The 57,671-nt window shown below is 44.4% G+C and carries 49 protein-coding genes and 1 pseudogene (2 of these 50 running past the window's edge); 14 read left to right on the top strand and 36 right to left on the bottom strand.

What is annotated here, in order from left to right; genetic code table 11:
• Positions 1 to 325 carry the beginning of an Rpn family recombination-promoting nuclease/putative transposase gene (locus DW251_RS02400; protein ID WP_118300109.1) on the bottom strand. It extends 623 nt beyond the left edge of the window, so the window shows 325 of its 948 coding nt (coding positions 1–325); the start codon lies at positions 323 to 325; the stop codon falls past the left edge of the window.
• Positions 326 to 555: 230 nt separating this feature from the next.
• Here DW251_RS02400 and DW251_RS02405 point away from each other — a divergent pair, with 230 nt between their 5' ends.
• Positions 556 to 1,512 (top strand): glycosyltransferase, encoded by a 957-nt coding sequence (locus tag DW251_RS02405; RefSeq protein ID WP_021869346.1) that lies wholly within the window; start codon positions 556 to 558, stop codon positions 1,510 to 1,512.
• A gap of 13 nt (positions 1,513 to 1,525) precedes the next feature.
• Complete coding sequence (locus tag DW251_RS02410) at positions 1,526 to 3,346, top strand: aminotransferase class I/II-fold pyridoxal phosphate-dependent enzyme (protein ID WP_118300111.1); 1,821 nt, start codon at positions 1,526 to 1,528, stop codon at positions 3,344 to 3,346.
• A gap of 152 nt (positions 3,347 to 3,498) precedes the next feature.
• On the opposite strand, the gene DW251_RS02415 is transcribed toward DW251_RS02410, so the two are convergent.
• From DW251_RS02415 to rfbA, 13 genes are all read right to left on the bottom strand, one after another.
• Positions 3,499 to 4,728, bottom strand: coding sequence for an ABC transporter permease (locus tag DW251_RS02415; protein ID WP_243034852.1), 1,230 nt, complete (start codon positions 4,726 to 4,728; stop codon positions 3,499 to 3,501).
• Entirely contained in the window at positions 4,721 to 6,586 is a 1,866-nt protein-coding gene (locus DW251_RS18165; protein WP_243034853.1) for an ABC transporter permease, read from the bottom strand. The genes DW251_RS02415 and DW251_RS18165 overlap by 8 nt, the downstream gene beginning before the upstream one ends.
• Entirely contained in the window at positions 6,583 to 8,199 is a 1,617-nt protein-coding gene (locus DW251_RS02425; RefSeq protein ID WP_021869350.1) for a sugar ABC transporter ATP-binding protein, read from the bottom strand. Before DW251_RS02425 ends, DW251_RS18165 begins: the two co-directional genes overlap by 4 nt.
• 89 nt (positions 8,200 to 8,288) lie before the next feature.
• Positions 8,289 to 9,527 (bottom strand): DUF3798 domain-containing protein, encoded by a 1,239-nt coding sequence (locus DW251_RS02430; RefSeq protein ID WP_021869351.1) that lies wholly within the window; start codon positions 9,525 to 9,527, stop codon positions 8,289 to 8,291.
• 480 nt (positions 9,528 to 10,007) lie between these two features.
• Positions 10,008 to 11,114, bottom strand: a complete 1,107-nt coding sequence (gene glf / locus DW251_RS02435) for a UDP-galactopyranose mutase (RefSeq protein WP_118300113.1) — start codon at positions 11,112 to 11,114, stop codon at positions 10,008 to 10,010.
• Positions 11,115 to 11,214: 100 nt separating this feature from the next.
• Entirely contained in the window at positions 11,215 to 12,039 is an 825-nt protein-coding gene (locus tag DW251_RS02440; protein ID WP_021869353.1) for a TraX family protein, read from the bottom strand.
• Positions 12,029 to 12,841, bottom strand: a complete 813-nt coding sequence (locus tag DW251_RS02445) for a Cof-type HAD-IIB family hydrolase (RefSeq protein ID WP_021869354.1) — start codon at positions 12,839 to 12,841, stop codon at positions 12,029 to 12,031. The genes DW251_RS02440 and DW251_RS02445 overlap by 11 nt, the downstream gene beginning before the upstream one ends.
• 50 nt (positions 12,842 to 12,891) lie before the next feature.
• A complete protein-coding gene (locus DW251_RS02450) occupies positions 12,892 to 13,485 on the bottom strand; it encodes a biotin transporter BioY (protein WP_021869355.1) in 594 nt (197 codons plus the stop codon).
• Between the two features lie 215 nt (positions 13,486 to 13,700).
• Positions 13,701 to 15,368, bottom strand: a complete 1,668-nt coding sequence (gene leuA / locus DW251_RS02455) for a 2-isopropylmalate synthase (RefSeq protein WP_021869356.1) — start codon at positions 15,366 to 15,368, stop codon at positions 13,701 to 13,703.
• A 421-nt stretch (positions 15,369 to 15,789) separates the two neighbouring features.
• The gene (gene glmM, locus DW251_RS02460; protein WP_118300115.1) at positions 15,790 to 17,142 is read right to left on the bottom strand and encodes a phosphoglucosamine mutase; all 1,353 of its coding nucleotides are present in this window, start codon (positions 17,140 to 17,142) and stop codon (positions 15,790 to 15,792) included.
• A 79-nt stretch (positions 17,143 to 17,221) separates the two neighbouring features.
• Entirely contained in the window at positions 17,222 to 18,115 is an 894-nt protein-coding gene (gene rfbD, locus DW251_RS02465; RefSeq protein ID WP_279217500.1) for a dTDP-4-dehydrorhamnose reductase, read from the bottom strand.
• Positions 18,116 to 18,190: 75 nt separating this feature from the next.
• Positions 18,191 to 19,213 (bottom strand): dTDP-glucose 4,6-dehydratase, encoded by a 1,023-nt coding sequence (gene rfbB, locus DW251_RS02470; RefSeq protein WP_021869359.1) that lies wholly within the window; start codon positions 19,211 to 19,213, stop codon positions 18,191 to 18,193.
• A 174-nt stretch (positions 19,214 to 19,387) separates the two neighbouring features.
• Complete coding sequence (gene rfbA / locus DW251_RS02475; protein ID WP_021869360.1) at positions 19,388 to 20,287, bottom strand: glucose-1-phosphate thymidylyltransferase RfbA; 900 nt, start codon at positions 20,285 to 20,287, stop codon at positions 19,388 to 19,390.
• 246 nt (positions 20,288 to 20,533) lie between these two features.
• On the opposite strand from rfbA, the gene DW251_RS02480 reads away from it, so the two are divergent.
• On the top strand, positions 20,534 to 22,273 hold the full coding sequence (locus tag DW251_RS02480) for an ATP-binding cassette domain-containing protein (RefSeq protein WP_118300117.1): 1,740 nt from the start codon (positions 20,534 to 20,536) through the stop codon (positions 22,271 to 22,273).
• Complete coding sequence (gene cydC / locus DW251_RS02485) at positions 22,270 to 23,934, top strand: thiol reductant ABC exporter subunit CydC (RefSeq protein WP_118300118.1); 1,665 nt, start codon at positions 22,270 to 22,272, stop codon at positions 23,932 to 23,934. The genes DW251_RS02480 and cydC overlap by 4 nt, the downstream gene beginning before the upstream one ends.
• 144 nt (positions 23,935 to 24,078) lie before the next feature.
• On the opposite strand, the gene DW251_RS02490 is transcribed toward cydC, so the two are convergent.
• The 6 genes from DW251_RS02490 to DW251_RS02510 all read right to left on the bottom strand — a co-directional run bounded on the left by DW251_RS02490 (position 24,079) and on the right by DW251_RS02510 (position 27,829).
• Positions 24,079 to 24,441, bottom strand: coding sequence for a heavy metal-associated domain-containing protein (locus DW251_RS02490; RefSeq protein WP_021869363.1), 363 nt, complete (start codon positions 24,439 to 24,441; stop codon positions 24,079 to 24,081).
• A gap of 39 nt (positions 24,442 to 24,480) precedes the next feature.
• Complete coding sequence (locus DW251_RS17865) at positions 24,481 to 24,627, bottom strand: hypothetical protein (RefSeq protein ID WP_021869364.1); 147 nt, start codon at positions 24,625 to 24,627, stop codon at positions 24,481 to 24,483.
• A 74-nt stretch (positions 24,628 to 24,701) separates the two neighbouring features.
• Positions 24,702 to 24,920, bottom strand: coding sequence for a hypothetical protein (locus tag DW251_RS02495; protein WP_118300119.1), 219 nt, complete (start codon positions 24,918 to 24,920; stop codon positions 24,702 to 24,704).
• Between the two features lie 159 nt (positions 24,921 to 25,079).
• Positions 25,080 to 27,263, bottom strand: a complete 2,184-nt coding sequence (gene feoB, locus DW251_RS02500) for a ferrous iron transport protein B (RefSeq protein WP_118300120.1) — start codon at positions 27,261 to 27,263, stop codon at positions 25,080 to 25,082.
• 68 nt (positions 27,264 to 27,331) lie between these two features.
• Positions 27,332 to 27,550 carry a ferrous iron transport protein A gene (locus DW251_RS02505; RefSeq protein WP_021869367.1) on the bottom strand — a complete coding sequence of 73 codons (219 nt, stop codon included), beginning with the start codon at positions 27,548 to 27,550 and terminating at the stop codon, positions 27,332 to 27,334.
• A gap of 69 nt (positions 27,551 to 27,619) precedes the next feature.
• Positions 27,620 to 27,829 (bottom strand): FeoA family protein, encoded by a 210-nt coding sequence (locus DW251_RS02510; RefSeq protein WP_118300121.1) that lies wholly within the window; start codon positions 27,827 to 27,829, stop codon positions 27,620 to 27,622.
• 231 nt (positions 27,830 to 28,060) lie between these two features.
• Here DW251_RS02510 and DW251_RS02515 point away from each other — a divergent pair, with 231 nt between their 5' ends.
• The 4 genes from DW251_RS02515 (at position 28,061) to DW251_RS02530 (ending at position 31,741) form a co-directional block, all read left to right on the top strand.
• A complete protein-coding gene (locus tag DW251_RS02515) occupies positions 28,061 to 28,975 on the top strand; it encodes a LysR family transcriptional regulator (RefSeq protein ID WP_021869369.1) in 915 nt (304 codons plus the stop codon).
• A 131-nt stretch (positions 28,976 to 29,106) separates the two neighbouring features.
• A complete protein-coding gene (locus tag DW251_RS02520) occupies positions 29,107 to 29,922 on the top strand; it encodes a DUF3100 domain-containing protein (RefSeq protein WP_021869370.1) in 816 nt (271 codons plus the stop codon).
• A complete protein-coding gene (locus tag DW251_RS02525; protein WP_021869371.1) occupies positions 29,922 to 30,383 on the top strand; it encodes a hypothetical protein in 462 nt (153 codons plus the stop codon). The genes DW251_RS02520 and DW251_RS02525 overlap by 1 nt, the downstream gene beginning before the upstream one ends.
• A 20-nt stretch (positions 30,384 to 30,403) precedes the next feature.
• The gene (locus DW251_RS02530) at positions 30,404 to 31,741 is read left to right on the top strand and encodes an amidohydrolase (protein ID WP_021869372.1); all 1,338 of its coding nucleotides are present in this window, start codon (positions 30,404 to 30,406) and stop codon (positions 31,739 to 31,741) included.
• A 105-nt stretch (positions 31,742 to 31,846) separates the two neighbouring features.
• On the opposite strand, the gene DW251_RS02535 is transcribed toward DW251_RS02530, so the two are convergent.
• The 3 genes from DW251_RS02535 to DW251_RS02545 are packed head-to-tail and all read right to left on the bottom strand — an operon-like array spanning position 31,847 to position 35,864.
• Positions 31,847 to 32,803, bottom strand: coding sequence for a D-2-hydroxyacid dehydrogenase (locus DW251_RS02535; RefSeq protein ID WP_118300122.1), 957 nt, complete (start codon positions 32,801 to 32,803; stop codon positions 31,847 to 31,849).
• Positions 32,804 to 32,857: 54 nt separating this feature from the next.
• Positions 32,858 to 33,988 (bottom strand): response regulator, encoded by a 1,131-nt coding sequence (locus tag DW251_RS02540; RefSeq protein ID WP_182433559.1) that lies wholly within the window; start codon positions 33,986 to 33,988, stop codon positions 32,858 to 32,860.
• Positions 33,963 to 35,864 (bottom strand): histidine kinase, encoded by a 1,902-nt coding sequence (locus DW251_RS02545; protein WP_118300124.1) that lies wholly within the window; start codon positions 35,862 to 35,864, stop codon positions 33,963 to 33,965. The genes DW251_RS02540 and DW251_RS02545 overlap by 26 nt, the downstream gene beginning before the upstream one ends.
• A gap of 153 nt (positions 35,865 to 36,017) precedes the next feature.
• On the opposite strand from DW251_RS02545, the gene DW251_RS02550 reads away from it, so the two are divergent.
• From DW251_RS02550 to DW251_RS02575, 6 genes are all read left to right on the top strand, one after another.
• Positions 36,018 to 37,343, top strand: a complete 1,326-nt coding sequence (locus tag DW251_RS02550) for an extracellular solute-binding protein (protein WP_118300125.1) — start codon at positions 36,018 to 36,020, stop codon at positions 37,341 to 37,343.
• 76 nt (positions 37,344 to 37,419) lie between these two features.
• Complete coding sequence (locus DW251_RS02555) at positions 37,420 to 38,301, top strand: sugar ABC transporter permease (RefSeq protein WP_118300126.1); 882 nt, start codon at positions 37,420 to 37,422, stop codon at positions 38,299 to 38,301.
• A gap of 15 nt (positions 38,302 to 38,316) precedes the next feature.
• Positions 38,317 to 39,150: a carbohydrate ABC transporter permease gene (locus DW251_RS02560; RefSeq protein ID WP_118300127.1), complete on the top strand. Its 834-nt coding sequence runs from the start codon at positions 38,317 to 38,319 to the stop codon at positions 39,148 to 39,150.
• A gap of 12 nt (positions 39,151 to 39,162) precedes the next feature.
• Positions 39,163 to 39,981 carry an alpha/beta hydrolase family protein gene (locus tag DW251_RS02565; protein WP_118300128.1) on the top strand — a complete coding sequence of 273 codons (819 nt, stop codon included), beginning with the start codon at positions 39,163 to 39,165 and terminating at the stop codon, positions 39,979 to 39,981.
• Position 39,982: 1 nt separating this feature from the next.
• Positions 39,983 to 40,723 (top strand): alpha/beta hydrolase-fold protein, encoded by a 741-nt coding sequence (locus tag DW251_RS02570; RefSeq protein ID WP_021869379.1) that lies wholly within the window; start codon positions 39,983 to 39,985, stop codon positions 40,721 to 40,723.
• A gap of 38 nt (positions 40,724 to 40,761) precedes the next feature.
• Positions 40,762 to 41,151, top strand: coding sequence for a VOC family protein (locus tag DW251_RS02575; protein ID WP_021869380.1), 390 nt, complete (start codon positions 40,762 to 40,764; stop codon positions 41,149 to 41,151).
• A gap of 174 nt (positions 41,152 to 41,325) precedes the next feature.
• Here the strand turns inward: DW251_RS02575 and DW251_RS02580 are convergent, their stop codons facing one another.
• The 13 genes and pseudogenes from DW251_RS02580 to DW251_RS02640 all read right to left on the bottom strand — a co-directional run.
• Positions 41,326 to 41,583 carry a transcriptional repressor gene (locus DW251_RS02580; protein ID WP_021869381.1) on the bottom strand — a complete coding sequence of 86 codons (258 nt, stop codon included), beginning with the start codon at positions 41,581 to 41,583 and terminating at the stop codon, positions 41,326 to 41,328.
• 271 nt (positions 41,584 to 41,854) lie between these two features.
• Positions 41,855 to 43,186 carry a 2-hydroxycarboxylate transporter family protein gene (locus DW251_RS02585; RefSeq protein WP_021869382.1) on the bottom strand — a complete coding sequence of 444 codons (1,332 nt, stop codon included), beginning with the start codon at positions 43,184 to 43,186 and terminating at the stop codon, positions 41,855 to 41,857.
• 16 nt (positions 43,187 to 43,202) lie between these two features.
• Positions 43,203 to 43,880 carry a hypothetical protein gene (locus tag DW251_RS02590; RefSeq protein WP_347474605.1) on the bottom strand — a complete coding sequence of 226 codons (678 nt, stop codon included), beginning with the start codon at positions 43,878 to 43,880 and terminating at the stop codon, positions 43,203 to 43,205.
• Positions 43,807 to 44,532 (bottom strand): annotated as a pseudogene (locus DW251_RS02595) (oxaloacetate decarboxylase subunit alpha); the annotation flags it as partial. The gene DW251_RS02590 and the pseudogene DW251_RS02595, both read right to left, overlap by 74 nt.
• Before the next feature lie 147 nt (positions 44,533 to 44,679).
• Complete coding sequence (leuB, locus tag DW251_RS02600) at positions 44,680 to 45,768, bottom strand: 3-isopropylmalate dehydrogenase (protein ID WP_118300131.1); 1,089 nt, start codon at positions 45,766 to 45,768, stop codon at positions 44,680 to 44,682.
• Between the two features lie 247 nt (positions 45,769 to 46,015).
• Positions 46,016 to 47,347, bottom strand: coding sequence for a 2-hydroxycarboxylate transporter family protein (locus DW251_RS02605; RefSeq protein WP_021869385.1), 1,332 nt, complete (start codon positions 47,345 to 47,347; stop codon positions 46,016 to 46,018).
• 57 nt (positions 47,348 to 47,404) lie between these two features.
• Entirely contained in the window at positions 47,405 to 48,472 is a 1,068-nt protein-coding gene (gene buk, locus DW251_RS02610; RefSeq protein ID WP_118300132.1) for a butyrate kinase, read from the bottom strand.
• Positions 48,473 to 48,484: 12 nt separating this feature from the next.
• Positions 48,485 to 49,396 (bottom strand): phosphate butyryltransferase, encoded by a 912-nt coding sequence (locus tag DW251_RS02615; RefSeq protein WP_021869387.1) that lies wholly within the window; start codon positions 49,394 to 49,396, stop codon positions 48,485 to 48,487.
• A 37-nt stretch (positions 49,397 to 49,433) separates the two neighbouring features.
• Positions 49,434 to 50,687: a 3-isopropylmalate dehydratase large subunit gene (locus tag DW251_RS02620; RefSeq protein WP_021869388.1), complete on the bottom strand. Its 1,254-nt coding sequence runs from the start codon at positions 50,685 to 50,687 to the stop codon at positions 49,434 to 49,436.
• A 15-nt stretch (positions 50,688 to 50,702) separates the two neighbouring features.
• Positions 50,703 to 52,337: an aconitase family protein gene (locus DW251_RS18545; protein ID WP_118300133.1), complete on the bottom strand. Its 1,635-nt coding sequence runs from the start codon at positions 52,335 to 52,337 to the stop codon at positions 50,703 to 50,705.
• 5 nt (positions 52,338 to 52,342) lie between these two features.
• Positions 52,343 to 55,879: a pyruvate:ferredoxin (flavodoxin) oxidoreductase gene (gene nifJ / locus DW251_RS02630; protein ID WP_118300134.1), complete on the bottom strand. Its 3,537-nt coding sequence runs from the start codon at positions 55,877 to 55,879 to the stop codon at positions 52,343 to 52,345.
• A 131-nt stretch (positions 55,880 to 56,010) separates the two neighbouring features.
• Positions 56,011 to 56,394 carry a carboxymuconolactone decarboxylase family protein gene (locus DW251_RS02635; protein WP_021869391.1) on the bottom strand — a complete coding sequence of 128 codons (384 nt, stop codon included), beginning with the start codon at positions 56,392 to 56,394 and terminating at the stop codon, positions 56,011 to 56,013.
• A gap of 68 nt (positions 56,395 to 56,462) precedes the next feature.
• Positions 56,463 to 57,671: the 3' portion of a pyruvate carboxylase subunit B gene (locus tag DW251_RS02640; RefSeq protein ID WP_021869392.1), read on the bottom strand. The gene runs 159 nt beyond the window's last position; the window shows 1,209 of its 1,368 coding nt (coding positions 160–1,368); its start codon lies off the right edge, out of view; the stop codon is at positions 56,463 to 56,465.

Here is a 57,671-nt window from a genome sequence, read left to right on the forward strand (position 1 = left end):
CTCCATAACTTTTCCCTTTTTCCAGCATTTCCACATCCATCTGACTGTGGTAATAACGGCTGCGTTTTTCCAGACTGTCTTTTTTCACCAGCTGCATCTCAATATCATAATGCGTCCTGTTTTCATCTTTTGCAAATACGTCCATGCGAATACTCTTACATTCCGGATTGAAAAAGAAACCATGTTCTGTGCTGATCTCAACTCTTTCAATCTGGATCTCCAACACACGTTCTAGGAAACATCGGCAGTTTTCTGCATCCATCATAACAGCTGCAAACATAAAATCGTCATGAAATACCAGTTCTTCCAGTGTTTTTTTACTCATTTTATTCCTCCATATTACAGAGGAATCCTATACTGGTAGATTATCATAATTTTCCTGTACATGCAATGGAATTCCCAAGAAAAATTATCCCCCTCCATTAAATAATGGTACGGTTGTACCCCCAAAAATCTTTCAATAAGTTTTTTTGACTTTTCCATATAAATTGCTTATGCTATACTGTAGTGAGCGTGCAAACACACACATTGAACACGGCGCGAAAGGAGCCTATCGTGAAATTCGCAGTTACAATCGTTACTTACAACCGACTGGAATTATTAAAAGAATGCATACAGCAGGTTCTGTCCCAGACAGTTCCCTTTTCTTATATTTGTATTGTAGACAACCACAGTACAGATGGTACTTCAGAATATCTGGACCAGCTGGCGGCTGGAACTGAAACCGTTTTCCCAAACGCCGGAAAACCGGAGTTTCACATCCTCCATCTTCCGGAAAATATCGGCGGGGCCGGCGGCTTTGCAAAGGGACTGGAAGATCTTGGAAAAACAGACTGTGACTGGATCCTGATCATTGATGATGATGCCATGATCGCAGCAGATTATATAGAACAGCTTCAGAAAGCCATTTTAAAAACAAACTACCTGGCTTATTCCGGCACTGTAACTACTGCCGGAGCCATTGATACCACCCACAGACGTTTCATCCAGTGTCCAAGACTGATGTTTTATAAGCCGGTACCGGAAGAGGAATATGCCAAAGCTTCTTTTGAATACGATATCAGCACCTTCTGCGGCCTGTTGGTAAACGCTGACATGGTACGAAAGATCGGCCTTCCAAAAACAGAATATTTCATCTGGTTCGATGATACAGAATACTGTCTGCGGTTCCATGACCAGTCACGGATCTTAAATGTGACTACAGCTGTTTTAAACCACAAAACAGCCCCCGTTGGTTCCGCCCCGGTCATCAGCTGGAAAAATTACTATGGTTTCCGCAATGCCATTGACATAGGAAAGACCTATTCCAAAAATCCACACCTGTATATGGCATATATCTGGCTGAACCATAAAGCCCACATTTTCTTGGATACCTTCGGGCTTCTGCTTGGAAACCAGAAAGAAATGCGCCGTTACCGCATCAAAGTCTACAAAGATGTCCTTAAAAACCGCCATAAAAAACCAGACGGAATATCCCCGGATTACCTGCCTGGAAGCGGATACAAATCATAAAGGAGAAAAACGCATGCAAGCAATCATCCTGGCTGCCGGAATGGGAAAACGTTTAAAGCAGCTGACACAGAATAATACAAAATGTATGGTAAAGGTAAACGGTGTTCCCCTGATCAACCGCACCTTAAACCAGTTAGAACAGCATAACCTGTCCCGGATCGTTATTGTTACCGGATATGAAGGCCAAAAACTTCGAGAACATATTGAAGGTCTGCATATCAAAACACCGGTTGTCTTTATTGACAACCCGGTCTATGACCGCACCAACAATATTTACTCCCTTTTCCTGGCAAAAGACTATTTATTAAAAGAAGACACTCTTCTTTTAGAGTCTGATATCATCTTTGAGGACTCTGTATTAAACAGCCTTACTGATGACCCAAGAGACAGTCTGGCACTGGCTGCCAAATATGAGTCATGGATGGACGGAACCTGTCTGGTCCTCTCTGACCAGGACGATATCGAAGCCATGATCCCAGGCAAAAAGTTCCGTTTTTCCGATACCGAACATTATTACAAGACCGTAAACCTTTATAAATTCAGCCAGGAATTTTCCAGGACACACTATGTTCCTTTTCTGGAAGCTTATACAAAAGCACTTGGAAATAATGAATACTATGAACAGGTATTGAAGGTTCTGGTAACTTTAGATGATCCAGGCATCAAGGCAAAACGTCTGGATGAGAACCAGCGCTGGTATGAAATTGACGATATCCAGGATCTGAACATTGCTGAGTCCATTTTCGCACCGGAAAAAGAGCGCACTCACCTGATCCAGAAGCGTTTCGGCGGCTACTGGCGCTATCCAAAAATGCTGGATTTCTGCTATCTGGTAAACAGTTATTATCCGCCGCAGAAAATGATGGATGAGATCAAACATAATTTTGATGTCCTTGCAAGACAGTATCCATCCGGAATGGCTGTAAACTCTCTCCTGGCCGCCAGAAACTTCTCCCTCCGCCAGGATCAGATCGTAGTAGGAAATGGCGCTGCAGAACTGATCAAAGCCCTTATGGAGCGTGTAAAAGGCAATCTGGGCGTGATCCGTCCTGCCTTTGAAGAATATGCAAACCGCTGTGACAAAGAAAAGGTCATTGCATTCGTTCCTCAGACAGAAGATTTCTCCTATAATGAAAATGATGTGATGAACTTCTTTGAAGATAAGAACCTTGACTGCCTGGTATTAGTTAATCCGGACAATCCAACAGGCAATTATATCTCCCGTGAAGGTATGTTAAAACTAGCCCGCTGGACAAAGAAAAAAGGCATCCGCTTCCTTGCAGATGAGTCTTTCGTAGACTTCGCAGAAGAAACAGAACCTACCCTTTTAGTGGAAGAACTGTTAGATGAAAATCCACATATGATCGTGGTAAAGAGCATTTCCAAGTCCTACGGTATCCCGGGACTGCGCTTAGGTGTCGCTGCCAGCGGCGATACGGACCTGATCGGACAGCTGAAAAAAGATGTTGCCATCTGGAATATCAATTCCTTTGGTGAGTTTTATATGCAGATCGAAGAGAAATACAGAAAAGACTATGCCTCTGCTTTAGACAAGCTTCGCACAGAGCGGGCCCGTTTTGCGGAAAAACTTGGCAGTCTCCCCGGTGTCCGCATCTTCCCATCCCAGGCAAATTACCTGATGGTGGAACTCACAGGCGAAAATGTCAAAGCCACAGAGATAACAGAGCTTCTTTTAACCCGCTATAACCTGTTTATCAAAGACCTGTCCTCCAAGATCTCCAGAGATGACCGCCAGTTTTTACGGATCGCCATCCGGAATGAAGAGGAAGATGATGTGCTGGTAAAAGCACTTGAAGAAATTTTAACTCACTGATCTGAACAATAACAATATAAAACCACTTTTAATCAGCTAACAATCAGCGGACGCGCCACTGGCGCCTCCTCGATATGCTTGGCAACAAAAAAGACCGCCCGGACCTGTTCATTATCCAGTCCAGACGGTCTTTTCGTTGTATTTACAACCTATTAATTCTTTTTCTTCTTATAGTCTCCCCATGCATACATAACCAGTGCCAGAGCGATAACTCCGTAGGAAATGAATACACGGAAGTACTCACCGATCGCAGCGTCACCAAACAGGTTCTTTCCTGCGGATGGAGCTACGATGAAAAGTAAGTGGAACAGGATACAGCCAAGAAGCGCCTGTCCGTTGGTTGCCTTTTTAATGGATGCACCACCTACCAGAATGGCTGCACCTGCGTACAGACCCACCTGCTCATGGGCACCGTAAGTCTGGAAGGAACCCATGTTCTGAACGAAGATCAGCTGTCCCCAGCCAGCCAGTACGGTAGAGATCACGATAGCGATCACGCGAACGCGGTCCACATTGATACCGGAAGCATTTGCAACGGTGCGGTTCTGTCCAACAGCACGGAACTGCTGGCCGATCTTTGTTTTCATCAGGGCATTGTTAAAGATACATAACAGTCCTACAACAAAGAAGGTAACCATCGGTACAGTGACCATGGAGAATATATTCTTTACAAATGGAAGCTGTGCTACTACGATAGTAGCCACGCAGATGCCTCCATAAGTAAATGCTTTTTTCTTCTCCATTTTCTTCCTTGCAAACAGGACCATGGCGCCCACTGCAATAATACCGCAGATAATAAGAACAGCTGTGCTGAAGGAAACTCGCAGCAGACCATCTAAAGCATATTTAAAACCACGGTCTGTAGAAAGGTCGATGGTATTTGCAACACCGGTAGAACCCTTGATCACCAGACCCGGAGCCTTTAACGGGATCAGGTTGCCGAAGATAAACAGGAACAATAACTGATATAATCCGTTTGCAAAGTAACCTAAGATCAAACCACCGATCATTTCCTGGCCCTTCATCTTGTTCATCAGTTTACCAATGAGGAAACCGAAGAAAGCTGCGATGGGCATAGTCATAAGCATGGCAACCAGAAATCCTGAAAGACCGCTGATGCCCCATTCGATCACCCATAAAGCGGCGATCTGTGCTGCCATGGCACCAATGGTGATGGCAAAGTTGATACCCATACCGGCAACGATCGGAATAATAAGGGCCAGTACAATAAATGCGTTTCGGCTTAAACGGCCGAATAATTCATACATTACATAAGAAACTGTCTGTCCGGAGCAGATGAGTCCGATGATACATAATACCACGAACATGACGGTAACTGCATTTTTCTGCAGGATTTCACGAATATCCCATTTACTACGCACGAGACTCACCTCCTGACTTTGTAAGTGCGTACAGAATGATTCCATTGGAGATCAGGATACGCAGTGTTTCGGAAATAGTGGAACCAGGTACTAATACGTTTGCAACCGGCATTCCCAGTGTTAAAACACCCTGGAACAGGAAGGTACCGATGAGAACATGGCTGATCTTGCACCGGCTTGTAGACGCACCGCCGATAAGGATAGCAGATGCTGCGATAAAGCCCATCTGGCGAGGTGCTGTATACAGCTGCATAAAGCCGTAGCTCTGGGAATATACCAGAATTCCCACCGCGCCAAGTACGGTTGAAAATACAGTACCTGTAATACGCATCTTGTCAACATTGATACCTACAGACTCTGCAAAACGAGGATTGTTTCCTACTGCCTGCATCGCCTGACCGGTACGGCTGCGTGAAAACATCCATACAATAAAGCAGCTAAGTGCCATAAATAACAGCAGTCCTGTCGGAATGGTAAAATCGCCGATCTGGAATGCCAGGAAATCATTTAAGATATGGCGGAAGTTGGTTCCGTCCAGACCAATGGTATTTCTAAGACCGGTTCCTAATGGCCAGCGAAGCTTCAGGGACTTAAACGGCAGTACCAGCCATGCAATACACATTAAAGATACGATGGAAAAACCAACGTAGGTGGTAACAGACATTTCAGAACCTTTTAAGCGGTTTAACATAAGTGCATACAGATAACCGCAGACAGCTGCCAGAGCGGAACCTGCAACAATAGCGAAGAGGAAACCTCCCCATCCTGGAATACCAAACTCAATGGTTAAAAGACCACCGATCAGACCTGCAACCAGACCAATGGGAAGACCCAGATTCAGGCTGATACCGCACTGGATACCAGGAACCATTGCCAGAACCATGATGGCATTCATTCCCATTCGTACAACTGTATTACTTAACAGAGTAGAAAGAGAAAGATCATACCATAAGGTCATAAAGCAAAGTAAGATAAAGAATACACCGATGATCACTCTTGGAATACCAAGTTTTGCAACCAGCCAGCTGTTAAACAGTAAAAGTACAGTCAATACTAAAAGGGCAAAGCCTAAATAAACCAGGTCATCTGCGTGACGGATGATCCGTCCTTCATTTGTCTCTTTAATATTACTCTGTTCAACGTAACGGTCATACTGAGTGGCAAAACTGTCACCGGACTGATAAAGGATGCCTTCTACTGTCGCTTCCAGTGTTTCTAATGCTTCATCCGTCAATACCGGATAGATCTTTTTCAGCTCTGCGCCTACATTTGCATAAGTTGCCTTTGCTTCTTCCTGCTTTTCAAGCATTTCAGGAGTTGCCTCAAAACCGGACATATCAACTACTACTTCATCATCTTCCGGGATCTCTTCTCCTGCTGCTGACATTTCTTCATGTTTCTTTTCTAAAGCTGCCTCTGCCTCTGCATAATGTGCCTCTTCATAAGCAGCGCGGGCCTGAGCCTCCACCTCTGCATAGGCCTTTACAGCCTCTGTATATACGTCAACAGCTGCAGAAAGACCGGTTACATCAATACCGGAAAGATCACTCTGGGCGCCATTTTCGTATTTTGCTCTTGTTTCTGTTTCTGCCTTTTCTACTGCTTCACGGATAGCTGCCATACCGCCGCCGGATGCCTTGGCTGCCGCCTGTGCTTCCTGTTTCGCAATGGCTACGTAACTTTCCACTACGCTGTCGCCGGTAGCACTGAGCAGTGTCTGGATACGCATGGTACGAAGGATCTCCTGACCTGCCGCCCCATTCTGCTTAGGCATATTTATAAATCCTAATACCATACAGAAGGCTGCCGCTACTGCACAAAGAATGGCAAGGAGTCTCTGGATCTTATTTTTCGTCATTCTTCTGTTCCCCCTTTCTCTATATGTTCGGACGGTTTAATGCCGGACATGGCCAGACCATAATCTGCGTCTGGTGCCTGTGGAGATAAGATGTCTACCAGTTTGCCTTCTGAAACAATGGCAATACGATCAGAAACACTCTTAAGCTCCTGAAGTTCTGAGGAAACAATGACAACGGTCATTCCCAGTTCCCTGTTTAAACGCACCAGAGTCTCTAACACCAACTTTTTCGCGCCGATGTCGATACCTCGGGTAGGTTCGGAAACAAACAGGAATTTCGGAGACATGCACAGCGCCTTGGCAATACATACCTTCTGCTGGTTACCACCGGATAAAGTACCGGAATGCTGGGTCGGTCCAAAGCAGCGGATGTCCAGGCTCTTTATGTATTCTTCTGCGGTTTCACGGATCTTTTTGCTGTCGATCTGGGTAAATGGTCCGAATTTCTTCAAATATTCCCCTTTGATCTGCATGGCGTTAAATACGATATTGTCTTCAATGGAACGATCTAATAAAAGGCCCACACCTTTACGGTCTTCAGAAACCATGGCAACACCTGCGCTTAAAACAGATCTGGTATCTTTAAAGTTTAATTCCTGTCCGAACAGTTCTACCTTTCCCTCTGCATCATAAAGTCCCATGATACCATTGGGGATACCCAGTTTTCCCTGACCTGCCAGACCGCCGATACCGAAGATCTCGCCCTCGTAAATATCCACAGATAAGCTATTTACCTGCTCACCGGGCATATCTACATGAAGATCATGGATGCTCATAGCCACTTTTTCACTTGGAACCGGTCTTGGGGCTGCCTCTACCATTGCTTCCCCTTTTCGGCCTACCATCAGTTCCGCGATCTCACGGATACTGGTTTTTGCAGTTTCTCTTGTTGCTGCCAGCTTTCCGTCTCGCAGGATGGTAATGTTATTAGATGCGGCCATTACCTCGTCCAGACGATGGGTAATAAAGATAATGGCAATACCGCTTTCAGAGATCTTCTTCATAACGGAAATAAGCTGGGCTGCCTCACTCTCCGTAAGAACAGCAGTGGGTTCATCAAACACCAGAAGTTTTACACCTGTTTTATCGATCTCTCTTGCGATCTCGATAAACTGCATATATCCAACCGGCATTCCATGGACCAGCGTTTTTTCATCTAAATTCATTCCTACGTCATCCAGAGCCTTACGGGCATCAAAAGCCATAGCCTTCATATCCAGGCTTTCCAGGTTCTTTCCCAGAAGGCGGCTTACCGGATTGGGATTTGTGATCTCACGATTTAATTTGATGTTTTCCGTAATAGTAAATCCCGGAAGAAGCATAAATTCCTGGTGGACCATACCAATGCCCTTTTCCATGGCGTCATAAGGAGAATGGATATGTGTTTCTTCCCCATCTAAAAGGACCTTTCCCTCAAAACCGCCTGTGCTGTGGATGACCGGCATACCAAACAGGATATTCATCAGAGTAGATTTACCAGCTCCATTTTCTCCTAACAGTGCATGGATCTCGCCTTTTTTCACGGAAAGAGACACGCCATTTAATACGGTATTTTCACCATAATGCTTGGTAATGTCTTTCATCTCAAGAACATATTCTTTTTCTGTGTTCATTGAAATTCCCCTTTCTGTCAGTTATCATTTTGCTGAAAAAGGCCCACCCGAAATCAATAGGGTGAGCCTTTTCTCAGATTTCAAGTTTCTTATAAGTAGTCGTTAAAATCAACCGGAGCAAGCAGAATGGTATAGTAATTATCAAAAGTTTCACCTTCTGCATTGGTATAATTATTGATCTTTGCCCCTTCAACTTTAGAGTTAAACATTTCAACCAGCTTATCAGCATCATTGCGGTCTGTGATCTCGCCTGTGATATATCCCTTTGCATAATCAACACCAACTGCAATAATGGTCATAGCAACCGGGGATGCCCATGTAGAGAAACGTCCTACTGCGTCATGCTCCTTTAATTTAGCTGCGATCTGCTTTAATGCGTCTTCGTCATCACCGCCAATTGCAAGTTCCAGTCCTAACGTAGCTGGAAATGCGTGATATGGACTTGGGCAGCAAGGCTGTGGATAATAAGCATTAGGCTCATCTAAGCAAGCGGTCTGTAAAGAAGGCTGCATACCACAGTTTGTTGTGAAGAAAGCAACTTTCTTGCCTTCATATTTCTTCAGCTGCTGTGGAACATCTTCCAGGATGAACTGCTGGGAAGCGGAAAGTCCAGCCTCTGCAGTTGGGTCTGGAGCAGTAACGTCTACCATTTCGATGCCAAGCGCATCTGCGTTCTTCTTAAGAAGTTCGTGGCGTGCTACGATCAGCTCCATTGCCATATGGCGTGGGAAGGAGTAATGTACGAATACATCAATACCCCAGTCAGCGCATTTTTCCATAATGGTATCGCCCTGTGCTGCTTCATCTGCATATAAAACAAGATCAGATGCTGCTGCGATAACAGCCGGGTCTTCCTGAGGAGTACCAGCGATCAGGAGGATGTCATCTCTTCCCATCTCGCGAACCTTATCAAAACCAGCCTTTGCACCAGGAACTGCCTGACACATAACGATCGCTTTTACATCAGGATCAGATGCGAAAGATACGATCTGGGATACGGTAGTCTCCATCTCTGACATAAAGTTGTCCGGATAAGTTGCTGTAACGATGTGCTCCGGACCATATGTAGCTAATGCTTTTTCTGCTGCACGGAACTCTTCCTCGCCCTGTGAAACAGTACCGGTTAAAATTGCTACTTTCCAGTTATCACTGCCTTCTGACTTTGCAGCCTCTGTTGCTTCTGTAACAGCTTCTGCTGCGGTAGTTTTTTCTTCTGCCTTCTCAGCAGGTGCTGCTGTTGTAGCTGCGGTATTTCCACCGCCACATCCTGCCAGACCAAATGCCATCGCTGCTGCTGTAACAAGAGCCATCATTTTTTTGCTTTTCATAATTCGTCCTCCTTAATTTATAGATGTCCAGACCATCTACCCCCCTGCATGTTTTCAACATGGATCATGCTGTCCTCATGGCCAGCGGCATACAAGTTTTATTTTGTACGTCTACGGTCTACACTTGTGTGCTAGTGTAACACACCCCTGTTAAAAAAGCAAGTTTTTTTGTTGTGAATTTGTAATTTTTTACCATTTATTTTTGTAATCCATTTATATTTTTATGCTTTAAAGTCACAAATTATACAAAAAATCTTTAATCTGTCATTTTATAGCTCGTCATTTTGCTGCATTTTTCGTCTGTAAATCCCCTGTATCAACAGGGTTTTTGGAAATTTCTGGAAAATAATGGCGCCGGTAGTTCCAACGGAATTTCCCGGTACACAAAAAAGCTACTGCAAAATGGTCTCTTTCCACTTTGCAGCAGCTTTATCTTACTCAGGCTCATATTTCTGTCCGTCAGGCATGACATTCCCCCGTTTACAGCATATTCAGTTCTTCCTTTGCACATGCCATGGCAGAAGCGATCACCTTGTCCATGTCGTAATACTTATATTCTCCTAAACGTCCGCCAAAAATAACATGTTCTTCTTTTTCAGCCAGTTTTGCATACTTCTGATACAGTGCCTGGTTTTTCTCATCATTGACCGGATAATAAGGTTCCATACCTTCCTGCCAGGTAACAGGATATTCTCTGGTAATAACCGTCTTTGGCTGGGTACCGAATTCAAAGTGCTTGTGCTCAATGATGCGGGTGTACGGAGTCTCGCGGTCCGTGTAGTTTACTACAGCAACGCCCTGGTGGTTTTCCTCACCCAGAACCTCAGACTCAAAACGCAGGCTGCGGTATTCCAGCTTGCCAAACTGATACTTATAATAAGCATCAATGGTTCCTGTATACACGATCTTTTCCCCTAAACCATCGTAATATTCCTTCTTTTCCAGATAATCTACGCCGGTTTCAATATCGCAGCCTTCAAAGAGACGGTCAATGATCACATTGTAACCGCCAATAGGAATTCCCTGGTACAGATCATTGAAATAGTTATTATCATAGGTATAGCGCACAGGAAGTCTCTTGATGATAAAAGCCGGAAGTGCTGTGCAGTCTCTTCCCCACTGTTTTTCTGTGTAGCCTTTTACCAGTTTTTCATAGATCTCGCGGCCTACCAGGCTGATGGCCTGCTCTTCTAAGTTCTTCGGCTCGACGGTGATCTCTTTTTTCTGCTCTTCAATGATCTTTTTCGCCTCTGCCGGAGTGGAAATATTCCACATCTTGCTGAAGGTGTTCATGTTAAAAGGCATGTTGTACATTTCACCTTTGTAATTGGCAACCGGACTGTTGGTATAACGATTAAATTCTGCCAGTGAATTTACAAACTGCCATACTTCTTTGTTGCTTGTATGGAAAATGTGGGCACCGTATTTGTGTACATGGATACCTTCTGTATTTTCACAGTACACATTTCCGCCAATATGATCCCTCTTTTCCAGGACCAGGCACTTCTTTCCCTTCTGCTTCGCAAACCAGGCAAAGACACCGGAGTACAGTCCGCTTCCTACTAATATATAGTCATATTTTTTCATTTTTATGCTCCTTTTTTATACCACGACATAATCCGAGTATACCGCATCTGGCATCATCAGGCAATCAACAGATTTTCCCCTTATGTGCAGACTTTTTATATTACCACGGAAAAATCCCCAGAAATCCGGCTCTGATCAACACCAGAACGGTCAGATGCACCGGATAAAACCAGTAAAACACATATTTAAACTTCTGTTTTCCCCGTTTTCCATTATAAAACCAGATGGGTATTGCTGCCAGGGCACCAACTCCATAGTTCAGATCCAGTGTTTCCAGGCCGCCAAGGACTGCCGCTGCCACACTGCGCCCTGCCCTGCTGTAATGAAACTCATAAAAAGCTGCAATAATGATGATCCCGATATAATCATAATCTGACTGAATCAGCACTGCTGCCATACAGCCCAAAGCTACTGCAAATATCTTTCCCGCTTCCACTGCAAGGGGAGTTTTTTCCCGAAACTGTGCCTGTTCCATGCCCCATAAAACAGCCAGTCCTATGAGAAATTCAAAAAATACATTCTGGTACCCCGGATAAAACCAGCGGTTGGCTGCCGCCAGGTCAAAAGGCAGTTCTGATATGAGGGCAAACAGAAACATCTGCAGGGCGTAACGCCTCCGGCTGTGTGTATGGTAAAAGCCCTCTACCAGAAGAAAAGCATAGATCAGGAATGCAGGCCGTCCCAGCATACGCATTCCCCGTTGAAGCACATACAGCCACTGGCCATTTCCATTTTCCAGAAGTTTTTGAAAACATTCTGCTCCGCCCTGATAATACAACCCATATTCCACGACCACTGCCCCAATATGGTCAATGAGCATGGAGATCATGGCGATCCATTTAAGCGCTGCGCCACTTAAGCCAAAGGTACTTCCTGTATCTGCAGAAGCACCTCCCGCATAGGCATACTCCATTTTATTTTTCATCAAAATATTTCCTCAACACAGCTAAAAGCCCCTGATGTTCATTGTCAACCGGAGTTACGAAAGGAGCCGCCGCTTTTACTTCTTCCGGCGCATTGGCCATGGCAAAACCGGCACCTGCTGCATTTAACATATCAAGGTCATTCTGCCCGTCCCCAAAAGCCAGGGACTGCTCCACAGGAATGTCATATTTTTCACATACAATCTTCACTCCTGCTGATTTACACACGTTTCCGTTCATTACTTCCAGATAAACCGGCTTGGATCTTGCAATGGAAAGCTGTGGATACCGTTCTTTTAAGCGGTTTTCTGTACGGATCACCGCTTCTTCATCCCCCATAAACAGAAACTTATGAATGCCACCCTCTTTTCCAAAAATCTCCCTTATATCTCCGGTTTCCGGTATCAGATGGGTAATTCCCTGTTCCTGGATCACCCACGGATCCCTGATATCGTCCACTACCCAGTGTTCCCCACCGTATATGCCGCAGACTACCTCCGGAAACTCTTTTGCAACCAGACTTTTGATCTCACATGCCAGGTCCAGATCCAGCAGGCAGCTGTATATTTCCTGATCATCCGGATCCAGAACCAGACCGCCGCTGTAGCACACCATAGGAGCATGGATCCCCAGTTCTTCCCGGATGGGGCGCATTCCTTTTGGCATACGGGCTGATACCAGTACAAAAGGAACTCCCTGACTGTCCAGACGGCGCAGTTCCTCTATAGTCTCCTCTGGAACCTGGTTTTCATTGTTTAAAAGAGTGCCGTCAATATCGCTGAAAATGATCTTATATTCTTTCAAGTTGTTTAACCCCCGCATTTATAATGTAACATTTGAGCTGAAACCAGTTTCTAATTCTGGAACATATCTCCTGCCAGCGCCCGGATCCTTTTTGCCAGAAATGCCGCCATAACGCAGAGAAGAAAATCTTCCACCACTGTGATCAGAAAACAGTTGATCACCACCAGTTTCCATGAGATTGGCATATGGATCACATAATTACTGATCCCATAAAAATACACCATTCCTGAAACATAATAAGCCATCATCCCCCAGAAGGCACTGAACAGATCCCAGGCAGTACCTGCTCCCGGGCGAAGGGAGGACAGCTTTCCTGTGATCCAGGCAGCAAATACAAAGCCCAGTAAAAATCCGAATGTTGGACGGATCAGATAAGCAGGACCGCCACCTGCCGCAAACACCGGAATACCGGAAAGGCCTACCGCCAGATAAATCCCCACACAGATTGCACCTCTGCGGGCTCCAAGCAAAAATCCTGCTAACAGGACAAATAAAAACTGCATGGTAAAATGCATGGGAAAGGGCTGCACCGGTATATTGATCTTAATATAGGCCCCTGCTGCGATCAGAGCTGTAAACAGACCGATCTGCGCCATTTCCCTGGTTGTCAGCGCCTGAGAACGGGCCACTTTTAATTCATGCATAAATGATTTTCCTCCGTAATGTATGATATCCTGAAACATAAAACATTGTAACATTGACCATAACCTAAGTCAACGAAGGAGTTCACTCTGGCTCTGCGTTATAACAAAAAAGGATATTGGCACGTACAAAAAAGCGCATTGCCATAAATGACAACACGCTTTTTGATTTCACATTTATTTTTATTTCATACCGGGGATCCGGCATTTACCATTCATTAATAAAACAGTCTGTTCACAGCACTGAAGATACCGCGGATAGATGCTCTGGTAATATTGGAGCTGATGCCTACGCCGTAAGTTGCTTTTCCAGTACTCTGGTCTACTAAGTGGATGTAGGAAGCAGCCTGTGCGCCGGAACCGGATGCCAGTGCATGCTCGGTGTAGTCTAATACCTTGATCTGGATGCCCAGTGCCTCTTCTAAGCCTCTCTGAACAGCATCAATCGGTCCGTTTCCAATGCCATCGAAGTACTTCTCAATACCATGATCAGTGTAGGTAAGTTTAACCAGTGTTGCAAACTCGCCGTCTGCAGTCTCTGTATCGGTAATACGGCACTTGCGGAAGTGCATTGGTTCTTTGCGGTCCAGATAATCCTTCTTGAACTCTTCCATGATCTGCTCTGGAGCAACTTCACCCTGCTTTTCGGAAATAGCCTGGATGACATCTGCAAACTCCTTGTGCATGCCCTTTGGAAGCTTGAAGCCATAGAAAGTATCCATAACAAAGGCTACGCCGCCCTTTCCGGACTGGCTGTTGATACGAACGATTGGCTCGTACTGTCTTCCAATATCGCTTGGATCGATAGGCAGATACGGAACTTCCCAGTACTGGCTGTTTCTCTCATGAAGAGCCTGCATACCTTTGTTGATCGCATCCTGATGAGAACCGGAGAATGCGGTAAATACCAGCTTTCCAGCGTATGGATGTCTTGGCGGGATCTGCATCTTGGTGCAGCGCTCGTAAACTTCTGCGATCTCACGGACATTTTCAATATTTAACTCTGGGTTGATACCCTGGGAGAACATATTGTAAGCAACGGTTAAAATATCTACATTACCTGTACGCTCACCATTTCCGAACAGGGTTCCCTCTACACGGTCAGCGCCTGCAAGCAGTGCTAATTCAGTAGAAGCAACACCTTCGCCTCTGTCATTGTGTGGATGCACACTTAAGATAATGCTTTCTCTGTTCTTAAAGTGTGTATTCATCCATTCGATCTGGTCTGCGTATACGTTTGGAGTGTTCATCTCAACAGTAGATGGAAGGTTGATGATGATCGGGTTCTCCTTGGTAGCGCCCCAGGTTTCCTGAACTGCAGTACAGATATCAAGAGCAAAATCCAGCTCTGTGCCGGTAAAGCTCTCTGGAGAATACTCCAGACGGATCTTGGTATCACATTCTGCTGCGTATCTCTGTACCATCTTGGTACCTACAATAGCGATATCCTTGATCTCATCCATATCTTTGTGGAAAACAACATCTCTCTGAAGAGTAGATGTGGAATTGTAAATATGTACAATGGCTTTCTTGATGCCCTTCAATGCCTCAAAAGTTCTCTTGATCAGATGCTCACGGCACTGTACTAATACCTGGACTTCTACATCATCCGGGATCAGCTTGCGGTCAACCAGGGTACGAAGAAAATCATATTCGATCTGGGAAGCTGCAGGGAAACCAACCTCGATCTCCTTAAAGCCCAGCTTTACTAAAAGGTTGAACATCTCTACCTTTTCTTCTACTACCATTGGTTCTACCAGTGCCTGGTTTCCGTCACGAAGGTCAACGCTGCACCATACAGGAGCCTTTTCAATTTCCTTATTTGGCCAGGTACGCTCCGGGAAATTAACTACAGGTACTCTTTTATATCTCTTATAATTTAACATAATAACTATTTCCTCCTTGTGTCTATCTCTGTCTTTTTTGTTACATGCTACTTGCTGTTGTGACCGGCATTTAAACGGTTCTGCTTTGTATTTTTTAATCTCAAGCCCTTCCGGGCAGTCGCTCGATCACGCCGTAACGGCAGACGATAAACAGCAGTACTTTTACTGATTCAGCCCCACGTTTCATCATTCCTTTTCTTAATAAAATCGTATACAGCATGGGATTTGTTTAAAAAAGCTCCGGAGCAACATTGTCCCCGGAGCCTCTGATACACCAGCCTCATTGCTGCAAATGATAAAAAATATATATTACAGTATAACATATACCCTTTATTCTTACAAGCAATGAGATTTCATTTTACTATTCGTTCTGGTTATGGATAATATTCCTGATCAACGTTTGCAGGCGCATTTTTTCGCCTTATAAACAATGTCCCTGCTCTTCCATTACTTTAATCACTTGGTCAACGTATTTTTCACAGGTCTCAAGATCAGATGCCTCTACCATAACACGGACAACCGGTTCTGTACCAGACTGACGAAGAAGGATACGTCCATTGCTTCCTAAGCTTTCTGTTACTTTGGCAACCTCTGCCTGGACTTTTTCATCATCCTGGGCTGCTTTTTTGTCTTTTACCTTTACGTTCTTAAGAACCTGCGGATAAACTTCATATTCAGATGCCAGTTTTGCAAGAGTCTGCTTCTTCTCCAGGATCACTTCCATTACTTTCAGGGAAGTAAGGATGCCGTCTCCGGTCGTTGCATGTTTACTGAAAATGATATGGCCGGACTGTTCGCCGCCTAAGCAGTTGCCGGTAGCAGCCATATTTTCATAAACATATTTATCGCCTACAGCTGTCTTTTCATAGGAAATGCCTTCCCGGTCAAATGCCTTGTAAAGACCGAAGTTTGACATAATGGTAGTAACAACTGTGTTGTGGAACAGGCTTCCCTGCTCCTTCATGTACTTGCCGCAGACATACATAATGCCGTCTCCGTCTACTACATTTCCCTTTTCATCTACAGCGATGCAGCGGTCAGCATCTCCGTCGTAAGCAAAGCCTACATCACAGCCTTCTTCTACTACAAATTTCTGTAAATGTTCAATGTGGGTGGAACCGCAGTCTGTGTTGATGTTTAAGCCATTTGGCTCATTGCTGATCACATGTGTCTCAGCGCCAAGGGCATCAAATACATTTTTAGCAATCGCAGAAGCACTTCCGTTTGCACAGTCTAAAGCCACTTTCATGTTCTTGAAAGAACGGGTGGCAATAGCGATCAGATAGCCGATGTAACGGTTTCTGCCTGCTGCAAAGTCTACCGTGCGTCCGATCTTGTCTTTCTTAGCTAACGGGATCTCGCCCATTTCGCCGTCTAAGTATTTCTCGATCTCTACGATCACAGATTCTTCCAGCTTTTCGCCCTTTTCGTTGATAACCTTGATACCGTTATCATAGTATGGGTTGTGGCTGGCAGAGATCATGATACCGCAGTTAAAGCCCTCTGTACGTACTACATAAGAAACGCTTGGTGTGGTAGTTACGTGAAGCAGAAATACATCAGCGCCGGATGCGGTCAGACCTGCTACTAAAGAATACTCAAACATGTAGCTGCTGCGTCTGGTATCTTTTCCGATAACGATACGGCATCTTTCATCTGGCTTTTTCTGTCCGTAGTACCAGCCTAAGAAACGGCCTACTTTAAAGGCATGTTCAACGGTTAAGTTTACATTTGCTTCCCCGCGAAAGCCGTCTGTTCCAAAATATTTTCCCATTTTTTATGATCCTTCCTATCTGCACCTGTATCTGGCCGATCACTGCCTGATGCAGAAGTCAATTTTATTCTGAACCGGATTAAAACATATCGTTCTTCTTCAGTTCCTCTAAATAGCGTCCCAAAGCGTCCTGCCATGCAGGAAGTCTCTCAAAGCCGTTTTCTGTCAGTTTATCCTTATTTAAGCGGCTGTTAGATGGACGTTTTGCCTTAACAGGGAATGCAGATGAGTCTACCGGTGTTACCTTTACTTCATCCATACCAGCCTGACGGAAGATCTCGCAGGCAAATTCATACCAGCTGCAAAGTCCTTCATTGGTTGCATGATATCTGCCGTACTTGTCGGTCTGGATCATGGCAACTAACAGCTTAGACAGATCGTAAGTATAAGTTGGGGAACCAATCTGGTCATTTACAACGCTGACAGCGCCTCTCTCTTGGCCTAAACGGAGCATGGTCTTAATAAAGTTCTTTCCATTTACACCAAATACCCATGCAATACGGACAATAAAGTACTTTTCCAGGTTCTGCTCTACTGCGATCTCGCCTTCGTACTTGGTCAGACCATATACATTTAATGGCTCTCTGTGGTCATCCGGCTCCCATGGGCGCAGACCTTCGCCGTTAAATACATAGTCTGTACTGATGTACATCATCTTAATGTCTAAGGCTTTGCAGACTTTTGCAATGTTTCTGGTTCCTTCTGCATTGACCTTGCGGCACAGTTCCACATTGTCTTCAGCAGCATCTACTGCAGTATATGCTGCACAGTGGATCACTGCATCCGGTTTTGCCTCAGTAATTACTTTTTCGCAGGCTGCGGCGTCTGTGATATCCATTTCTTCTACATCTACGCCAATTCCTTCGATGCCCTTAGCTGCCAGTTCGTCCATTACGTCATGTCCAAGCTGTCCTTTTACACCTGTTACCAGAACTCTCATAAATGATCCCTCACTTTTATTATGTACTCTCAGAGTACATCTTACTATACACGTCAATGGCTGGCGGAAATTTCCGTCAGCCACAGTTACTTGTTACTTATCGTTCACTTACAGACGGTTTCCGTACATTTTATCGAAGTAATTGCTGTACTCACCGCTTAAAATATTTTTCCACCATTCCTGGTTGTCCAGATACCACTGGATGGTCTGCTGAATTCCTGTATCAAAGTTGTATTTTGGCTTCCAGCCTAATTCTGTCTCGATCTTGGTTGGGTCGATGGCATAACGGCGGTCATGGCCTGGGCGGTCTGTTACAAACTTGATCAGGCTTTCCGGCTTGTTTAATGCCTTTAAGATAGTCTTTACAACTTCCAGATTGGTTCTCTCGTTGTGTCCGCCAATGTTGTAAACTTCACCTACACGGCCCTTGTGGATGATCAGGTCGATTGCTTCGCAGTGATCGGATACATGAAGCCAGTCACGTACATTTTCACCGGTTCCGTATACAGGAAGCTCCTCATCTGCTAATGCACGGCTGATGATCAGCGGGATCAGCTTCTCAGGGAAATGATATGGGCCATAGTTGTTGGAGCAGCGGGATACAGTTACAGGCATTCCATAGGTTCTGTGATATGCCAGTACAAACAGGTCTGCACTTGCCTTGGATGAAGAATATGGGCTGGAGGTGTGCAGCGGTGTTGTCTCTGTAAAGAACAGGTCTGGGCGGTCTAATGGCAGATCTCCATAAACCTCATCGGTAGATACCTGATGATAACGCTTAATGCCATAGGTACGGCATGCATCCAGTAAGGTAGTAGTTCCCATTACATTGGTGCGCACAAATGCCTCTGGATCAGTGATGGAACGGTCTACATGGCTTTCTGCAGCAAAGTTTACTACTACGTCTGGTTTTTCTTTCTCAAATAAGTCGAAGATGAACTTTCTGTCAGCGATATCGCCTTTTACAAAGCGGTAGTTTGGCTTGTTCTCTACTGGCTTTAAGTTTTCCAGGTTTCCTGCATAGGTTAACAGATCCAGGTTGATGATCTCATAGTCTGGGTATTTGTTTACCATATGATGTACAAAGTTGCTTCCGATAAATCCGGCGCCGCCGGTTACGATGATCTTCATAATGTAAATGTTTCCTCCTAAAATAGCTCTATGCGAGGGACATCTTCTTGCTGCGGCAAGCCGCAACAAGAAGCATCGGATATCCATCCGATGTAAAATTCAAGCCATAAGCGGACTTATGAGCAAGCTCAACATCCGCTTATTTCTTGAATTTTGCGCCCTATAGCTTGTTCGTTAGAATTCGCGGTTATGCAGCTTGTCTACATACTTTCCGTCTAAAACGTCTTTCAGGTACTTGCCGTACTGGTTCTTCTTTAAAACTTCGTAGGTCTCTAATACCTGCTCTTTGGTGATCCAGCCGTTTAAGTATGCGATCTCTTCCAGGCATGCGATCTTTCTGTGCTGGTGGGTCTCTACCGTCTTTACAAAGTTGGTTGCTTCTACTAAGGACTCATGGGTTCCTGTATCCAGCCAGGTAAAGCCCTGTCCCAGTAAGATAACATCCAGATCGCCATTTTCCAGATAGATACGGTTCAGGTCTGTGATCTCTAACTCGCCTCTTGCAGATGGCTTTAAGTTCTTTGCATACTCTACAACGCGGTTATCGTAGAAATAAAGTCCTGTTACGCAGTAATTGGACTTCGGCTTTTCAGGCTTCTCTTCAATAGAGATCGCTTTGCCGTTTGCGTCAAATTCAACGATACCGAAACGCTCCGGATCGTCTACATAGTAACCGAATACAGTTGCGCCTTTTCCCTTATTGGCAGCAGCTTTTAATCTCTTGTTTAAGCCCTGTCCATGGAAAATATTATCACCTAATACCATGGCAACGGAGTCACCATTGATAAACTCCTCGCCAATGATAAATGCCTGAGCCAGTCCGTCCGGGCTTGGCTGTACAGCATAGCTTAAGTTGATACCGAACTGCTTTCCATCACCTAACAGAGCCTCAAAACGTGGGGTGTCAACTGGTGTGGAGATGATTAAGATATCCCTGATACCTGCATTCATCAACACAGATAACGGGTAATAGATCATAGGTTTGTCATAAATAGGAAGCAGCTGCTTCGATGTTACTTTGGTTAAAGGGTAAAGTCTGGTGCCGCTTCCGCCGGCAAGTATAATCCCTTTCATTTTTTCCTCCTTGCAGGTCCCTGTAACCGTATTGCTTCTTATTTTAATGCAGACTACGGCCGAACCACTGGTTATTCTTTGTTCAATATACCATACTATGCGCCATTTTTCAAATCCTCAGGGAAATATTTCGCTATAATTCATGAAATATTAATATACGATTTTTTTCAATAGGGGATTAGGGATTGAAAAAAGTCTTTTTATTTAATAAGATAGCAGTAAAACATACAAAATTGGGGGAAAACTATGCTTTTAATGAACAAAACTCTTTTAAAGCTTGCCCGGGGACTATGGCTTTGGATCTTAGCCATAGCAGGGGTGGGCTTTCTTACGTTGGTAGGTACCACGGCGCTGGCTGAGATCATTGCCGATTTCCTTGGTACTCTTTTTCAGCCTCAGGCGATCTTAAATACTGCCTGGAGCGCCATCCGGGCCGCGCTGGCTGCAGCTGTATTTACCTTTCTTGCCCAGCTCTTAAAAGGACTGTTAGAATACAGGACCGCTGCAAAGGCAAGAGAAGGCATGCGGAAAATGATCTTTTCCAAAGTTCTGGAATTAGATGCAGGAGGCATCGAAAAGATCGGTCCTGTCTCTGCTATCACAGCCTCTGTAGATGCCGTGGAACAGATGCAGACCTATTTCAGTACCTACCTTCCAAGTCTGATCTACAGTGTGATCGCGCCCATTTATCTGTTCTTTCATTTAAAGAACATTTCCATGCCTGTGGCTGTTTTATTATTAGTAGTATCACTTTTTCTGCTTCCTATTAATAATGCATTCCGCAGCAGGATCGAAGATATCCGCAAAATCTACTGGCGTTCACTGGATGATATGACCGGCTACTATATGGACAGCCTGCGGGGACTTACTACTTTAAAACTGTTTGACAGAGACAGGGAACATTCCCGTATCCTGGGGGAAAAGGCAGATATATTAAACAAAAATATCAACTGTTTTATGAAGATCAATTTTACCTCTTTCCTGGTAACAGAAGCGCTGATCTATGCTGCCCTGGTAATCGCCCTTGTAGACTCCTGTGTACGTATTACAAAGGGTTCCATTACCATTTCACAGGCACTGATCGTTTTAATGCTTTCTTACAGCTATTTTTCTTCTGCACAGCAGCTGATGAGCGCTTCCCACAGTGCTTTAACCGCTATTTCCGCAGCAGGTAAAGTGGAGGAGATCCTTGATACAGATACAACACGCCCCTTTGACCCGTCACTGCCGGAAGATAAGGAACATTTTAATGGGATCCGTATGGAACATGTATCCTATGGTTATGAAGGACGGGCCAGAGCCTTACAGGATGTTTCTCTTACAATCCCCAAAGGTTCTGTTGTCGCTTTAGTTGGACTTTCCGGCTGTGGAAAATCCACCACTGCTTCTCTTTTAATGCGTTTTTGTGACGCGGCAGCCGGACATATTTACATGGACGGCAAAGACTATCACAGCATGAAGCCGGAGGAACTGAGAAAGCACATTGCCATGGTTCCCCAGCAGGTAAACCTTTTTTCCGGGACCATCCGTGAAAATCTGCTCCTTGCTGACCCGGATGCAGATGACCAGACTTTAATGGAGGCTGTAAAAGAAGCGGGACTTTTAAAATTTGTACAGTCACTGGAAAAAGGACTGAATTCTGATGTTGGAAATGCAGGTGCTTCCCTCTCCGGCGGCCAACGCCAGAAAATCGGTATTGCAAGAGCCCTTTTATCAAAGGCTGAATACATGATCTTTGATGAGGCTACTTCCAGCGTAGACCCTGAAAGTGAAAAGGAGATCTGGGAGACCATCGGCCACCTGGCCCATACCCGGACCCTTATCATCATCTCCCATAGAATGTCATCAGTACGTGGCGCTGACTGCATTTACGTTCTAAAAGATGGCAGGGTGGCACAGCAGGGCGATCATGAAACTTTAATGGCCCAGGATGGCTTATATCATGAACTGGTAATACGCCAGCAGGCAATGGAGGTGGCAGAATGAAACGAAAATTCAGTTATTCAATGAAGAAAATGAACCGCCGGCTTCTGGCCATTGGAAGACCGATCCGGAACTATATTGCCATTTCAACAGTTGCCAGTGTACTGGGAGCACTCTCCCATATGGGACTGATGGGATTTGGCGCTTTATGGCTTTTGGCTGCGGCTGGTTTTTGTGATGGAATGATGACTTATGCAGCCCTTACTGTTACCTGTGCTGTTTTGATCGCAGTGTGCCGCTATCTGGAAGGTTTATTCTCCCATTTAGGTGCATACGGCATCCTTGCGAAAATGAGAGTCCATCTTTTTGACGCCATCGACCGTATTTCTCCTGCTTATATGATCGGACGGGAAACCGGTGATATTATGAATATCGCTGTGGCAGATATCGAAACTCTTGAATATTTCTTTGCACATACTATCGGACCTATGTTTACAGTCATTTTACTGCCGGTAACAACAGTGGTTCTGGCATGGTTTGTAAATCCGCTGTATGCACTGGTGCTGATCCCAATCTATATTATGATCAGCGTTGTACTGCCTCTTGGGGCACTGATCGCCGGACGGGGCATCGGTATGCGCTACAGGGAAGAGTTAGGTGATCTGAAATCGAAGATCCTGGAAAGTGTATACAGTATCCGGGATATCCAGATCTTTGGTGCAGGAAACCGGAAAATGGAAGATGTAATGAAGGCAAACAGCCAGGTAAATAAGGCTGCTTTAGGACTTACCCTTCACCGCCAGACCATTGCCTCTTTCCCTAACTTTTTCATCTACCTTGCAAGGATACTGATCCTTGTATGCGCCGGATATCTTGCATCAAAAGGCATCGATAACCCGGTAGGAACCATTGCTATTTCCTTTGCTGCAACAGCTTCTCTATCCTCTTCTTTCAGCCTTACTTTTGTGGTAACAGGCCTTTTAGAGGCATATGGCGCTGCAGAACGTATTTTTAAGATCGAGGACACATTGCCGGAGACTGAGGAACCGGAACATGCGGTTACCTGCGGCGAGATCCAGACCATTGAATTTAAAGATGTGACTTTCGCTTATCCAGGTACAGAACGAAAGATCCTGGAACATTTTAATTATGTCATACACAAAGGGGACCAGATCGGTATTGCCGGTGAGTCCGGTGCCGGAAAATCCACACTGCTGCGGCTTCTTCTGCGGTTCTATGCTCCAACAGAGGGCCAGATCCTGATCAACGGTATTCCACTGGAACAGATCAGCTTCAGGGAACTGCATAAGCGAATCGCATTTCTGGAACAGGATACTTATCTGTTCGACATGACCATTGCAGAAAATATAGGGATCGCAAAACCCGGTGCTTCTATGGAAGAGATCAAAGATGCTGCCAAACGGGCCGGAATTGCGGAATTTATCCATACCTTGCCAGATGGATATGATACCGATATGGGGCAGATGAGCGCAAGGCTTTCCGGCGGTGAACGCCAGAGGATCGGAATTGCAAGAATATTGCTCCGTAACCCGGATATCTGCCTGATGGACGAGCCATCCAGTGCTTTAGATGCCCTTCATGAAAAGGAACTGCTCCATACGCTGCAGACTGCCTATGCAGGAAAGACACTGCTGCTGATCTCCCACAGAGGAAGTACGCTGACAGGATGCAGCAGGATTTTGAGAGCTGAAGATCTGAAATAAAGTCTTCATTATCGACATGCCCCAAATACAGCTTTCCCCCGCCATTGGCGGGAGATTGTGCATATAGGACATTCAACAAAAAGACCAGCTGTACCAGACAGATATGTCCGTCCACAACTGGTCTTTTTATAATCCATTATAAACTTATGAAATAGACTCTACTGTATAACCTGCATCTTCCACTGCTTTTTTCAGCACATTTACATCGATCTCACGGTCATAGGAAACAACCGCTCTCTTGCCTTTTAAGCTGACATTTGCAGATACACCGTCGATCTTGTTTAAAGCACGCATTACACGGTTTACACAGTGCTCGCAGGTCATTCCGGAGATCTGGACGATCTTTTCACCGATCACAGGTCTCTCTAACTTGCTCGGTTTTTCCTTGATCTCGCTGGCTCCGCCGCCACCGCAGCATGGGCTTTCGCCTTTCATATGCTTAATGGTGCCTCTGATAGCAAAGATGGCGATCAGGATCAATATAAGGATCACAATTGCATTAACCATTTCTAAGTCCCTCTATTTCTGTAACAGGTATGCCACTGTTTACTCTTCTTCGCGGAATTTCTTATCTTTTGCTTCTTCCCGCTTTTTCTGGATAAATTTTACTCCCTGGTAGATCCCCATTCCCACTACATAGATGATAATGAGAAGAACTACCATATAGAGCATGGAACCGGATGAATTTCCCATTTTCCGCTCCTTTTCTAACATTCAGTTTATGTCACATGTGCTGTCCTGCCTGCAGACGCAGGCAGCGCACCGGATCAATGTTTCTTAGCTGCCTTATGGCTGTCCATATGATGTGCATGGGCACTGCCGCAGCTGCTGCAATGTCCGCTGCAGCCACCGCATCCACCGCCGCAGCCGCCGTTTCCGCTTCCACAGCTGCTGCAGCTGTCTTTTAATACGCCTGTGCGCTTCCAGTAGATCACCAGACCGCAGTAGCCAAATACAAGGAGCAATATAATTACATTTGCTATCATAAAATTCCCTTCTTTCTTAATGGAAACATGAAACAATGGATATCTGCCATATTCATTTTACCACAATCATGCAGTTTTAAAAAGGGGACCGGATGTTTCCACCCGGCCCCTTTATTATGCCGGTTTAATATACCGACGCTTGTTTTTCTTCTGCGCTCATTATGACGCGGACTGTACAGAACGCTTGGAATAGGTCTTCTGATCCTTATATGGATCTGGACGGAACAGCATATACAGCATGAACAGTAGCACTACGAATGCCACAACTGTGCCTGCACCGAAGGAACCATAGAATAAGAAGCTGCCGATCTGGTATACGCAAAGAGTAACAGCGTAAGCAAATACGTTCTGGAACAGGATCGCAAACCAGAACCACTTTCTATCCTGCATCTGCTGGGCCATTGTAGAAATAGCTGCAAGACAAGGAGAGTCAAGGAGGTTAAACAGCAGGAAGCTGAATCCGGCTAAAGCGGTTGGGAACCACATTCCAACACCTTCTGCAACAGTTTCTGCATCTTCAACGTCACCAGCAACATTTGCAAGTACGCCCATGGTAGAAACGATACCTTCCTTTGCACTGAAACCGGAGATTGCAGCTGCAACCGGCTGCCACTCGCCCCAGCCAAGAGGAGCAAAGAGAGGCGCGATCGCACCACCAATGATAGCCATAAGGCTGTCTGCGGAATCTTCAACAATGCCAAAGGAACCATCAGCAAATCCAAAAGTAGAAAGCAGCCACATTACTACGCAGGCAAGGAACAGGATAGTACCAGCTTTGATGATAAAGCCTTTCAGTCTTTCCCAAACATGCATCAGAACAGTCTTAGCAGATGGGATATGGTACTGTGGAAGCTCCATAACGAATGGAGCAGGTTTTCCGGAGAATGGTTTTGTTTTCTTTAACATGATAGCTGCTACAAGAACAGCTACGATACCTACAAAGTACATGATAGGAGCCATCATTCCGGCTACATCCCAGCCAGTTACATAGCCAGCCATAACGCCGCCCATTAAAGCGATTACAGGAAGCTTGGCACCACATGGGATAAAGGTTGCTGTCATGATTGTAAGTCTTCTGTCGTTATCCTGCTCGATGGTCTTGGAAGCCATGATACCTGGGATACCACAACCGGAGGAGATCAGTAACGGGATGAAGCTCTTACCGGACAGACCGAAGTGACGGAATACACGGTCCATAACGAATGCGATACGTACCATGTAACCGCAGTCTTCCAGGATGGACAGGAACAGGAACAGGATCGCCATCTGAGGAACGAAACCAAGTACTGCTCCCAGACCGCCGATGATACCATCAACAACCAGGCTTAAGATCAGATCGCTTGCGCCGGCATTCTCAAGGAAACCGCCAACAACTTCCTGAATAGCACCTACAAATGTATCGTTGGTCCAGTCAGTTACGAATGTACCGATGGTAGTTACGGAGATGTAGTATACGATCCACATTACCAGCATGAAGATCGGGATACCTAAGAAACGGTTGGTAACGATCTGGTCGATCTTATCAGATACGGTCAGCTTCTCGCCGCTCTTCTTAACAGCAGTTCCAACTACCTTCTGGATGAACTTGTAACGCTCGTCAGTTACGATACTTTCCATATCGTCATCATGAGCTTCTTCAATTGCTTTTCTTGCGTTCTCAACAACAGACTTGCCGGAAGCGGAAAGTGGAGTACTCTCAACTACCTTGCTGTCGTTTTCAAGGAACTTAACTGCATACCATCTCTTCTTGTTCTCAGTGATGTCTGCCGGCAGTACGCTTTCAACCTCAGCTACTGCTGCCTCTAATTCCTTGGAGAAGATCTCCTTAGGAAGATCAACTTCTTTCTTCTTAGCAACCTTAACCGCTTCGTCGATCAGCTTATCAAGACCGGTCTGCTTCAATGCAGATGTTTCAACGATCGGACAGTCAAGGAGCATGGAAAGACGCTCGATATCGATCTTGATACCTCTCTTAGCAAGCAGGTCTGCCATGTTTAATGCGATAACAACCGGAATACCGGTTTCGATCATCTGAGTGGTCAGATATAAGTTACGCTCAATGTTTGTTGCGTCAACCAGGTTAACGATAACGTCTGGATCATCCTTTAACAGATAATCACGGCTGACAACTTCCTCCAGGGTGTATGGAGAAAGTGAATAGATACCAGGAAGGTCAGTTACGATAACTTCTTCACTCTGGCTCTTGCTCTTTAATTTTCCCTCTTTTTTCTCTACCGTAACACCAGGCCAGTTACCAACATACTGGTTGGCACCTGTTAATGCGTTAAACATAGTTGTTTTACCGCAGTTTGGGTTTCCGGCAAGCGCGATCTTAATTGCCATTTCCTTTTTTACCTCCATGAGTCCATTGCAAAGGACTCTTTTTAATTCTCACGGTGTGTTATGTATGATTACTTTACTTCTACACACTGAGCATCGTTCTTTCTTACAGAAAGCTCATAACCTCTTACTGTAATTTCAACAGGATCTCCTAAAGGAGCAACTTTTCTGATATAAAGCTCACTTCCTTTTGTGATCCCCATGTCCATAATACGACGTTTGTAAGCGCCATCACCTGTGATCTTAGTCACTACTACAGTGCTTCCAACTGCTGCATCACCTAAAGTCATTGCTATGTCTCCTTTCTTCTCTTTGTCATGTTTATTTATGGCTATATCACCCTTAGGCAACATGTCCATTTAAACCATGATATGTCTTGCCATATCCTGATTTATTGCAACTCTTGAATCCTTAATATTGACAATAACATTTCCACCGATGGCAGATACAACTGTGATCTCTGCTCCGGCAACAAATCCCAGGTTTTCAAGAAAACGCTTTGTTTCTTCATTTCCGCCTACTTTGCGGATGGTATTTGCTTCTCCGATCGAAGCCATTGTTAAAGGCATCTTCTTCACTCCTTTTTTCAAGTTAGTTGTTCCTATTTCAGGTTAGTCATTGCTACCCTGATCATCTTAGTTAGAATACGCTAATTTAAGTTAGTTGTCAATAATACAGGCTCTTTACATGCTGATAATTTTTCTCAATAAGGTGCATTTTTTTAATTTTTGCTGTATAATTCATAAAGATGTTGTCTATCTTCATAAATAAACTGCCGTCAGCCACAAAGGAGAGCTTCTATGACATTACAGCAAATGCGATATTTTATTGGTGCTGCTGAATCTGGTTCGATCAGTGAAGCCGCTAAACGGTCTTTTACTGCCCAGTCCAGCATTTCCGGCGCTATAAAAGAAGTGGAAAATACCTATGGGATCACTGCTTTTGTAAGAGACAGCAAAGGTGTCCGCCTTACCAGAAGCGGAGAAGAGCTTCTTATCGAATTTAAAGGAATATTAAACCGTCTGGACTACCTGGACGAAAAATTCAATGGTTCCAAAGACCGTCCTTTAGGTTTATCTGTTTCCTCCCAGCATCATATCTGCGGTATGAATTCTTTTGTATCGATCATCAAAAGCCTGAATACAGGTGCCGGACCTTATCACTGCGGTTTTCACGAATGCCGCACATCTGAAGTTATGGACCGGGTAGAACGCGGTCTGGATGATCTTGGCATCGTTTTTGTTACAGAATACAGCAAGGGCCAGATGATGCAGGAGTTAAGGAACAGAAGCATCATTTTCAATCACATTACCTATCAGACTTCCCATGTATACATATGCCGAAACCACCCTCTTGCTGGCAGCCGTGAAATCGACATGGAAGATCTGATCCAGTATCCTTTTATCACCTATGACCGGTCTTCAGATACGAATCCCGCTTATACTGACCTGATCGTTCCTTATCATCAGTTAAACAGGGTGATCCAGGTTTCTGACCGGGCTGCTTCTTATTCTGTTATGCGTTACTGTCAGGGATTTGCTGTAGGAAGCGGCTACCGGCCATTTGATGATAACTACAGCGATATCGTTTCCATTCCTATTAAAAACGGGCTGCGTCTTGAAATAGGTTGGATCGTACGCCAAAAATATACTCTTTCTGATACAGCCAGCCGTTTTGTGGATCTTTTAATGCAGGTCGAATCAGTTGTTCTGTGATTTTAAAGACGGTTTTCGTAAAAAGCGATGGAAATCCATCGCTTTTTGACGTATTCGCAGAAAACACTTCCTGTGTTATGTTTAAATCACAAAAATAATTTCTGCACAGACAGAAGAAAGGGGTATCTTGTATGGAAAAGTTAAAAGCTGTTATTAACAAGTACTGGAAGGTTTATGTTGCAGCCCTGATCATTGCTGCGGTCTGCGATCTGATCGGTACACTTAAGTTCAATATTGGAATTGGTACACTTACCTTATTTCCAATGGTATTTGCCACGATCTTTGGAGGACTTTTAGGACCGGATGCCTTTAAGCTTTTCAAAACAGAAGAATCAAAGCTTGGAGGAAGCCTTGTTTTAGTAGCCCTTGCACCTTTTATGGCAAAAATGGGAATCTCAGCAGGCGGAAATCTTGCAAAACTGGTTGCTGTAGGACCTGCGCTTCTGCTGCAGGAATTTGGTAATCTGGGAACTATCCTTCTTTCACTTCCACTTGCCCTGCTGCTTGGCCTGAAAAAAGAAGCTATCGGTGCCTGCTATTCCATCAACCGCGACTCCAACCTCGGATTAACCACTGATATCTTTGGACCGGATGCCCCGGAAACCCGCGGAACCTTTGCTGTATATATTGTGGGTTCTGTTATTGGCACCGTTTTTATCAGTGTCCTGGCTAGTATCGTAGCTTCCTGGAATATTTTTGATCCTATTGCCCTTGGCATGGCCTGTGGTGTAGGAAGCGGATCAATGATGACTGCCGCTGCCGGAACATTAGGTGAGATCTACCCGCAGCAGGCTGAAAATATTATGATCATGGGCGGCGCCAGCGATATGCTTACTGGTATCACCGGAATTTATATGGGAACATTCGTAGGTCTTCCTCTTACTAAAAAACTGTATGCAATACTGGAACCTAAAATCGGTCACAAAAACAGTAAGGAGGCTAAATAATGGTCAGAAAATACTTTTTACAGCAGCTTGGACTGCTCCTCATGGTTTCTGTTATCATGGTACTCACAAATATACTGGGCTACAAAATGCCGGTAGGTGATTCCATTGCCGGGATCCTGGTATTATGCGCCATTGCTCTTTTTGGACTTACAGTAAGTAAATTTATGAGCCAGTTTATAAAGCTTCCGTCTATGATGTATGTATCTCTTACCGGACTGCTTCTTGCATGCCCTATTTCACCGGTAAAGGACTTTGTGATCGGTGTTACATCCCAGGTCGCATTTATGGCTCCTGCCACTGCATTAGGCGCATTTGCCGGAATCTCACTTGGAAAAGACCTGAAGGATTTTGCTAAAATGGGATGGAAACTGGTGATCATCACCTTATTTGTAATCACCGGAACATTTATTTTCTCTGCCTTAGTAGCAGATGTTATCTTAAAACTTACAGGTGCCATTTAACATGAGCGAGGTAAATTTATATGGAAAAATATGATATTTTAATTAAGAACTGTCAGGTTTTAAACCCTGATATGACGGTTTCATCTACCTGTTCTGTAGGAATTAAAGACAGCTGGATCAAAAAGATCGGTCCTACAGATGAATTGATGGCTGACAGCTCTGCCAGTGAAATAATTGACGGCAAAGGAAAACTTGTCATGCCCGGCATGGTAGATGGCCATACACATACCTGCCAGCAGCTTTTAAGAGGACGTGTTGCCGATGAATATCCTATGGTATGGACCCGTTTCCTGGTTCCTTTTGAAAGCAATCTCCAGCCAGAAGATTCTTATATCAGCGGCCTTCTGGCATGTCTGGAAATGATCAAAAGCGGAACAACTGCTTTTGCTGATTCCGGCGGTGTACACATGGACCGGGTTGCAGATGCAGTTATTGAATCCGGCATGAGGGCTGCCATTGCAAAATCAACCATGGATATGGGAAATGCCATTACCGGTGCAATGAAAGAGACAGCTAATGAAGCTATCGAAAATACAAAGAAACTGTATCAGAAATATCAGGGGGCTGGCGATGGCCGTGTTGATATCTGGTTTGCTATCCGTCAGGTAATGACCTGTTCCAGGGAACTGATCGCCATGGTAGGTGAATCTGCTAAAGAATTCCATACCGGCATTCATGCCCATCTGTGTGAGCATAAAGACGAAGTCAGCTTCTGCCTGCAGAATTACAAAAAGCGCCCTGCAGAATTTCTGGAAGAAATGGGTATTCTTGGCCCCAATCTTCTTACTGCCCACAATGTAATGCTGTCAGACCACGATATTGCACTGATGGCAGAACGTGGTGTGAAAATGATTCATTGCCCAAGAGCCAACCTGTCAAACCACGGTTTTCCAAAAGCTCCCCAGATTCTGGAAGCCGGTGCAAGCCTTGGCTTAGGCTGCGATGGCGCTGCACCTTCCAACCTGGATATTTTTGACGAAATGAAGGTTCTTCGCTATGCCATGATGGCTTACTGGGGACTTCCATCTTTTAATCCTGTAGTCATGACCTGTCCTACACTTTTAAAAATGGCCTCCCAGGGCGGTGCAAATGCTCTTGGACACGGTGATATCCTTGGATCCGTTGAAGAAGGCAAGAAAGCTGACCTGATCCTGTTAAATATTGATCAGCCTCATATCACTCCAAGCCAGAATCTGGTAAATACCATCGTAGATGCTGCAAACGGACATGATGTGACCGATTCTATCATCAACGGAAAGATCGTAATGAAAAATCGTGAAGTCCTTACTCTGGATGAGGAGCGGATCCGCTTTGAAGCTGAAAAGCATATGAATGATATTATTAAACGGGCATACTAAGATATAAAAAAATGGCGGCGCTGTTTCCTGTTTTGGAAACGGGCCGTCATTTTTACAGCATTTTCTGATCATATATAAAGCTGCTTTACATTTTTTCTTTTTTTATTACCGGTTCACCACATTCACCGGATTTCCAGCTAAAAACTGTTTAAGATTTTCCACAGACATGTCCATGATCCTCTGCCTTGCTTCCTTTGGCGCCCAGGAAATATGAGGGGTAATGATGCAGTTTTTAGCTTTCAGAAGAGGATTGTCACCCTTAACAGGCTCTGTACTTACCACATCCAGTCCTGCTGCGTATACTTTTCCACTGTTTAATGCATCTGCCAGATCTTTTTCCACAATCAGCTGTCCACGGGAGTTATTAATGATGATAACTCCATCTTTCATCCTGGCAATATTATCTTTATTGATAATGCCTTCTGTAGACGGGAACAATGGGCAATGAAGCGAGATCACATCTGATTTTGCAAATATCTCATCCAGTTCCACATACTCAGCAATATCACGTCCTTTATCATTTGGATGGGAATCATAAGCCAGTACATTCATACCCATTGCCTTTGCTATTGTTCCTGTTTTCTGTCCAATACGGCCAAAACCGATGATCCCCAGTGTTTTTCCTGCCAGTTCGATCAGCGGATAGTCCCAGAAGCACCAGTCCGGAGCATTCTCCCATCTGCCCTCTTTTACAGCTTTATCATGATGTCCGATGCGATGGCAGATCTCTAAAAGAAGAGCAATGGCAAACTGTCCTACACAGTCCGTTCCATAAGTAGGAATATTGCTGACAACGATCCCTTTTTCTTTTGCATAATTAACATCGATCACATTGTAGCCTGTTGCAAGGACACTGATAAACTTAAAATCCGGGCATGCGTCCATGGTTTCTTTCGTGATCGGAGTCTTATTAGTAAAAACGACCTCTGCATTGCCAATACGATTTACCACTTCCTCTGCCGGTGTCCTGTCATAAACCGTCAATTCTCCGTATTTTTTCATCTCATCCCAGGAAAGATCTCCCGGATTTTCTGTATATCCATCAAGTACAACTATTTTCATCTGTATGTCTCCTTTGTATGTAATGTACTTACAAAATCTTTTTATACTATAGTCTTATTGTTTCTTTATCCCATCCCGATACATCGACGGTGAAACCCCAGTGACATTCTTAAATGCCCGGTTAAAGTGGGCGGCATCTTCGTAGCCTACTGCCAGGGCAATGTCTAAAAGCTTCAGGGACGAGTCTTTCATCAGTTCCTTGGCCTTTGTCATGCGCAGCTGCAATATGTAATCTCTCACTGTCATATCCAGCTGCTTTTTAAACAAACTGCTGAAGTAATTGGGGTGGAGATGGAACTGGGCAGCAATGTCTGAAAGGAGAAGCTGTTCAGAACAGTGCTTTTCCATGTATTCCTGTGCCTTTTTTACCACATATTCTTCTTTCTTTTCCTGCTGCTTTTTCAGCTGTTCCATATACAGCTGCAGGATCTGCTCCATTTTCTGTTTTAACTGACTGATGTGGGGCTGATTTTTAATCTGGGCAGCCAGATCATTATCTGACAGCTTGTAACCTGCTATAATAGGGATCAGGGTTGTATTTTTCTGCATTAATGTGTAGAGAAATGCGGAAAATACCTGCTTAAACTGTTCTTTTGCCATAGCTTCCTGGGATAAATGGGAGAAGATCCCCTGGATCTTATCTTTTGTGCCCTCTTCGTCCATGGACAAAAGCCCGGCTGAAAGATGTTCCAGTTCTTTTCCCAGATCTTCTTTTGTATAATACGGTTCTTTCGCCGGAAGATCAAAATAATCCCCCTGTGTTTCCGGACGCACACAACTTACCTCTTCTGCCTGCAGCTTTACGGAACTGTCTTTTAACCGCGGGATCAGCAATCTGAGCATGGACACAAAATTCTGTATATTCACAGGCTTTAACAGATAATCATAAGCCCCCAGCCTCAGGGCATTACGGATATAGGTATAATCATCATAGCCACTGAGCATGATCACCACACTGGGAATCTGGTTTTTGCTGATCAGCTCCAGAAGACTGATGCCATCCAGCTTTGGCATACGGATATCCGAAATGATCACATGATAGTAATCTTCTGTAAGACGGTTTAAAGCATCACTTCCATCGCAGGCACTGGATATAACAAAGATATTTTCAAAATTTTGCTTTATAATACTCCCAAGACCATCTACAATATTCTGGTCATCATCTACTAATAGGATCCGGTACATCCTGTTCCTCCTTCTTCGTCGGCTCTTCTTCCATATCATCACTCATGTTATCTTTCCATGGAAAACAAAGCATGATCATAGTTCCCATTCCTTCAGCACTTTCAATGGATACCTTATACTCCGGACCATAGTTTAAGCTGATCCGCCTGCATACGTTACGAAGTCCGATGCTGTTGCTGGAAGGACTGTCTATATCATGGCGCAGCATCTCTAACTGTTCTTCACTCATACCACATCCATCATCGGAAACCTGGATATATAGGCGGTCCTCGTCTCTATATCCCAAAATATCAATATGCAGGATCTGATGACTGTCTGTAATACCATGGATCACTGCATTTTCCACAATAGGCTGGAATACCAGCTTTAAAACATGGCAGGAATACAGCTCCCTGTCAATGCAGATGTTAAACTGAATCCGTTCATTGTACTGATATGCAAGAATAGCCCGGTAGATATTTAACTGATGGATTTCTTCTTCCAAAGGCACTTCTTTTGTGGTATTCCGAAGGCCATACTGGAGATTCTGCCCTAACAGTTCTGCCATGGTAGCTGTTTCATAATCCTGGCACATATAAGCCTTCATGTGCATGATCTCCAGAGTATTATACAGATAATGGGGATTGATCTGGGTCCTTAAAAGCTGCAGTTCTGTTTCCTGTTTTTCCTGTTGCTTTACAAATACCTCATGGATCAGCAGATCAATACGTTTTGACATTTTATTAAAAGAGGATACCAGAGTCTGAAATTCCTCTGGAAGTCCTTCTTTTGAAACTTTATTTATGTGACCCAGTTCAAAATGATTACAGGCTTCGATCAGACGGTTTAATGCCTTTAAGATCCGGCCTACCATCTGAAAGATCAGAAATATGATCCCACCTAAGATCATACCTATGGGAATGATATTTAACATCTGGATCCTTCCCATATTTCCAAAAATGTCAGACAAAGGAGTCTGTAATACCAGAGTGTAGCCATTAGCGTGGCCGATCACATTGTATACACAGGAGTTTTTATCACTGTGCTTTAATTTTCTGCTCTGGTAATTTTCTTTTCGTTCTGTTTTTTTCAGATTTTCTTTTACAAATCCCTGATAGCTTTCTTCCTGTTCTATATTTCCATACAAAAGCTTCCCGTCTTTATATACCGCAAATCTCTGATTCGGTGCCTGACGGTTCTGCTCAAAATAATTTTCCAGATAAGAAGTATCTATTCCTGCCACGCAATAGCCTACGATCTTGATCGTATTCAGATCCAGAATGCCTCTGCCAATGCATAATGAACCGCCGTCACGCATATTCATACCCGATCCTCTAAATTCCTGCGCAGCTATGAGAAGTGGCGTACCTGTTTTATAAGCAGAAATTTTTTTATACCATTCTGCCTTTTCCTTATCCAGAAAGCTAATGCCGTAATTTGCCCCTTTTGAAGTGTATACGCCGTTTCCTTCAAGATCATAAAGAGCAATAAAGCTGGTAGATTCTGTTGTAAAACGATTCTGGGCCTGAGTATTAAAATACGAATAAAAACGAAAATTTTTAAGGATGGGGCCTTCCCTTAACGTACTGCACAAATAGGGGTCATTATTCTGGGCATATAACTGGGCCGGGAAAAAGGTGGCCTGTTCCAGTTCTTTTACAGATATCTCCACCCGGTCTAACAGCTGCTCTCCTATCTGGAAATACCGGTGGGTAGCCATATTATAATTCTGGTAGGCACTTACAGTTACAAGATAACATAAAAATGCCATGGTAAGGAATATCTGCAGGCCTGCCAGAAGGATTAGCCATTTTTTAATTGAATCTGTTTTTGTCATATTTTTCTTTACATCTTTCCAATTAGCTATATATTTTTTCACTTTCTGCCATTTTTTCATATATCTATCGCACCTCTTTATATAAAAATATACAACAATCTTTGAAAATGGCAAGTAAAATTTGAATATGGTATTTATAATTTTCCTGAAAAAGCCTATACTTTGGCTACAAGTTAAGACTGTACAAGAAACATATATGAAAGGGGAAACATTATGAAAAAAAGATTTACAGCATGTATGATCGGAGCCACTCTTTTAACAGCTGCACTGACCGGTTGCTCAGGAGGAAAAACCGCTGATGCTCCTGCTTCCAGTGCAGACCAGACCACAGCTGCCGAAGCTGCCAGCACAGATGCTGCTTCCGGAGGCAAAGTAGCCATTGAGTTGTTCCATCAGAAACCAGAGAACGTAGAGCTTTACAACACTCTGGTAAACAAATTCATGGAAGAAAACCCGGATATACAGGTAAACGTTACTCTGGCTGAATCCACCACAACTACACTGATCTCCCGTGTAGCAGCAGGAAATATTCCTCAGTTAGTATCTGTATTCCCATGGAATGCATCCTATAAAGATATGTTCAGGGAAGGTCTTTTCATGGATCTGACGGATCAGGACTTTATGAAACGTGTAACTCCTTCCGTTCTGGAACGCTGCGAAGTGAATGGAAAACAGTACTCCCTTCCACTGACCACCAATTCCTTTGGTCTGTACTACAACGTAGATATTTTTAATGAACTGGGACTTACCATTCCAAAGACCATGGATGAAATGTGGGGTGTATGCGACAAGTTAGTTGAAGCCGGTATCCAGCCATTCTCCTTCCCGGATAAGAAAGCAGTCCGCATCAACCAGCAGTTTGACCGTATGCTCATTGGCTGCGTGGACCATGACTTCTATAGCAAGTGTGATGAACAGATCAATGGCAGCTACAACATTAAAGATGATCCTAACATCCGCAAATATGCAGAAACCATATTGAAGCTGCGTGAATACGGAAATCCTGATTCTCTTGGATATGATGACGAACCTGCTTATGAAGAATTTACCAGCGGAAAATCTGCTATGTACATTGATGGTTCCTGGGCAGTAACTACTTTCGAGACCATGAATCCGGATTTGAATTTCAACTGTACCGCTATTCCTGCTATTACAACTGATGATTTCTGGACCTGTGGTACTGTTGATACTGCTTATTCTATTTCTGCTGACTGCACACCAGAACAGCAGGATGCATGCATCCGCTTCCTTGATTTTCTTGTACGTGAAGATATTGCACAGGAATTCAGTGACGGTGACAAAAACCCAACTCTGATCCAGGGTGTCGAATACAACGTTCCACAGCTTAAAGAGATCAACGACTACATTGACGAAGGCAGATTTGCTCCTTCTTTAGCAAGTATTTGGACACAGGATTTAAGAAACAGCCTGGTTGTATCTGTACAGGCCCTGATCTTAGATAAGGATGTAGATACCTTCTTAGACGAATTCCAGTCTTTAGTAGAAGAATACTATACTCCTGCTGAATCTGAATCCTAATTTTTCAATTCTTATGTATTACTGGGATCTTTCTGTGATCCCAGTAATACATTCCTAAAAAAATGGAGGCAGCATCATGAAATCAACGAAAAACCGTGATCGCAATATCACACACTTTTTATATGTACTACCGAATCTGATCATGTATTCCTTTCTCTCTATTGTTCCAATTGTCCTTGGGCTGTATTATAGCTTTACCAACTGGAACGGTATCGGTAAGAACTATAAATTTGTAGGCCTTAAAAACTATATTAAAATTTTATCCGACAATCGTTTTCGGAAAGCCGTACTATTTAATATACGATATGCCGCAATGCTGATCATCTGCGTAATGCTGCTGTCTGTTGTACTTGCACTGTTAATGAACACAAAGATCCGTGGTCAGAACTGCTTCAGAGCTATCTATTTTTTTCCGGCCTGTGTCAGTATGCTGACCATTGGACTGATCTTCAACTATATTTTCTTTCAGGGAATCCCCAGTCTCGGAACTTCCCTTGGGATTGAAGCATTACAAAAAAATATTTTATCTGGCAGAAGCACTGCTATTTACGGTATCCTGATCACAAATATATGGAAAAGCGTTGCAATTCCAACAGTTTTAGTCATTTCCGCTTTGCAGACCATTCCAGGTGAGATTATCGAAGCAGCCATTGTAGATGGTGCAAATGGCCGTCAGCGTTTTTTCTACATCACCCTTCGCTACATTCTGCCTATTTTAAGTATTATTTTTGTCCTTGTCCTGAAAGAAGGACTTATGATCTACGATTACATTATGGCAATGACCTCTGGCGGACCAGCAGGCGCAACAGAAAGTATCACTCTTTCCATTTACCGTATCGGCTTTGAAGACATGAAGTTTGGATATGCCATTTCCCAGGCTATGATCGTTGCCGTTATCATTGCAGTTATTTCCATTACCCAGATCCGATTTACTGACAAAAAGAAGATCTACGATTAAAACAGGAGGTATCCCATGAAAAAAAGAAACATCTTACATGCTCTGATCTATACAGTGCTGACTCTGGGCGCTCTCCTTGTATTTTTCCCATTTTATCTTACTGTAGTTTCTTCTTTAAAGGATATGAGCGACATCTTCAGCAATTTCTTCGGCCTTCCAAGGCATATTGTTTTTGACAATTTTGCCTACGTACTCCAGCGACCGGATTATTTCATCGCACTGAAAAACTCTGCGATTATCACTGGTGTAGCCATTGTTGCCATGGTATTTTTCCTTCCCATGTGTGCTTACGCCATTTCCCGCAGAAGATTTACATCCCGTTTTTACAGCTTTCTCTACTTTTTCATGGTAGCCGGTATTTTTATCCCTTTCCAGGTAAAAATGCTTCCCATGGTAAAGTTAATGAGCAATATCGGTCTTCTTAACAGGACTGGCGCCATCCTTTTCTACATTGCAAACTCCACCTGCGAAGGTATCTTCCTTTTAGTAGGCTATCTGGCTTCCATGCCTACTGATCTGGAAGAAGCTGCCTATATTGACGGCGCTACTACAAACCAGGTGTTTTATAAGATCGTGCGTCCTATTATGAAACCTATCATATCCACAGTTGTTATCAAAAACTCCCTGTGGATCTGGAATGACTACTTTATGCCATCCCTTGTATTAAACCAGTCTAACTTAAACCGTACACTGACTTTGTACCAGTACTCATTCCGTACAGAAAACTCTACCAATTTCACTATTGTATTTGCAGTTATGCTTCTTTCTATCCTGCCGATCTTTATCGTTTACTGCCTGTTCCAGAAACAGATCGTCTCCGGCATGATGGAAGGTGCTGTCAAAGGTTAGGAGGTATATACATTGGCTTTATTACATGTGAATTTCCACTCAAAGGTCCTGAATATGGACACTAAGATCGGCGTGATCATGCCCCAGAAAATGCAGGGCATCGGTCTTGCCGGAAGCGAGCAGGCAGACAGCTTTCCAGTTCTGTGGCTGTTGCACGGACGCAGTGATGATTATACCATCTGGATGCGCCGTACTTCTATCGAACGCTACGCAGCTCCTTTAGGTCTGATGGTCATTATGCCGGAGGTAAGCTACAGCCGTTATATCAATATGAAGCATGGTCCCCGCTATTATGACTATATTTCAAAGGAACTGCCTGAATTTTGTGCAAAATTATTCCCGAAAATGAGTCGGAAACGGGAAGATAACTACATTGCCGGATTGTCCATGGGCGGCGGCGGCGCTATGTGGGTAGGTCTGCACAATCCGGACAAATATGGCTGGATCTGTATGCTTTCCACTGGAGGAGTTGCTCCACTGGAGCACCTTTGGAGAAATACAGTTGTCAGTGACTATATGTTTAAAAAATGCAATGAGGACATTTACGGCACCTCTGATTCTGATTCCCTTGCAGGAACAGAATACGACATTTTAAAGCTGATCCAGGATACTGCAAAAGAGCATACTGTACTGCCAAAAATATACCACGCTATGGGTACAGAAGATGTCCGATATCCTGTTGCCATGGAGATCAAAAAAACCTTTGAAAACCTTCCCGGTAATCCATATGAGTATGAATACCACGAAGGTCCCGGTGTCCATGAGTGGGTCTTCTGGGATGAATGGATCCAACATTTCCTTGACACTCTTGCGTTGAAAGGAGGAAACTAACATGGCTCTCATACTGGACCACTTTTATTCAGCTGCCCTTACGGAATGCAATTCCCTGACAGCTATTGTTCCTGTGGAAAACAATGAAAAAAGCTCTTATCCTGTTTTATGGCTGCTTCCCCCTGCAGGCTGCGACCACACAGCATGGCAGCGCCATACAGCTGTAGAGGATCTGGCAGATGAACTGGGCATTATCATTGTGATGCCGGATCTGAAATTAAGCTACGGGCTTGATATGATCCATGGATTTGCTTATTTCCAGATGCTTACAAAAGAGCTTCCGGAAATGGTTGCTGACTATTTCCCGGCTGACCTGGGCTTCCAGATGATCGCCGGTGTAAAGGAAGGAGGCTATACAGCCTTAAACGCAGCTCTTTCTGTTCCTGGACAGTACCATATGGCAGCATCTTACAGCTGCGGTTCTCTTACAGACGAGACTTTTGACCCAGAACTGGATAAGCAGCTGGATAATGCATTTGGAACCACTGATCTTCGCACATTGAATGGCACGGATAAGGATCTGAAAATGCTGGTTCAAACATCCAAAGATCACAATATGGTCCTTTCTTTAGAGTATTCTGAGAAAGATGACTATAAAGCTTCCTCTGCTCTTTTAGCTGACTGCATCCTGAAAAGTTCTTTTAGCAACCGGTCTGTACGGGTACAAAAAGAAGCTCTTACCTGGTCAAAATGGGCTGAAGCTTTAAAAACCGATGTTAAAAATGCTTTGAAACAGCTTTGATCAGGCAGATCAAGCTTCACAAGAAAGGATGATATCATATGACTCCTGGTGCTTATTGTGACGGGATCCAGCATGTTGGAATCCCAACAGATCATTTAGAAAATACGATCCATTTTTACGAGGATCTGGGATTCCAGGTCATCTTAAGGGCTTGTGTCCCGGAAAAGAACCAGCATGTAGCTTTTTTGCAGTTAGGAAATCTGGTGATCGAAACTTATGAGGATCCTGTGGCTCTCTGTGACGGAGCCATTAACCACATTGCCTTAAACTGCCTGGATATTGAAAAAGCCTACGAAGCTGCTTTAAACCAGAAGCATCTGGTGTTGAGCAATGGCATTGAAGCTCTTGATTTCTGGGAAAGAGGTGTGTACTTCTTTATCATCCAGGGACCAAACAAAGAGCGGATCGAGTTTTGCCAGAAACTGTAAATTTGATTTTTAGGGGAGTATTTGTATAGATCACAGAACGCGCCTTCTGGCGCGTTTTCTGTGTGGATAAAGCAAAAACAGGCTGAACATTTTTATATGACATGCAGCCTGTTTTTGCTATGCATACAGAAGAACCTGCCATGAGGCAGTTTCTGTAAGTAAACTATCCCGGCTTTAGCTGATCTTATCTTCAACTGGATAAGAATATCTGTATCCTCTGCTTAAAAATCCCATTTCCTCTAATACGCCTACCATTCTGTAAACAGTCGCCAAGCCGATAGTTGGATCCTTTTTGGAGGCCATGTAGTAGATTTCCTTACAGCTGGACCATTTTCCTTCTAATATAACATCCAGAAGGATTTTTCTCTGTCCTGTGATCCTTTTTCCTTTTCTCTGAAGTTCTCCTATGATCTGCGCTTTCTGATCTGACATAAGTCTCCTCCTTCTTTTAAGCATCACGGATATCCTGTTTTGATGCCTTTTATCCATATTTCCTACATAGTCTGTTTCATCTTTTTTATTTTATACATTTTGGATCTGTGTTATAGTTAGTTTAGACTAATTTATCTAACCGTTTATAAGATTAGCACCAACTAACTTTCTTGTCAACTGTTTTTTGATAAAAAATAAGCAACAAGTACTATCTGTTAAGGTTCTCCAGACAATACCTGTTGCTTGAGTTTACATGAAAATGACTATTCGATTATTTTAACATTAAAAGGGGATATAAGAAACCGATCCATACTACCATCAGCGCACCGCCGATACGGGTGGAAATAGAGGAGAATGCTAACAGGCTCATTCTGTCACCTGCTGTCAGCACTGCAAGATCACCGGAACCACCGATGTTGCAGCAGCAAAGACCTGCTGTAATACCGGCTTCATAGCCCCACAGACCAAAAAGTTGTCCAAAGATGATGGCTCCAATGTATGCACCAAGAACTGCTAAAACAATGATAACTAAAGCTGCTGGTGTAAAATAGCTGATCATAGTTTCAATACTAATAGAGTTAATGCCGATACCTGCGATGATCGCTGGCAGCAGTCCCTTTAACATAAAGTTCATGCCATTTACTGTGTAGTTGGTGATCTTTTCATCCATAATACCGGTGCATTTGACCACAACAGCAATGATGATCGCCCATGCAAGACCAGCGATCACTTTGGTTCCGGGAAGCTTGCCTAAAATAGTTCCTAATAAATAGATGCCAAGGCAGATAAAGATACCGCCGCAGACTTTGGCAGGATCTTCACTGAGGGCTGGAAGCTGCTCAGTGCTTTCCGTCTGCATAGTTCCTGCTTTGCGAAGGATAGCCGGATTTTCATCTGGAGATACCATCCCCAGCTTCCTTAAAATTGGTTTGGAAAGAGCACACATTAAAACAGCTACTACGTTAGAAAGTGAAACGTAGCATAAAAACATACCGGACATGCTCATCCAGTCTGTACCGGAAAGATCCGTATACAGAATAGGAATAGTTACAAGAGCACCGCCGGAGCCGCCGGACATAGTAGGCGCACCAATATCAAAGATAGCATTTAATGGGCCATATCCTGTGATAAGACCACCTAAAAAGCAGAATCCCAGTGCAAATACCTGAGAGCCTAAAATTGCAGGCAGATAACGTGAAATAGCACCTAATAAGATCTTACGGTCCATATACAGGACAGATCCACAAAGAAGGGCTGCAATGTATACGTCCTGAAAGCCGTATTTCATAAGGATAGATACGCCCTTTACAGTTGTTTCAGGAAGCAGTCCGAAATAATTTAACAATGCCGGTCCGAACATACAGAAAAGAACAGAGCCGCCTAAGTAGCTGTTTACAATGGGGATACTGTTGCCCAACCAGAAGAACAGGCCGCCTACACTCATTAAGAAGGCCAGTGTTCCCACCATTCCAACACCGGTAGTCTCACCGATCTTTACAGTTGGCATAAAGCCGCCATAAGTACAGATGATCACTACTAAAAACAGTGGTACGAAGTACTTTGCTGTAAGTCCGCAGACTTTAAATTCCACTTTTTTACCCATTTTGATTTCCTCCTTTCTATAACAGACCTTTTTCAACTTTTTTCATAATGCTTTTTACCAGACCACCATCCATAATGATGTGGTACAGGTTTTCCGGGATAGCCGGAATCGCATATGTTTTGCCGTCAGCAGTGATCTTCTGGTTGTCCAGATCTACCTGAATGATATCACCTTCCTTTACGTGATCCGCCAGATCCTGGCATTCAAGCATCAGGATACCATTTGCCACCAGAACCTCTGCCGCCTGCTCTCTGGAGGAACCGCAGCCGAAGTTGCTTCCTGCTACGATCAGGTCACCTTCCCGAAGCTTCGCTGCCAGATCCGGTCTTAAAGGCTCAAATACATGGGTTTTGATCTCGTCCATTGTCTCATAATTTAAGTGCTGTGTTGGGATAATGATATCGGTGTCAATATCATCACCAAACTTCCAGCAGCGGCCCTCAAAGGTAAGGGAACGTGTTTCTGTCTTCTCTTCCTCTGCCGGAGCCAGTTCTTTTAAGGTGCCGCCAGTGGTTCCGCCGATGAATACACTTTTGATCTTTACTGCTGACAGTTCAGAGAGAGGTTTGATCTCTGTGCAGCCACCTGGAAGTGCTGTTACTTCCCGGGTTTTAACTGCATCAAAGATGTATGTACTTGTTTCGCTGTCTGCTGTGTTCGTATTGAATGCTGCCGGTTCCCCTGTTACTTGCATATTCTTTATATTTCTCACGGATCATTTTAAAATAATCATTGATCTGGGCCAGAAGATCCATATCCAGATGAGGATCAAATCCGGTTCCCTTTAAGCAGGTAACAATACTTTCAAGCGGCGGATGAGATGGGCTTAAAGATAAGGAGGAAACATCGCAGTCTACTGTGCAGGCACCAGCCTTAATGGCCTCCCAGTAACAGATATCAGCCATGCCACCGATGCAGTGTGCATGAAAATGAACAGGAAGTCCTACTTCTTTGCGCACTGCGCTGATCACATCAGAAACCTGCTTTGGATTTATCATTCCCGCCATATCTTCAATATGAATAGCTTTTACGCCCAATGCTGCGTAGTCCTTTGCCATCTGCACATATTTTTCCAATGTATGTACCGGACTGATGGTATAGCAGATATTTGCCTCAGCAACCTTGCCGTTTTTAACAACTGCCTTAATAGCTGTCTCTGTATTTCTCACATCATTTAAGCCGTCAAATACCAGGAACTTGTCAATTCCTGCTTTTGCAGCCAGTTCTACAAACTTCTCCACAACATCATCTGGATACTGCTTATAGCCGATCAGATTCTGTCCACGAAGAAGCATTCTTAGCGGAGTCTTCTTACAAAGCTTCTTAAACTCTCTTACACGATCCCAGGGATCATCCCCCCTATATCCGTTTGCATATCATCAACCAAGTCGTTTCCTTAGTTATCAATTGTTACTTTTGTTAACTGTAACGTTAATATGCAAACTTATATCTTGGTATTATTGGTTAAATTATTAACTATTTTCTTTTAAAAATCATACATCTTTTCCCAAAAATTGGCAACAAAAATCTGCCATTTCCCCTGTTAAAACTATTTTTGCCCCCGGATATTTCATATCTTCTGTACTAATTTTAGCTTCCAGCACTTTTTCAACTGCCTCTTCTACTGTTTTTGCCTCTTTCTCCAGTCCAAAGCTGCACCGCAGCATCAGGGCCGCTGCCATGATCATTCCCACGGGACTTACCTTCTGTTTTCCGATCAATGACTCATCTGGATAATGAAGCTGGTTAGGTGTATATAGTCCTTTTCCGGATACGGAAAGTTCTGCGGAACCAAAAAGTCCTGCAGTTCCAGTCAACCCGGTTCCTTCATCGGAGATAATATCCCCAAACAGATTGGCAGTAAAGATCACATCATATTCCCAGGGACGACGGATCAGTTTCAAGGCCGCAGAATCAATATATTCATGGCTCAGTTCCACCTCCGGGTACTCTTTTCCGATCTCTGTTACTGTTTTCCGCCACAATCTGGAGCTTCCCAGTACATTTGCCTTATCAAGACTTACCACCTTATTTCTTCTTCCTTTTGCCAGTTCAAAGGCAAAACGGGCCGTATCTTCCACGATCTTCTGATTATAATATTCGTATTCATAAGCTTCCGGGCCATGTACCCCCTTTCCTTTTACCTGTTCCGAGCATAATACTCCCCCTGCTATATCACGGACAAATAAATAATCAAGCCCGCCGGAAAGGGTATTTTTATTTAATGGTGAAAGCTCCATCAATGCCGGATATAGCCGCACCGGCCGCAGGTTGGTAGTAACTCCCAGCTCCTTTCGTAACTTAAGAAGGGCATATTCCGGGCGCTTGGTCAAAGGCTCATTTTTATATTTTTCCAGACCTGTATTTCCCAGAAGAACTGCATCTGCCTGAAGGCACTTTTTTAAAGACTCTTTTGGAAGAGGTTCTCCTGTTTCTTCTATAGAAGAAGAACAGGCCTTAACGTGAGTAATGTTAAGTACATGACCATATATTTCACACACTCTCTTTAAGACCTGCTCAGTTGCCTCTGTGATCTCCGGACCGATCCCGTCCCCCGGTATTACTGCTATATTTATTTCCATATTTTTCCATTTTCCTTTCTGCAAACATGTTTGGCTACATGTGCTGCCGTTGGCAGCGCAAGATAATCGCAAAAACCGCCCAGGACCGGTATCCGACCCATTACTGGTCGGACCGGTCCTGGGCGGTCACATTATTTATTCACTTATCATTCACTTATTCAGGATTAATATTTAACTTTTTCGTTGACTTATTCTTTAACTTAGGAAGATTAATTTGATTTTATTATAACACTTTTAACACGGTCATTTATTTCAGCATTAACATTGGATACAGAAAGCCGATCCATACAACCATCAGGGCACCGCCGATACGGGTGGAGATGGATGAGAATGCTAACAGGCTCATTCTGTCGCCTGCAGTCAGAACTGCCAGGTCACCGGAACCACCAATGTTGCAGCAGCAAAGTCCTGCTGTAATACCAGCTTCGTAGCCCCACAGGCCAAAGAGGTGTCCGAAGATGATCGCGCCAATGTAAGCGCCTAATACAGCCAGAACAATAATGACCAGAGCAGCCGGTGTAAAGTAGCTGATCATAGTCTCAATACTGATAGAGTTGATGCCGATACCTGCGATGATCGCCGGCAGCAGTCCCTTTAACATAAAGTTCATACCGTTTACAGTATAATTTGTGATCTTGTCTTCCATGATGCCGGTACATTTGATCACAACCGCGATGATGATCGCCCATGCAAGTCCTGCGATCACTTTGGTTCCAGGAAGCTTGCCTAAAATAGTTCCTAACAGATAGATGCCAAGGCAGATAAAGATACCGCCGCAGACTTTGGTAGGATCAGCACTGAGAGCCGGAAGCTGCTCAGATGCCTCTGTCTGCATAGTGCCTGCTCCACGAAGGATGCCCTGATTATCTTCAGGAGATACCATACCCATTTTTTTAAGGATCGGTTTGGAAAGAGCACACATCAGGATAGCAACTACGTTAGAAAGAGAAACATAGCATAAGAACATACCGGACATGCTCATCCAGTCTGTACCGGAAAGGTCAGTGTACAGAGTAGGGATCGTTACTAAAGCACCGCCGGAACCACCGGACATAGTTGGTGCGCCAATATCAAATACTGCATTTAAAGGTCCATAACCTGTGATCAGTCCGCCAAGGAAGCAGAAGCCCAGTGCAAATACCTGGGAGCCCAGGATCGCCGGCAGATAACGGGAAATAGCACCTAATAAGATCTTACGGTCCATATACAGGACGGAACCGCAAAGGAGAGCTGCGATATATACGTCCTGCAGACCATATTTCATAAGGATAGAAACACCTTTTACAGTGGTCTCTGGCAGAAGACCAAAGTAATTTAACAGTGCCGGTCCAAACATACAGAAGAGCACGGAACCACCTAAATAGCTGTTTACAACAGGAATACTGTTACCAAGCCAGAAGAACAGGCCGCCTACACTCATTAAAAACGCCAGAGTTCCTACCATTCCAACACCAGTAGTCTCACCGATTTTTACAGTTGGCATAAAACCGCCGTAAGTACAGATGATAATGACTAAAAACAACGGTACAAAGTACTTTGCTGAAAGTCCGCAGACTTTAAATTCCACTTTTTTACCCATATTTTTCCTCTTTCTACAGTCGTCCCCTCAAACAAGAGGGGACATATAGTATTTTGCTTATTCGTAAATCTTAGCTTCTTCTTCCCCTCTTACCACACGCATAGCGCCTTCGTAAAGAGCCTGGATCTCGCCTTCTCCCGGATAACGGTATACAGGTGCGATAAAGGATACTCTGTCTGTGATCCAGTCAGCCATACGCTTGGAATAAACGATACCGCCGGTCAGTGCGATTGCATCCACTCTGCCGTTTACAGTGGTAGCAAGAGCACCAACCTCTTTTGCGATCTGATATGCCATGGTCTCAAAAACCAGCTTTGCATACTCATCGCCGTTATCGATCATTGCTTCTACAGCTCTGGCATCATTGGTGCCTAAATGGCTTACAAATCCGCCCTTTCCTACCATGGTACGGTAAGCTTCTTCATAGGTTAAACCATGATTGTATGCCAGATCCAGCACATCTGCATTTGGCAGTCCTCCGGAACGCTCCGGTGACATTGGTCCGTCTCCGTCAAGACCATTGTTTACATCTACTACCTTGCCACAACGGTGCATGCCAACAGTAATACCACCGCCGATATGGCAGACGATCACATTTACCTCTTCATAAGTCTTTCCAAGGACTCTGGCAACCTTTCTGGCGATAGCTTTCTGGTTTAATACATGGAACTGGCAGACTCTTTTTACTTCTTTAAGACCTGTCATTCTTGCCCATGGCCACAGCTCATCTACGACTACCGGGTCTACGATATAGGATTTAATGCTTACACGGTCAGCCAGGTCTTTTCCAATAAGAGCACCCAGGTTGCAGGCATGTTCCTTTTTCGGATGCATCATTTCATCTACCATGATGTCATTTACTTCATAGGTACCACCTGGGATCGGGTGGAGAAGTCCGCCTCTTGCGGAAATACAGATCAGTTCATCCAGTTTGATACCCGCTTTATCAAGAACATTTAATATCTTTTCCAGGCGGTATTCCTTCTGGTCCTGCACATGGGCAAAGGGAGCCAGATCTTCGTGGGAATGCTGGATACTTTCCAGGTGGATAATCTCATCATTGCAGTAAACTGCAATCTTGGTGGATGTGGAACCTGGATTCAGGATCAATACTTTATCTTTCATGTAGGTACCTCTTTATTTCTTGTCCTTGTTTCCTGCGATCAGCAGAGCAAGGGCAATACTGTTTAACTTGGTTTCAGGTGCATCAGAACGGGAAGTAATGACAACTGGTGCTGCAGCTCCCATCAGTACGCCTGCAATCTCACATCTTGCCATGTATACCAGAGTCTTCCACATAATGTTTCCGCACTCGATATTTGGCATTAAAAGTACATCTGCATGGCCTGCAACCGGGCTCTTGATGCCTTTGTGACGGGCTGCATCTTCATTTAATGCATTGTCCAGTGCCAGAGGTCCGTCTACAGTGATGCCCTTAAACTGGCCTCTCTGGCTCATGATGGCCAGGGAAGCTGCATCCAGTGTAGGCTGCATGGAAGGATTTAATACCTCTACTGCACACACAGCTGCTGCCTTTGGATCTTCGATCTCCAGTGCCTGGCATACAGGAATGGTATTGTTGATCATGGCGATCTTTTCTTCCAGTGTTGGATACATGACCATAGCTGCGTCTGTCATAAGGATCAGACGGTCTAATTTTACAGAGTCAAATACAGCCACATGGCTTAAGATCTTGCCGGTACGAAGTCCCCATTCTTTATTTAATACAGCCCGCAGGAAATCCGCGGTTCCGATGAGACCTTTCATAACAAGCTGTGCTTCCCCGTTATGTACCAGTTTTACAGCCGCTTCTGCTGATTTTCTGATATCCGGTTCATTTACAATGGTTACTTTGTTTACATCCAGCTCGATCTCTTCTGCGATCTGGCGGATCTTTGCCTCATCACCGCAGAGAGTTGCCTCTGCGATCCCCATCTGTACCGCCTCTTTTACTGCTTCCAGAACAGGTCTGTCCTCTGCCGCAGCCACTGCGATCCTTTTTTTCTCTCTGGCTAACAGGCTGTCTCTTACTTCTCTTAATGATCTCATTTTCCAAGTCCTTTCTATATTTATGATCCTATCTGTTTTAACTCAGTTCTGCCGGATCTGTGATCACGCCCATAACAGCGGATGCAGCAGCTACTTCCGGTGATGACAGATATGCTTTTGCCTTTGGAGAACCATAGCGTCCTAAGAAGTTACGGTTGTTGGTTCCAAGAACTACCTCGTCATCTGAAAGCAGACCCATGGTACGTCCCTCACAGAAGGAGCAGTACGGCGGTGTTACCAGCGCTCCTGCTTCTACCAGCGTCTGGATATAGCCTTCCTTCATTGCCTCTTCCATAATGCTGTTGGAAGCGGGTGTTACGATGCATTTTACGTGAGAGCTGATCTTTTTACCCTTCATCACATTTGCTGCGATCTTCAGATCTTCCAAACGGCCATTGGTACAGGAACCGATAAATACCTGATCCAGTCTGACACCTTTCACCTCAGACAGTGGATGCACATTATCCACATATGGCGGACAGGATAATACTGGCTCTAAATCTTCTGCCTTATAAGTGAGAACTCTTTCATACTCAGCATCTTCATCTGCCTTTACCCAGGCAACGTCCTCATAATCTACGCCGCAGTAATCAGCGCATTTCTGGTCTGCTGCGAAAAGTCCTGCTTTTCCACCGCACTCTACAACCATGTTTGCAATGGTCATACGGCCGTCAATACCTAATGCATCAATGGCAGTTCCACAGAATTCCAGAGACTTATAGGTACCGCCTGCAGCTCCCAGATCTCCTAATACCCGAAGGATAATGTCCTTTGCGTATACATGAGGAGGAAGTACTCCGTCGATCTGGATCTTAATGCTGCTTGGAACTCTTAACCACATCTGGCCGGTTCCCCATACAGCTGCCATTTCTGTGTATCCAACACCGGTAGAGAAGCAGCCTACAGCACCGTAGGTAGGTGTGTGGGAGTCTGTTACAAATACAATGTCACCTGGCTTGGAATAGCCTAACTCAGGAACTAACTGGTGAACGATACCGCCGGTAGCGTGGAAATGGCGGATACCATACTCTTTTACCAGTTCATAACCGGCTTCCAGGCTTCGTGGGTCGCCCTCTAAGCAGGCTGGCATCAGATGATCGTGCATGATGACGATCTTATCTGTATTCCACACCTTGGTAAGTCCCATTTTCTTCATTTTATCCTGAAGGAAAGCGGTATAAATATCATGGATCACTACGCAGTCCGGCTCTACAACTACCAGATCTCCCGGCTTTACGCTTTTACCGCCAATGTGCTTCATAATGATCTTTTCAGCTAATGTATGTCCCATATTCTTACCCCCTTCCTATAACAGGCCTTTCTCTACTTTTTTCATAATGCTCTTTACCAGACCACCGTCCATGATGATGTGGTACAGATTTTCCGGAATTGCCGGGATCTTGTAAGTCTTTCCGTTGGCACTGATCTGCTGCTTATCCAGCTCTACTTTTACTGTATCTCCCTCATTTACATCATCTGGAAGATCCGGGCATTCCAGAAGTAGGATACCGTTATTAATAGCATTCCGGAAGAAAATACGTGCAAATGATTTTGCAATGACACAGTGTACGCCATTTGCTACCAGAACCTCTGCAGCCTGTTCTCTGGAAGAACCACAGCCAAAGTTATTTCCTGCTACGATCAGATCACCTTCACGAAGTTTAGCTGCCAGTTCCGGTCTTAAAGGCTCAAAGGCATGAACCTTGATCTCATCCATGGTTTCATAGTTTAAGTGCTGTGTTGGGATGATAATATCTGTGTCAATATCATTTCCAAACTTCCAGCAGCGTCCTTCAAATGTGAGAGAATGATTTTCTGTCTCTTCTTCCTCTGCTGCCGGTGCTTCTTCTTTATAACCTAAGGTTCCAAGAAGGGCTGCTTCTACAGCTGCTTTTGTGGAAGTCAGATAGGTCTTTGATGTGTCAAAGCCGGCATAACCAGGCTTATTTTCCAGATCATTAGATACCATAACTTCCGTTTTTCCAATACGTCCCTGAACTTCCGGATTTCCGCAGTGGTTGATCACAATTCCGCCAGCCTCTAAAATATCTGTAATATATCCGGCAGTTGCTGCCTTGATATAAGTGTCTGCATCAGAAGGTGCTACTACCAGGCGCAGTCCGTATGCGATCTTTCTTCCCTTTAACATAGAAGATACGGTTTCCAGATCTTTTAAATTGCCGCCGGTAGTTCCGCCGATAAATACGGATTTTACATCTGTCACCGGCAGTTCCTCTAATGCTGCAAACTCTTTATATCCTCCTGGAAAAGCAGTCAGTTCTTTTGTCTGTGCTGCATCAAATACAACATCTGTCTTTTCCTCTGCCTCTTTTTCCACTGTAACAGCAGTTGCTCCGGCTTTTTCAAGAACTCCGCAGAGAACCATTTTTTCAGACAGTTCCATATCCTCTAAGGTATCTCCTGTCAGGCTTAAAAGCTTTCCTGCTAAATTTTCTGCTCCCAGTTCTTTTACCAAGCTTAAAGCCAGATCTTTTGCAGAAAGTCCCTCTGGCAGTTTTCCAGTTAATTTTACTGTTTCTTTTAAAGCACCGTTTTCAGGTTCTTCTAACAGCAGTTCGCCGGTCTCTAATACCTGCTTTAACTGTGTCGGATCTGCGCAGGTGACCTGAGCGCCGATGGCGCCGGCTGCTCCCGCTGCCTTATCACAGGTGACAGCTCTCTGACCTGGTTTTAAAAGACCATCTGCAAGAAGCTTTCCGCACATTCCTTTTCCATAGTAAAATGGAATGTTTTCCTTTTCTGCCTTTTCTCTTAAGGCTTTATGTAGACCGGATACCTCCGGTGAATTGGGAGGTACGGTCTGATCAACTACAACTACGGTTGCTACTGCGGGTTTCTTTTCTGTTTTTAAAAATACCTGTGCAAGTTCATTATCCTGGATCACACACAGATCCACTTTCTGCATCTTCACATTTCCCATTTTTATTACCCCTCTGCCAGTTTTTTATACTCCTGGTACTTCTCCTTTGCATCCAGTTCTGCTTCTGCAAGAAGTTTTTCCGCTTCCTCCGGGAAGGTTCTTGTTAATGCGGAAAATCTTACTTCACCCATAAGGAAGTCTCTTAAGTTCAGAGTTGGCTCCTTGGAGTCCAGAACAAATGGATTTTTTCCTTCTTTCTTAAGGTCTGGATTATAGTGGTACAGGTTCCAGTAACCTGCTGCTACTGCTTCTTTTGCTTCCTGCTGTGCGCATCCCATGCCCTTTACAAGACCGTGGTTGATACATGGAGCATAGGCGATGATCAGGGACGGACCCTTGAATTCTTCTGCTTCTTTTAATACCTTTGCCAGCTGTGCAGGATTTGCACCCATAGCTACCTGGGCTACATAGCAGTAACCATACTGCATTGCCATCAGGCCTAAATCTTTCTTCTTTGTCTTCTTACCGGAAGCTGCAAACTGTGCAACTGCACCGATCTGTGTTGCCTTGGAAGCCTGACCGCCTGTATTGGAGTAAACTTCGGTATCTACAACCAGGATGTTTACGTCAGTTCCGCTTGCTAATACATGGTCCAAACCGCCAAAGCCGATATCATAAGCCCAGCCGTCGCCGCCGTACATCCACATGGATTTCTTGGACAGATGCTCCTTGTTGTTTAAGATATCTGCCTTGCGGTCAGCCTGCTCTCCTGTAAGTTCTGCTGCTTCTAATGCCTTAACCAGGTTTTCGCTTACTTCCATGGTCTTGTCGCCATCATTATAAGCATCAAACCATGCATCAATTGCTGCACTTAAAGATGCATCTACGCTATTTTCCTTCAGCTCTTTTACAACACCTGCAACTCTTTCTCTCTGCTGTGTCACTGCAAGGCACATACCAAGGGAAAATTCTGCGTTGTTCTCAAATAAGGAGTTGGAGAATGCCGGTCCAAAGCCCTTTTCATTGGTTGTATAAGGTACACAAGGAAGTGCTGCGCCCCATGCCTGTGTACAGCCGGTTGCATTTGCGATCACCATACGGTCACCAAACATCTGGGTCATCAGCTTTGCGTAAGGTGTTTCACCGCAGCCTGCACATGCGCCGGAGAACTCTAATAATGGAGTCTCAAACTGACTTCCCTTAACGGTATTCTTAGCCAGTGGATTTTTCTTCTTGGAAAGTTTTACTGCATAATTCCAGTTTTCGATCTCTGCTGCCTGGGAGTCTAATGGCTTCATGGTAAGAGCCTTTTCCTTAGCCGGGCATACCTGAACGCAGGCACCGCAGCCTAAGCAGTCTAATGGAGAAACCTGGATCCTGTAGGTGTATTCCTCTAAGCCTTTTCCAGTTGCCTTCTTTGTCTTAAATCCTTCTGGTGCATTTTCTGCTTCTGCTGCACTTACCAGAAATGGACGTACTGCTGCATGCGGGCACACATAAGAACACTGGTTACACTGGAGGCACTTGTCCGGATCCCATTCAGGAACATCTACTGCTGTTCCTCTCTTTTCATATTTAGAAGTACCAAGAGGTACGGTACCATCTTCTCTGCCTGTAAATGCACTGACTGGAAGGCTGTCACCCTTTAAGGAGTTAATCGGCAGCATAAGATTTTTTACAAATTCTGGAAGATTTTCATCTACCTTTGCTGTCTCCGGCTCTAAAGAAGCCCATTCTTCCGGAACCTTTACTTCTACCAGTCTCTGGTATCCGCAGTCAACTGCCTGATAGTTCATATTTACAACCTTTTCGCCCTTCTTTCCGTAGGACTTAAGGATGGCTTTCTTCATGTACTCTACTGCATCATCAAATGGGATCACATTTGCCAGTTTGAAGAAAGCTGACTGTAAAACTGCGTTGGTACGGTTTCCAAGTCCGATCTCCTTACCGATCTTTACTGCATTGATGATGTAAAATTTAATATGGTTTTCTGCAATGTAGCGCTTTACAGATGCTGGCAGATGCTTGTCCAGTTCATCTTCATTCCAGATGCAGTTTAATAAGAAAGTACCGCCTGGTTTACATTCCTGGACAATGTCATATTTCTGGATATAAGACTGATTGTGGCAGGCAACAAAGTCTGCATGGGATACCAGATAGCTTCCACGGATCGGCTTATGTCCGAAACGAAGATGGGAACGGGTAACACCGCCGGATTTCTTGGTATCATACTCAAAATATGCCTGAACATACATATCAGTGTGGTCACCGATGATCTTAATGGAGTTCTTGTTGGCACCAACTGTACCGTCTGAACCAAGTCCCCAGAACTTGCAGCTGATGGTTCCCTCTGCAACTACATCGATCGGTGCCCCTACAGCCAGTGAATGATGGGTCACATCATCATTGATACCTACTGTAAAGTGGTTTTTTGGCTCTTCTGCTTCCAGGTTGTTAAATACTGCTTCAATCTGGTTTGCAGTAACATCTTTAATAGAAAGACCATATCTGCCTGCGTATACACGGATATTTCTGCCGGACTCTGCAATAGCACTGCAAACGTCCAGATACAGAGGTTCGCCTAAAGAACCTGGCTCCTTGGTACGGTCCATAACTGCAATACGCTTTACAGTCTCAGGAATTGCAGAAAGGAAATGCTTAATGGAGAATGGACGGTACAGATGTACCTGTAAATATCCGGTCTTTCTGCCATGTGCATTTAAGTAATCAACGGTCTCACGGATCACACCATCTACAGATCCCATTGCAATGATCACTTCTTCTGCATCCGGACATCCGTAGTAGTTAAACAGGTGATAATCTCTTCCTGTGATCTTGTTGATCTCTCCCATGTAGTTTTCAACGATCTCAGGGATCGCCTCATAATATGGGTTTGCTGCTTCACGATACTGGAAGTATACGTCCGGGTTCTGTACGGTACTTCTCTGTACAGGACGCTCCGGATTTAAGGATCTCTTGCGGAATGCATCCAGTGCATCTCTGTCTAAGAGTCTGTCTAAATCTGCATAATCCATTACTTCTACTTTCTGAATCTCGTGGGAAGTACGGAAACCATCGAAGAAATGAAGGAAAGGAACGCGGCCCTTAATAGCTGCCAGGTGGGCAACGCCGGCCAGATCCATGATCTCCTGAACGGTACTGCTGCAAAGCATTGCAAAACCGGTCTGTCTGGTTGCCATTACATCAGAGTGCTCTCCGAAAATGGAGAATGCGTGGGTTCCTACGGAACGGGCACTTACATGAAGGACACCTGGGTGTAACTGACCGGAAATACGGTACATTGGCGGGATCATAAGGAGCAGGCCCTGGGATGCTGTGTAGCTGGTTGCCAGTGCGCCGGACTCCAGTGCGCCGTGCATAGCGCCGCAGGCGCCAGCCTCAGACTGCATTTCTACCAGTTTGACTCTCTGTCCAAACAGGTTTTTCTTACCTGCTGCAGACCAGGCATCTACATGCTCTGCCATTGGTGAAGAAGGGGTAATGGGGTAAATGGTAGCTACTTCTGTAAATGCATAAGACACATAAGCAGCGGCTTCATTACCATCCATTGTTTTCATCAATTTTTTCTGTTTCTCTTCCATCATTTTCCTCCTGAGATTCGTGAATGCCTTTATGGTATGGGGTTTTTAAATCTACTTGGCAATATTTCTAAATACGTTTCTACCGTGGCATTCTGTATGGTAATATTTCTGTACTCACTGTTTTAAGGGTGTTACTTTTCCGGCTCAAGTTCTTCAAAAAGTTCTACTGCCGGTATAATTGCTGATGCACCATAGTAAAAGAAAACCAGTCTTAAAACTTCGCCGACCTCATCCATGGTGGCACCTTTTTTCACTGCCAGTTCGCCGTGTGTTTTAATCGTCACAGCATTTCCTGCGCAGCATCCCATAAGCATTAACATCAGTTCCATGTATTTAGCCGGAACATGTGTTATATCCTGTTTGCAGATCGCGAACTGCTGGCTGAATGCCTGGAGCAGTTTTGGATCATTTGCCATTTTTTTGTGGATAGAAAGAACGTTTCCGCCTCTCTGCTCCTTTAACCGTTCCAGGATCTCTTCTGCCTGGGCGATCTTTTCTTTATTTTCCTGTTTCATGGTATGTACTCCTTTTGATTGTCTGTTCCTTTCTGTACCCACGGAATGCGGGTACGAAAACATTACCTTTACTGATACTTCTTCTGTAAAAATGCCGGGGCAAGTTCAGGAAACAGAGCGTATGTCATAACATCTTCTTCTGTTCTTGCAAAGCCTGCTGCTTCTGCTTTTGCTTTCTCCCATCCAGGAGCGATCAGGCTTCCCGGACGTTCTGTGATCATTTTGTCATTTCCTAAAACAGCTGCCTTCAGTTCCGGTGCGATCTCACCAGCCGGACGTCCGTACATGCCGCGGATGTAAGTTTTGCTCTCATTGGAGATCATCTTGTATCTCTGTCCCGTAAGGACGTTAATAGTTGCCTGGGCGCCTACCATCTGAGCAAACGGAGTTGCTAAAGGCGGATAACCGAAATCTTTATGTACCTTATGGACTTCCTCAAATACTTCATTAATGCGGTTTTCTGCATTCATGCCTTTTAACTGGCTTTCCAGGTTAGAAAGCATTCCGCCTGGGATCTGATGTTTTAAAACACTGATATCTACACCTGTACGCTTGCTTGCAAATTCTTTGTATTTTTCACGCAGCTTCATGAAATAATCATTGATCTCTGCCAGAAGGTCCATATCCAGATGAGGATCAAAGCCTGTTCCCTTTAAGCAGGTAACAATACTTTCAACCGGCGGATGGGCAGGGCCAAGAGAAAGAGCAGATACATCGCAATCTACGGTACAGGCACCGGCTTTAATGGCTTCCCAATAACAGATATCCGCCATACCGCCGATACAGTGTGCATGGAAATGAACCGGAAGACCTACTTCTTTGCGGATCGCTCTGATCACATCCGATACCTGCTTGGGGTTCATCATTCCGGCCATATCTTCTACATGAATGACTTTTACGCCCAATGCTGCATAATCCTTTGCCATCTGTACATATTTTTCTAACGTATGTACCGGGCTTATGGTGTAGCAGATATTTGCTTCTGCTGTTTTTCCGTTTTTAAGCACTGCCTTAATGGCTGTCTCTGTATTTCTCACATCGTTTAAACCATCAAATACCAGGAACTTATCAATTCCGGCTTTTGCTGCCAGTTCTACGAATTTTTCTACCACATCATCGGGATACTGTTTGTAGCCGATCAGGTTCTGTCCACGGAGGAGCATTCTCAGCGGTGTCTTCTTACACAGCTTCTTAAATTCCCTTACCCGTTCCCAGGGATCATCTCCTAAATAGCGGATAGCAACATCAAAAGTTGCACCGCCCCACATTTCCATACA

The organism is Clostridium sp. AM22-11AC, assembly GCF_003473545.1.
Taxonomy (GTDB): Bacteria; Bacillota; Clostridia; order Lachnospirales; family Lachnospiraceae; genus Enterocloster.

Coding starts and splice junctions, on each gene's coding strand:
- DW251_RS02410 (WP_118300111.1), top strand. CDS start 1,526: ATGCAAGCAATCATCCTGGCTGCCGGAATGGGAAAACGTTTAAAGCAG.
- DW251_RS18165 (WP_243034853.1), bottom strand. CDS start 6,586: ATGACGAAAAATAAGATCCAGAGACTCCTTGCCATTCTTTGTGCAGTA.
- DW251_RS02425 (WP_021869350.1), bottom strand. CDS start 8,199: ATGAACACAGAAAAAGAATATGTTCTTGAGATGAAAGACATTACCAAG.
- DW251_RS02430 (WP_021869351.1), bottom strand. CDS start 9,527: ATGAAAAGCAAAAAAATGATGGCTCTTGTTACAGCAGCAGCGATGGCA.
- glf (WP_118300113.1), bottom strand. CDS start 11,114: ATGAAAAAATATGACTATATATTAGTAGGAAGCGGACTGTACTCCGGT.
- DW251_RS02440 (WP_021869353.1), bottom strand. CDS start 12,039: ATGAAAAATAAAATGGAGTATGCCTATGCGGGAGGTGCTTCTGCAGAT.
- DW251_RS02450 (WP_021869355.1), bottom strand. CDS start 13,485: ATGCATGAATTAAAAGTGGCCCGTTCTCAGGCGCTGACAACCAGGGAA.
- leuA (WP_021869356.1), bottom strand. CDS start 15,368: ATGTTAAATTATAAGAGATATAAAAGAGTACCTGTAGTTAATTTCCCG.
- glmM (WP_118300115.1), bottom strand. CDS start 17,142: ATGGGAAAATATTTTGGAACAGACGGCTTTCGCGGGGAAGCAAATGTA.
- rfbB (WP_021869359.1), bottom strand. CDS start 19,213: ATGAAGATCATCGTAACCGGCGGCGCCGGATTTATCGGAAGCAACTTT.
- rfbA (WP_021869360.1), bottom strand. CDS start 20,287: ATGAAAGGGATTATACTTGCCGGCGGAAGCGGCACCAGACTTTACCCT.
- DW251_RS02480 (WP_118300117.1), top strand. CDS start 20,534: ATGCTTTTAATGAACAAAACTCTTTTAAAGCTTGCCCGGGGACTATGG.
- cydC (WP_118300118.1), top strand. CDS start 22,270: ATGAAACGAAAATTCAGTTATTCAATGAAGAAAATGAACCGCCGGCTT.
- DW251_RS02490 (WP_021869363.1), bottom strand. CDS start 24,441: ATGGTTAATGCAATTGTGATCCTTATATTGATCCTGATCGCCATCTTT.
- DW251_RS17865 (WP_021869364.1), bottom strand. CDS start 24,627: ATGGGAAATTCATCCGGTTCCATGCTCTATATGGTAGTTCTTCTCATT.
- DW251_RS02495 (WP_118300119.1), bottom strand. CDS start 24,920: ATGATAGCAAATGTAATTATATTGCTCCTTGTATTTGGCTACTGCGGT.
- feoB (WP_118300120.1), bottom strand. CDS start 27,263: ATGGCAATTAAGATCGCGCTTGCCGGAAACCCAAACTGCGGTAAAACA.
- DW251_RS02505 (WP_021869367.1), bottom strand. CDS start 27,550: ATGACTTTAGGTGATGCAGCAGTTGGAAGCACTGTAGTAGTGACTAAG.
- DW251_RS02510 (WP_118300121.1), bottom strand. CDS start 27,829: ATGCCTTTAACAATGGCTTCGATCGGAGAAGCAAATACCATCCGCAAA.
- DW251_RS02515 (WP_021869369.1), top strand. CDS start 28,061: ATGACATTACAGCAAATGCGATATTTTATTGGTGCTGCTGAATCTGGT.
- DW251_RS02520 (WP_021869370.1), top strand. CDS start 29,107: ATGGAAAAGTTAAAAGCTGTTATTAACAAGTACTGGAAGGTTTATGTT.
- DW251_RS02525 (WP_021869371.1), top strand. CDS start 29,922: ATGGTCAGAAAATACTTTTTACAGCAGCTTGGACTGCTCCTCATGGTT.
- DW251_RS02530 (WP_021869372.1), top strand. CDS start 30,404: ATGGAAAAATATGATATTTTAATTAAGAACTGTCAGGTTTTAAACCCT.
- DW251_RS02535 (WP_118300122.1), bottom strand. CDS start 32,803: ATGAAAATAGTTGTACTTGATGGATATACAGAAAATCCGGGAGATCTT.
- DW251_RS02540 (WP_182433559.1), bottom strand. CDS start 33,988: ATGTACCGGATCCTATTAGTAGATGATGACCAGAATATTGTAGATGGT.
- DW251_RS02545 (WP_118300124.1), bottom strand. CDS start 35,864: ATGAAAAAATGGCAGAAAGTGAAAAAATATATAGCTAATTGGAAAGAT.
- DW251_RS02550 (WP_118300125.1), top strand. CDS start 36,018: ATGAAAAAAAGATTTACAGCATGTATGATCGGAGCCACTCTTTTAACA.
- DW251_RS02555 (WP_118300126.1), top strand. CDS start 37,420: ATGAAATCAACGAAAAACCGTGATCGCAATATCACACACTTTTTATAT.
- DW251_RS02560 (WP_118300127.1), top strand. CDS start 38,317: ATGAAAAAAAGAAACATCTTACATGCTCTGATCTATACAGTGCTGACT.
- DW251_RS02570 (WP_021869379.1), top strand. CDS start 39,983: ATGGCTCTCATACTGGACCACTTTTATTCAGCTGCCCTTACGGAATGC.
- DW251_RS02575 (WP_021869380.1), top strand. CDS start 40,762: ATGACTCCTGGTGCTTATTGTGACGGGATCCAGCATGTTGGAATCCCA.
- DW251_RS02580 (WP_021869381.1), bottom strand. CDS start 41,583: ATGTCAGATCAGAAAGCGCAGATCATAGGAGAACTTCAGAGAAAAGGA.
- DW251_RS02585 (WP_021869382.1), bottom strand. CDS start 43,186: ATGGGTAAAAAAGTGGAATTTAAAGTCTGCGGACTTACAGCAAAGTAC.
- DW251_RS02590 (WP_347474605.1), bottom strand. CDS start 43,880: ATGCAAGTAACAGGGGAACCGGCAGCATTCAATACGAACACAGCAGAC.
- leuB (WP_118300131.1), bottom strand. CDS start 45,768: ATGGAAATAAATATAGCAGTAATACCGGGGGACGGGATCGGTCCGGAG.
- DW251_RS02605 (WP_021869385.1), bottom strand. CDS start 47,347: ATGGGTAAAAAAGTGGAATTTAAAGTCTGCGGACTTTCAGCAAAGTAC.
- buk (WP_118300132.1), bottom strand. CDS start 48,472: ATGAAAGATAAAGTATTGATCCTGAATCCAGGTTCCACATCCACCAAG.
- DW251_RS02615 (WP_021869387.1), bottom strand. CDS start 49,396: ATGAGATCATTAAGAGAAGTAAGAGACAGCCTGTTAGCCAGAGAGAAA.
- DW251_RS02620 (WP_021869388.1), bottom strand. CDS start 50,687: ATGGGACATACATTAGCTGAAAAGATCATTATGAAGCACATTGGCGGT.
- DW251_RS18545 (WP_118300133.1), bottom strand. CDS start 52,337: ATGGGAAATGTGAAGATGCAGAAAGTGGATCTGTGTGTGATCCAGGAT.
- nifJ (WP_118300134.1), bottom strand. CDS start 55,879: ATGGAAGAGAAACAGAAAAAATTGATGAAAACAATGGATGGTAATGAA.
- DW251_RS02635 (WP_021869391.1), bottom strand. CDS start 56,394: ATGAAACAGGAAAATAAAGAAAAGATCGCCCAGGCAGAAGAGATCCTG.